Genomic DNA, 46,588 nt, shown 5'->3' with positions numbered 1-46,588 from the left:
TCGAGCCCCGAAGTCGCAGCACAGACTTCACATCCAACCGATCAAGGAACAATCACTTTCGGATCCGATAAAACGCTATTGACCCACGCTCCTAGACGGACCTTCCCTGAAACGAAGGACGGCCGCCGGCAGGGTGTCCTGCCGGCGGCCGCCGCATCTGCTGCGGAAGGGTGTCAGCCCTTGAGCGAGGAAGTGATCTGCTGCATCACCGTGTTGTCCGCCAGGGTACTGGCATCGCCGGCTTCGCGGCCTTCGGCGATGTCCTTGAGCAGGCGGCGCATGATCTTGCCGGAGCGGGTCTTGGGCAGTTCCGGCACCACCAGGATCTGGCGCGGTTTGGCGATCGGACCGATCTCCTTGCCCACATGGTTGCGCAGGGTGGTGACGATCTCCGGGTCTTCCACGGCGTTGCCGCGCAGGATCACGAACGCCACGACTGCTTCGCCCGTGGTCTCGTCCGCTGCGCCGACGACGGCGGCTTCGGCCACCGAGGGATGGCTCACCAGAGCGGATTCGATCTCCGTGGTGGACAGGCGGTGCCCGGAGACGTTCATGACGTCGTCGACGCGGCCGAGGAGCCAGAAGTCGCCGTCGTTGTCCTTCTTGGCGCCGTCGCCGGCGAAGTACATGTTGTCGAAGCGGGACCAGTAGGTCTCCTTGTAGCGTTCCGGGTCGCCCCAGATGCCGCGGAGCATGGCCGGCCACGGCTTGCGGATGACCAGGTAGCCGCCGTGCCCGTTGGGCACCGACTGGCCCATCTCGTCAACGACGTCGACGGCGATGCCGGGCACCGGGGTCTGGGCCGAACCGGGTTTGGTTTCGGTGATGCCGGGCATCGGGGCGATCATGTGCGCGCCGGTTTCGGTCTGCCACCAGGTGTCCACGATCGGGGCCTTGTCGCCGCCGATGACCCGGCGGTACCACATCCAGGCTTCCGGGTTGATCGGCTCGCCCACGGAGCCGAGGACCCGGATGGAGGACAGGTCGAACTTCGCCGGAATGTCTTCGCCCCACTTCATCATGGTGCGGATCGCCGTGGGCGCGGTGTACATGATGGAGACCTTGTACTTCTCCACCAGTTCCCACCAGCGGCCCTGGTGCGGGGTGTCCGGCGTGCCTTCGTACATCAGCTGCGTGGCCCCGTTGATCAGGGGCGCGTAGGTCACGTAGGTGTGGCCGGTGACCCAGCCGATGTCCGCGGTGCACCAGTAGACGTCAGTGTCGGCGTGCAGGTCGAACGTGGCCTTGTGCGTGAACGCGCTCTGGGCCAGGAACCCGCCGGTGGTGTGCAGAATGCCCTTGGGCCTGCCGGTGGTGCCGGAGGTGTACAGGATGAACAGCGGGTGCTCGGCGTCATGCGGCACCGGGGTATGGTCCGCGGACGCGGATTCCACCACTTCGTGCCACCAGCGGTCGCGGCCCTCGTGCCAGTCCACGGGCTCGCCGTTGCGCTTGACGACGACGACGCTGCTGACGGAATGACCCTCTGCTTCCAGGGCGGAGTCCACGGCCGGCTTCAGCGGGCTGGGCTTGCCGCGGCGGTACGTGCCGTCCGAGGTGACCACGAGCTTGGCCTGGGCATCATCGATGCGGTTGCGCAGGGCGTCCGCGGAGAAACCGCCGAAGACCACCGAGTGGATGGCGCCGATGCGCGCGCAGGCGAGCATGGTGATGACCGCTTCCGGGATCATCGGCAGGTAGACGGCAACCCGGTCTCCCTTGGCCACGCCGAGGGACTCGAACGCGTTGGCCGCCTTCTTGACCTCGTCGGTCAACTGGGCATAAGTGTAGGTGCGGGTGTCGCCCGGCTCGCCCTCGAAGTAGATGGCCACCCGGTCCCCGAGTCCGTTCTCCACGTGGCGGTCCAGGGCGTTGTACGCCGCGTTCAGTGTCCCGCCGACAAACCATTTCGCAAACGGCGCATCCGACCAGTCCAGGGTCTGGGTGAAGTCTTCGTTCCAGGACAACAGTTCCCGCGCCTGCTTCGCCCAGAAGGCTTCATGATCAGCGTCGGCCTCTTCATAGATGCCGGGCTTGACCACCGCGTTCGCGGCGAATTCCTCGCTGGGCGCGAACTTCCGGTTCTCCTGCAGCAGGTTTTCCAGAGCATCGCTCGTGGCGCGCTGGGTTCCGTTGGCTTCAGACATAAGAAGACCCTTTCGTGGTGTTGCGGCTGTGCGTGGCACATCCCGGAGGACGGGCGGCCACTCGTGCTGATCATCACATTAGTCCCTGCGTCTGGACATCGTGGCACGGGTCACATGTTCGGATGTAAAAGGACGTAATTCTGCGGTGAGCGGTGGAAAAGGATGTCGAACGGCTCCTGCTGACACCGCGATTCGGCTAGTGATGGCTTCCTTCCTTGACTACGCTGAGACCAGCGCAAGCTCTGCCAAGGCCTGCTTTGGCCGCGACGATCGGAGAATGACTATGACAGATCATGCAGTAACCACTTCGGACGGCGTCAGCGAGGCAGTAGCCGGGCCGTTCACTGTGCGGGACGTCGCCGTGGGACTGTCCGTGGTACTGCTGTTCCTGGCGTCGGTACTGCCGACCGCCGTCATTCAGGGAATCGGGCTGAACCAGTGGAATTCCGCCAATCTCTTCCGTCTCGGTCTGAGTATCCTGCTGCCGGCCATGGTGCTGGTGCTGTTCATCATCCGTCGGCTGGCACCCAAGACCAAGCTGCGCATCGGATCCCTGTCGGTGGATCAGTTCGCCTCGGTAGTGGCCTCGTTTACTGTCGGCTATTTCTTCCTGACGCTGGTCAGCGCGTTCAGCCTTAGCGCTGCGATCGGCTTTATCGGCAGTCTCGGTCTGCTTGCAGCGACCGTTTGCGCACGATGGATTCCGCAGTTCCGGGCCGATTTCGCCGGCCGGCTCGAAATCCCGGCACATCCCATTGCCCGGGATGCGGTTCCGCCTCGGGCCAAAGCACCCAAACCGGTGACGGAAGAAGCCGGCGCGGGACAGCCGCACGCGACGAATGGCCCAGCGGTAAAGGCGGGAGCAGCCGGTTCTTCGACGACGGGGGCGAAGGCAACCACCGCAGCAGGGGTTGCAGGTACAGCCGGTGCCGCGTCCGGGGCGGCTGCGGGCCTGTCCGGCCCCGGCGCTCACGGAGCATTCGCCGCGGCGTCCAACGCAGGGGCCAATGCTGCAGGTAAGGACAAGGGAGCCCGCGAGCAGGGCCGGTCCGGCGTTGCAGCGCAGGACCGCTCGCATGACGCTACCGGGCAGACGGACGCTTCGGTGGAGGCGGCGAGGACCGGCGCCCATGCCCATGGGTCCGCCGGTGCCGCATCACCGTCCGGTTCCGCCGCCCAGTTCGCCGCGCCCGCAGGAACAGGCGCCGCGGGAGTGGCCGGTGTGGCCGCTGCAGCGGAAGCGGGCAAGGCAGACTCAAAGAAGGACACTGTCCCCGCGCGGCACGGTGAAGCAACCGGCGACGAGGATCTGACGGCCCCCGGCGCCGCCGATGGCGAGGCCGTAGGCATTCCGATGTCCGACGACGAGGTGACCGCTGCAGCCGATGCCAAGCAGTCGGCTAAGGAGCCGAGTGCAGCTGCATCGGCCCGGGCCGCGAAGGATGCGGCGCGGCCGCAGGATCGTGGGGAAGTGACCGAGGCAGACAGCATTGCCGGTGCGGGATCCAGAGGACCGGATGCGGACAAGGAGCAGCCGGACGCTGCGGTAGCTGCTTCCGGTGACTCCACCGGCGAGCAGACGAGTGCCTCGCAGACGGCCCCTGCCGCCCAGACAGTCGAGACCGGACGCCCCGAAGACCGCTCCGCTGACCATACCGAGTCCGAAATGCCGAAAACTACGGCCATGGGTTCGGTTGCGGGCGCAAGCACGGAAGGGACCAGACGGGACGCCGCTGAACCGATCAGCGCCACCCGCGAACATGTCGAAGAATCCGACGAGGATGTCACCTATGAGGCCTTCTGGTTCGCCGTCGGCCGTACCCGCCCGACATACGATGAAAACACCGGTGAAGTCGCCTTCATGCTGGAACCGGGCGCCTGGATCCTGGCGCTGCAGGACCGCGGGGACGAGTTCCTCGTGCAGCACACCGACGGCCGGGTTGGCGTGCTTAGGGATCTGACCAACATTGAACGCGCTTAAGGGCCAGCGGCCCGTGGCGCGCAGCAAAATCAGCCCGGATGAGTCCCCGCTGGCGCTCAAACGCCGTGCACGCCGCATCAACAAGACACTGGCCGAGCAGTACCCCTACGCAGTTGCGGAACTGGATTTCCGCAACCCCTTCGAACTGCTCATCGCCACCGTGCTCTCGGCCCAGACGACGGACGTCCGCATCAACGCCACGACGCCCGCGTTGTTCGCCCGCTATCCGGACGCCCGGGCGATGGCCGAAGCCGATGAAGCCGAGCTGCAGGAAATGCTCCGGCCCACAGGATTTTTCCGGGCCAAGACGGCAAGCGTGCTGGCGTTGTCCAACAGAATCGTCGACGAGTTCGACGGCGAAGTCCCTGGCCGGCTGGAAGACCTGGTTACGCTTCCGGGAGTGGGGAGGAAGACGGCAAACGTGGTGCTGGCCAATGCCTTCGGCGTTCCCGGCATCAGCGTGGACACCCACTTCGGCCGGCTGGCCCGCCGTTTCGGCTGGACCGATGCCACCGACGCGGTCAAGATCGAGTTCGATGTTGCAGAGCTTTTCGAACCCAAAGACTGGACGATGGTCTCGCACCGGGTCATCTTCCACGGGCGGCGGATCTGCCACGCCCGGAAGCCGGCCTGCGGTGTCTGCCCGGTAGCAGCACTTTGTCCGTCTTTCGGGGAAGGCGAAGTCGACCCGGAGAAAGCAGCCAAGCTGCTCAAATATGAACTTGCCCCCGGACGCGAGGAGCTGCTGGCCAGGATGCGGGCCGGAGAGAGCCGTGCCGAACTACGCGCGGCCGGCTTTAAGCTGGATGCATGAGCGCGAAGTCCGACCTGCAGCAGCTTCTGAGCGTCCCCATGGAGGAGCGGCTGTCCGTACGGGACCGTGAGGGCTGGTACAACGTAGAGCTCGACGACGAGGACTCCCGGGCGGCGGCAGTCCTGCTGTTGTTCGGGGCGCTGGACAGCACACCGTCTCAATTCCATGAGTCGGCTGTCCCTGATGACTTGGACGTACTGTTCGTGGAACGGGCGGCCACGTTGTCCTCCCACCCCGGACAGGTGGCGTTTCCCGGCGGCGGAATTGACCCCGACGACGACGGGCCGATTGCAGCGGCCTTGCGTGAAGCAGTGGAGGAAACAGGGCTCGATGCCACCGGAGTGGAAGTGCTTGGCACGCTGCCGGAGATTCCACTGTCGGTCAGCAACTTTCTGGTCACCCCCGTCGTTGCCTGGTGGTCCGCGCCGTCGCCGGTAGCCGTGGTCGACTTCGCCGAGTCTGCCCAGGTCTTCCGGGTTCCGGTGGCCGACCTGCTGAATCCCGCCAACCGGCGAATGACAGTTGTCCGGCGGGAAGGACAGGTCTTCAAAAGCCCCGGCTTCCTCGTCCACAACGTGATCGTCTGGGGCTTCACCGCGATACTGCTAGGCCATCTTTTCGACGATCTGGGCTGGACAATCCCCTGGGACCAGTCCCAAGAGATCCCGGCGCCGCTGCGCCCGGTCGCTCCAGTTGAGGACCCGTCCCAAGCTTGAACTTCAGCGACGCCGGAAACCGGACGTTGACTGGGTCTACCCGTGGCGGCCCGGAGCGGTGGCGAGCGGAACCCAACCAGCCCTCTTTCTCGAAGACCGTCACTGCGTTATTCACCCGGGAATACCAGCCGTAGGCGGAATAGACACCCAGGACCGCAGGGGAGACGAGATCGGGATTGAGCATACGGACGCCGGCGCGCCCGGCCACCGGGCGGACTTGCTTTGCCACCATCCCCGCAGCGCCTTGGGCTTCCTTCCTGACAACTCCCGCTAGTGCCCCCGGCAGCAACGCTTCCGGCCCGCTGGCGGCAACACTGAGCAGCCTGTCACCGTGCTTCGCGGCAAAGCTCCGGACAGCGGCCGCGGGTGCGGACTGCAGCGCCGAACGGGCGAACGTGCCCATCGCGGCCGCCTGCATGCCTAGCGGCCCGGGCAGCGAGCGCTGTGAAAGTTCCGTCAGCCTTCCAGCGCCGGTCAGGTTCCGGGAGATGTCGAGGGTTCTGCCAATCAGCTGTGTCACCTGGGTACTGAGCCTGCCGGTGGCAGCAAGGAAGGCCGCTACGGCCTGGCCGATTCTGGAGGCAGCGAGGCCGGTGGTAATGATGAGCCCACCGCCTGCGGTCAACCAGGCTGTCACTGCTCCCATGCCGATCAGCACGGCGATCTGCATGGCGAAGTCCCGGGCTTCCTGAACCAGGGTGGCATGCGCTTCCTCTACCGCGCTTGCCAGCTCGTCGCAGTCCTGCCCCAGGGCATCACATCCTTCGGCGACGGCAATGGCACTGCTGTACAGCTCGTCCTGATGCGACTCGAGCAGCGCGATGTCTGCGCTTCGCTGCCCGGCCAATGGGGCTGTGGTGGTACGCAGGGCTGCGCTGCCGAGCGCCCGGAGATCCGCTCCAACCATTCGCCAGGCACCAGCGGTGGCCCGCATTGCTTCGGCGTCGCCCGAAGGCCACCTTTGACCGGCGGCGTTGGCAATGAACTGTCCGAACTCGGGAAGGATCGGGATCCTGCCGCCGACTGCCGTGACCGGCAGTTGCCGGCACAGCCCGGGCGCCGCCGGCTCCTGCGGCGCAGCATAGGAAGTGTCCTTCCCGCTGGCCAGTTGCTCCGTGAAGCGGTAGAGCTCGGCCGCAGCCCGGGTGTGGAATCCTGCCGACGCGTAGGCCGAGCCGAGCCGCTCAAGTGAGGTGAGGATCTGGACGGCCGCGTCGTCGTAGGCCCTGCCCCATTCCATCGCTTCGGTCTCCCAGCCGGACATTCCCGCTGCCCCGCCAGTCCGCCCGACCGCGTCGACCCGCAGGTCGGCGGCTCTGGCTGCTGCCCCTTCCGCCGCAGCAGCGGAGACGAGCATCGCCTCCGTATCGATGGTCAAGACGGCCACCCGCACCCCCTGTCAGCTGCCGGACTGGGCCGGTCGAACAATGTTGGTACGAGGCTAAGGGGACCGCAGGTGCCAGTGCCACGGCCCCTCTGTTACTTGTGGATAACAGCTACTTCGCGTCGGCGTAGGAATCCACCACGGCGATACTGACGGCGAACTCGATCGGAATCGGACCGAACATCAGCCGCGTCGCTTCCGCCGCCGATTCTTCAACAATCCGGCACACCAGCTGGATCTGGTCCGCGTTCGCGTGGAGCATCACTTCGTCGTGCAGGAAGAACACGAGTTCTCCCACGTAGGTGCCGTCCGCCGCAGCGGCGCGCAGCCGCCGTCGTAATTCTGCGAGCCAGCACAAGGCCCATTCCGCTGCCGTTGACTGGACGATGAAATTACGCGTGAAGCGTCCCCGGGTGCGGGCGATGCTGTCCGCACGGCGCTGTTCCTCCGCCGTGGTGGTGCGCTGCGACTCCACCCAGCGTTCCGAGGGAGCGGCGCAGCTTCGCCCCAGATAACTGCTGACGATGCCGCCGGCTTCGCCCGTCCGCGCGGCCCGTTCGAGGATGCCGATGGCACGCGGGTAGGTCCGGGTCAGCTGCGGCACCAGCCGGCCGGATTCGCCCGTGGTGGCGCCGTACATGGCGCCCAGCATGGCGACTTTCGCTTTGGCCCGATCGCCGCCGAATCCGACGTCGGCGATGCCCTGGTACAGGTCCTTGCCCCGGGCTGCCGCGGCGAGCGCGGAGTCCTGGGCCAACGCGGCCAGCACCCGCGGCTCGAGCTGGGCGGCATCGGCCACCACCAGCTTGTGCCCGGGATCCGGGCGGGCTGCGTCGCGGATCTGCTGCGGAATCTGCAGCGCCCCGCCGCCGCGTGATGCCCACCGTCCCGTCACCACCCCTCCCACAATGTACTCGGGCCGGAACCGGCCGTTTCGCACCCAGGTATCCAGCCACGTCCAGCCATTGGCCGAATGCAGCCGCGAGAGCTTCTTGTATTCGAGCAGCGGGGCAATGGCGGGATGGCTGTGTTCCTGCAGTTCCCATGATCTGGTGCTCTTGACCTCTATTCCGGCGCGGTGCAGGGCGCGCAGCAGCTCCTGGGCGGAGTCCGGATTGAAACGCGGGTTATCCAGCAGCTCGCGCAGCCGGGCGGCGAGCCTCTCCAGCTCCACGGGGCGCTCGCCGTTGCGCGGACGCGGACCGAGGAATCCTGACAGGATCTGCTCGTGGATGTCTTCGCGCCAGGGCACGCCGGCGTATTCCATCTCGACGGCGATCAGCGCACCCGCGGATTCGGCGGCCACCAGCAGCTGGATCCGTCCGCGCCGGGATGACTCGGTGACAGCTGCCAGCTGGTCCTGCAGCTCCTGGACCAGTTCCTGCACGCTTCTACCGCGGGGCTGCGGCGAATCGAAAAGGGTGAACTGATCCGGCGAATCAGGAACGGGCAGGACCTGCCGGGGCAAGCCATCACGTTCTTCGTCCGTCACGGCGGCCTGCCGCAAGGACCGGACGTAATCGCTTCCGGGCACGAACTCGGACAGTGACAGGATGTTGCGGGTCAGGGCCAGATCGTGACAACGCTCCACGCTCGCTCCCGCCTTGAGCATCGGCAGGTAACTGCTCCGCGTCGTGTCCCAGACCCAACGGACACGTCCTTGCTCGGCACGGCGGACGGCGCCCGGAAGGTCCGCAAGGTTTACGACGGCGGCGGGGCCGTTGGGAGCGCCGGTTGCGTCCGCGGGTTGGAGACAGAAGGCCCGCCCGTCCGGCGAAGCAGCGCCAGCGCCGGGCGCGGCAGGGGCAAGGACCATGTACATGTCTCCAGTTTCTCCTGTTTCGCCAGCTTCCTCTGCCGGATGGCCGTGGGGTGCCTGCAGACAGGGGGATGGAAACTGTCCGCAGTTCTCCTCCACAGCGGCGGAAAGCCCCCGCGGTTTGCACAATCCGGCGCAGGCAGGTGTCAGGGGCACGCAGGGACCGCCAGTCTCGGAACATGCAGGAGCAGATTTCAACAGTCCAGCCGTGGACACCGGAGCACGGCATGCCCGAGGTACTGCTAGTCACCGAGGCTGCCAGACTGCGCGATGAAGTAGCCAGGATCGCTGCCGCAGCCGGAGTGGGCCTGCGGATTGTAGCCGTGCAGGATCTGGGCCGGGTACCGGACGGGAGCGTCCTGGTACTGGGTAGCGATGCCGCCTCCCGGCTGCCCCGGCTGGGTGCGGATGTCATTGTGGCCGGGTTCCCGGAGGAATCCGTGCTGCTCTGGGAACAGGCGGCGATGGTTGCCGCTCACCGGGTTGCCGTGCTGCCGGAAGCGGCCGCCTGGTTGGCGGAGTACTTGAGCAGGAACAGGCAGCGGGACGGCGTGGGGACGGTGGTGGCCGTGCTGGGCGCCACCGGCGGCATCGGCTGTTCCACGCTGGCCTGCTGGCTCGCCGCGGAGGCGGCGGCACAAGGCATTTCCACCCTGTTGGTGGATACTGACCAGCTCGGTGGCGGGCTCGACATCGGGCTGGCGCCCGAACCGCTGACAGGGCTGCGCTGGCCGGATCTCGCCGGGGTGAAGGGAGCCGTCAACCCGGCCCAGCTGAGGGCCTCCTTGCCGGTCACTAACGGGTTCTCCGTGCTGTCCTGGGGAGGCGGCGACACCTCTTCGCCGGCGATGGACGTACCGGCGCATGCTATTGGCGGAGTTATGGCTGCGGCGTCGGAAGGTTTTTCGCTTGTGGTGATTGACGCCGGACGGGTCCAGCAGGGACTGGACCGCTGGCTGGATACCGCTGATCAAGCCTTGCTGTTGATGCCTTCCGGCACCCGCGGTGTTCTTGCGGCCCGGGCCGCGGCGGAAATCCTGCACCCGCTGACAGTCAGTGCGGTGGTCCGCGGACCGTTGCCGGCGGGACTGGACGAAGAGTTGGCGGCGGCTTCGGCCGGCCTTGAACTCGCGGGGTATGTTCCTCGGCTTCGCGGGATGGGGTTGGTGCAGGAAACCGGAAGGCTGTTGGAAAGAGGCCGGAACCGCAGGATCCGGCGGCTGGTCAGACGGCTGGCACAACAGATCACACATCTACCAAGCAAGGAGCGGTGACGATGGCTTTATCAGCTGGCTCCCGCGGCCGGCGTGCCGCAACCGGGCCTGTAGGGTCCCCGGTCAACCTGGCACCGTTCCGGGATGCAGTGTTGTCCGACCCGTCGCCAGTCACCGGAGCCCGCGTGGCAGCGGCCGTGCAGTCGAGCGGCCAGCTTCTGGGCACCGACGGTGTGCTGGAGGCCGTGGAGAACCTAACGGCCGACCTGCGGGGGCTGGGGCCGCTGCAGCGGCTGGCGCTGGAAGGGACGGTCACGGACATCCTGGTCAACGGGCCCTCCGAGGTGTGGACCGACGGGGAGCGGGGCCTGCAGCGAAGCCAGGTCACCTTCGGCAACGATGCAGAGGTCCGCGCCTTGGCTACCCGGCTGGTGACCGCCGGCGGCCGCCGGCTCGACGACGGCAACCCGTGTGTGGACGTGCGCCTGGACGGGTACCGGGTTCATGCGGTGCTGCCGCCCGTTTCGACCCAGGGAACGCTGTTGTCAATCCGCATCCGCAGGCCCCGCGTGTTTACCCTCGCCGAATTGGTCGGGCCTTCCTCCGGTTGGCTGCCGTACCTGGAAGCAGTGGTGGCCGGACGGTTGAACTTCCTGATCAGCGGTGCCACCGGTTCAGGCAAGACCACCCTGCTGTCCGCGATGCTCGGGCTCTCCGCGTCCTTTGAACGGCTGGTCTTGGTCGAAGACGCGGCCGAGCTCAATCCCGACCATCCGCACGTTGTCGGACTGCAAAGCCGGCACAACAACCTGGAAGGCAGCGGCAGCGTGGATCTGGGCGAGCTGGTCCGTCAAGCCCTGCGGATGCGTCCGGACCGGCTGATTGTGGGGGAGTGCCGGGGCGCAGAGGTGCGCGAGTTTCTCGCTGCCATGAACACCGGCCATGCCGGGGCGGGCGGCACCGTGCACGCCAATTCGGCCGCCGGTGTGCCTGCCAGGCTGGCGGCCATGGGCGCGCTCGCCGGTTTGGAACCCCAGGCGCTGGCCCTGCAGGCCAGTACGGCATTGGATGTGATCATTCATTTGGACCGCACAGCTGCCGGCAGGCAGATCAGGGAGCTGGCGCTGCTGCGGGCCACCCCGGCGGGAAATCTCGAAACGGTACCAGCCCTGGCTGCCCGCGGCAGCATGATGGAATTCGGGCCCGGCTGGCAGGAACTGGAGCCCAGATTGTTTGAGCCGGGAACGGACCCAGCGGGAACAGCCGGATCATGACGGCACTGCTGGTGATGTTGCTGTGCCTGGCAGCCATCGTGGTCCTGGGCTACGGGAAGCGTCGGCTGGCTCCGTTCAGTGCCGAGCTGCGCCGGCCGCAGCCCCGCCGGCGTTCGGGCAAAAGCGGCCGGGACAGCGCCGATGAACTGCCCATGTTCGTGCGGCAGGTGGCTTCCTTGCTGCGCTCGGGACGTACTCCGGCCCAGATGTGGGCAGACATTCTCCGGGTCTACGGACCTGACGAGTTCCAACCGGAAGCAGGCCGGCATTCACCCGGGGCCTCGCGGGCGGACCGCCCGGGGGAGGGCCTCCCCGCCCTGCTTGTGCCTGGCATGCGGTCGGCCGGACAAGCGGCCGAGCTTGGATTAAGCGTCGGCTCCGCCCTGCGCCAGGCCAACGTACCAGTAGGGACTCGGTCGCCGGCGGCCGCAATGGCCAAGCGCATGTGGCAGGACATGGCGGCGTGCTGGGACGCTGCCGAACAGACTGGGGCCCCGCTGGCGGTCCTGCTGGAGAATTACGCCGGTCATTTGCAGCACTCCCTGGACGGGGCAGCTGCCCGGCGTACTGCATTGGCCGGCCCACGTGCCACGACCACACTGCTGACGTGGCTTCCGATCTTCGGCCTTGGCCTCGGCATTGCCATGGGTGCCGATCCTCTTGGCATCCTTCTGGGGACCCCGGCGGGCTGGGCCATCCTGGCGGTGGGGTTGGGGCTGCTGGCAGCGGGTCGGCTCTGGTCCCAGCATCTGGTCAGCCGCGCTGCCGACGGATAAGTCCGTATGTGCCGAGGGAGAGGACCGACATGGCTGGGTTGATTATCCCGCTGCTCATCTTTGGAGCGCTGTGGCTGCTCGTGGGACCTTGGCCACGTCTCCGGAAACGCAGGCGGGATCGCGTCCCGGCCGGGACGTCACACCGGTTCCGTGCTGTGAAGCGGCAGTCGTCGGATGCCGGAGCCAGCCACACAGGGGCCGCCAGTGGCAGCGTTGGTGTGAGCGCACCCGACACGGCGCTGATGCTGGATCTGCTCGGGGCCATGATCCAATCCGGTACCTCGCTGCCTGCCGCGGTGGCTACGCTTGCCCAGGTCGCCGAACCAGGCAGCAGGGAACGGCTGGATAAAGTCGCCTCGGCCCTGCAGCTCGGAACGGAGTGGCACACGGCCTGGGGCCTCGTCGGCAGGGACACTCGACTGGACGAGATACAGGAGGCGCTGCGGTTCGGAGCGGCCACCGGCGCGCCATCCGCGGCGATCCTGTATGCCCAGGCGGACCAGTTGCGCCGCCGCCGCAGGCAGGAAGCCGAGCGGCGTGCGGCCACCTTGGGAACGCGGCTTGTCCTGCCCCTGGGCTTGTGTGCGCTGCCGTCCTTCATCAGCCTTGGCATCGTGCCGGTGCTGATCTCGTTGCTCCCTGACCTGTGAAAAAGTGCCGGAGTCAGTCATCCTCCACACACTCTCTTCCAAATGGGCTTGTGCACTTGAGCCAAAACGTCGCTGTTACGTCGGCCGGCTCGGCGGCAGGCTCGTAAGTACCGCAACATTGCGGCTCAACCAGGAGGTAGAAATGTCATTGTCACGATCAACCCAGTTCTCCCGTTCTTTCGACGGCTCCGCCGCGGCAGAAGCTTCCGCTGAATCGGAGGAGCTCGCCGAGGTCATTCAGCTGCCGCTCCCGCATGTCGACGAAACCACCAGCCGCGGCTGGCGCAGGCTGACCGGCTCGGAAGCGGGAATGGCGACGGCCGAATACGCGATCGCCACGCTTGCTGCAGTGGGCTTTGCCGGGCTGCTGGTGCTCATCCTGCGCAGCGGGGAGGTGCGGGGGCTCTTGACGGGCCTCGTGGAAATGGCACTGACCGCGGTGTGAGACCTGTGCTCAAGCGACGCGATTCCTGCTGCCGCGGAAGGCATACGCCCGGCGCGGCAGCAGGAAAGACCACGATGTCCCGCCGTCAGGACGGTGACCGCGGGTCGGTCACCGCGGAGACCGCCATCGTGCTGCCGGCAATCGTGGCGGTCCTGGCCATGCTGCTGGCCGGCGCCGCCGCCGGGTCAACACAATTGCAATTGGAGAAGGCCGCACAGACAGCCGCCCGGCAGTTAGCCCGGGGCGAAACGGCCGCGGTGGCGGCCTCCGCCGTCCGCAGGATTGCGGGCAGCGGGGCCACGTTGGCAAGCGGAAACGCCGGCGGCTGGGTCACCGTGAGGACCACTGCGGCGGTACCAGTTCCCTGGGCCGGCGTCGGCGGCTGGACCCTGGCCGCCGAAGCGACGGCACCGGCCGAGCAACACGCGGTTTCGTCGGCGGCGGTCACGGGAGCGGGGAAATGACGCGGGACGCGATCGCGCTGCGCGAACGCGGTTCCGGCACCGTGATGGCGGCCGCAGCGGCACTGGTGATGTGCTTTCTGGCGGCGGGGCTGGCGGCGGGAATGCAAGCCAGTACCGCCGTCGCCCGTGCGTCCAAGGCTGCGGACCTTGCTGCCCTGGCAGCCGCCGATGCAGCCCGTGGGCTGCTGGACGGGGACCCGTGCGGCTTGGCCGGCGAAGTTGCACGCGAGCATGGCGCTGGGCTGGCGAATTGCCGCCGGCACGGAGCGGCGGGGGCCGTAGTGGACATCGATGTCACTGTTCCGTTACCGCAGCTGTTCGGTATGGTGCATGCGCCATGGAAGGAAGCCGAAGGGCGGGCAAGGGCAGGGCCGCCGCCCTGATCGGTCAGCGCGCTGCTTCCGCCGCGGGCACATCGGCCGCGGCGAGCAGCGCGTCGATCAGCATTACGGCACCGGACTTATCCAAAGGGTTGTTCTTGTTACCGCACTTGGGGGACTGCACACAGGACGGGCAGCCCGACTCGCATTCGCAGGCATGGATGGCGTCCCGGGTGGCGGTGAGCCAGGTCCGGGCAGCGTCGTAACCCCGTTCAGCGAAACCAGCTCCGCCCGGATGGCCGTCGTAGACGAAGATGGTCGGTTTCCCGGTGTCGGCATGCAAGGCCGTGGAGACTCCGCCGATGTCCCATCGATCGCTGGACGCTACCAACGGCAGCAGCCCGATACCGGCGTGCTCGGCGGCATGCAGCGCTCCGGGAATCCTGGCCGTAACCAGGCCGGCCGCGGCCAGGTCGGCCTCGTCGATGGTGAACCAGACGGCCTTGGTAAACAGTTCCCGCGCACCCAATTCGAGCGGTTCTTCCCCCAGGATCTCGTTGGAGATGAAGGCCTTGCGCTGGAAGGAGACCACCTTCGTCGTGACTTTGACTTCCCCGAAGGAAGCACGGACCCTTCCCCAGTCTGCACCGCGCAGTTCCTCCAGCACTTCGATCTGGGTGATGTCGCGTGCCTGCGTGTAGTAATCGGGATTGGACCGGGTGACCATCGCACAATGGTCCTGTTCATTGAGCTCGTCGACGACGTAGGTAGTGCCCTGATGGACGTAGATGGCTCCGGTGTGCGCCTGGTAATGGGACTGCGGCGAGTCCATTGTGCCCAGCAGCATGCCCGACTCCGATTCGACGATGTTGATGGGCCCACCGCCGTCACCCCGGAGGTTCACCAGGGACGCTGCGCTTTCGGCATGAGTCCAGTACCAGCCCGCGGGACGACGCCGCAGATAACCGTCTGCCGTGAGACTGGCCAGCAGGGATTCGGCTGTGGGGCCGAAGAGATCCAGCTCTGCCGGAGTCAGCGGCAGCTCCTGGGCCGCCGCACAGAGGTGTGGACCGAGGACATAGGGGTTTGACGGATCAAACACGGTGGCTTCGACGGAGACGTCGAAAACCGCCTCCGGATGGTGCACGAGATAAGTGTCGAGTGGGTCGTCACTTGCCACGAACGCTGCCACTGCATCCTGCCCGGCCCTGCCGGCCCGACCGATCTGTTGGAACAGCGAGGCCCGGGTGCCGGGCCAGCCTGCGACCAGTACCGCATCCAGGCCGGAAATATCGATACCCAGCTCCAGGGCGGAAGTACTCGAAACGCCGAGCAACTGACCGGACCGGAGCTTGTTTTCAAGCTCCCTGCGTTCCTCGGGCAGGTAGCCGGAGCGGTAGGCTGCGATCCGTCCGGGCAGGGAGGGATGGACCTCTTCCAAGAGCCGCTTGGTAATACTGGAGATGGTTTCCGCCCCGCGCCGTGACTTGATGAAGGCGATGGTCCGGACGCGTGCGGAGACAAGGTTGGCCAGCAGATCCGCGGTCTCGGCTACTACGGTCCGTCGTTCGCGGGCGCCGTTTTCGCCCTTGAGCTCCGTTAGCTGGGGCTCCCAGAACGCTACGGTGGTGGCACCGTGGGGCGAACAGTCCGTCGTCACGGCGTTGGCGTCGGCACCGATCAGCCGGCTAAAGGATGAGGCTGGATCGGACGACGTGGCGGAGGCGCCGATGAAGACAGGGTCGGAGCCGTAGCTGGCGCAGATCCGCCGCAACCGGCGCATCAAATTGGCCACATGGGAACCGAAAACGCCGCGGTAACTGTGGGCTTCATCGACGATGATGTACTTGAGCCGGCGGAAGAACCGGGCCCACCAGGTGTGGTTGGGCAGAATGCCAAAGTGGAGCATATCCGGATTCGCCAGGACGAAATTGGCGTGGTCGCGGATCCAGCGGCGGGCACCCGGGTCCGTGTCGCCGTCGTACGTTTCGGCACGCACCGTCGGCAGTTTGAGGGATTTGATGGCGGACAGCTGGTCAGCGGCGAGCGCTTTGGTCGGAGCCAGATACAACGCGACGGATCCCGTGGGTTCCAGCCTGGCCTGGTCCTCCAGTGATGTGCGGTGGATCGAGTCCAGTGCCGGGAGCTGGTAAGCCAGCGACTTCCCCGAAGCGGTACCTGTGGCAATGATTGTGTGGCGGCCAGCGTGGGCCGATTCGGCGGCGAGGACCTGGTGCCGCCATGGCTGGTGCATGCCCAAGGTAGCGTAGGCATCGACGACATCGGGGTGCGCCCAATCCGGCCAGGGTTCGTGGACGGCATCCCGTGCAGGCAGTTCGCGGACGTGCATGAGCTGTTCGGGGTCCGGACCGGAGCCGAGCAGGGGGATCAGGGAATCATGCAGTGCCACCCGAATATTGTGTCACCTCCCGGAAGCAGACGGCGCCGCTGCCACCTGGGGCAGCGGCAGGCAGGAACGCGGGGGCGCCTGCCACCAGTGCGCCTAAGCGGCGTCCGAGGGCTTGAGGATCAGGACATCGCACACCGTGTCCCAGCCCAGGTGCTGGTAGAGCATCCGCCCGTCGTGCGAGGCGATCAGCAGGCCTGTTTCCACAAGGTGCTCGAACGCTGAAGCTGCCAGGGCCCGCATGATATGCGTGGCCAGGCCGCGGCGGCGGAAGTTCTCACCGGTCTCGATGTGGTCGAAGACTGCAACGCCGTCCACTACGGCCATTACGCCGTGGGCGGCTTCCTCCTCGCCGTACATGACACGGGCGCGGTGCACGCTGCCGTCCCGGTCGATGACGGTCTTGAAATCTGTGTCCCGGTACCAGGGATCCTCGGCGTCCTGGTCCGACATGTCGGTAACCATCATGGACTGGTCACTGTGATGGACCCTTAAGCCGTGCTGCGGCGCCAGCATATGGTAACGCTGGGGATCGCGGGTCAGCACGGTAAGCATGCGTTTAGGGGACTCCAGAGTGTTCCTGGCCAGATCCGCGAACTCCTCGTCACCGGGTTCGTAGGCAAAGAACTCCCAGTCGCCGGTCTTGTCGGAGAGCACGATGGCCGGATGCCCGGCTTCGCGAGCCGGGGAATAGCCGCGGCAGGCTGACCATCCGGCAACCCACGCCGGGAGCAAGTTATCAGGTACGTCTGCAGTGAAATCGAGGCCCATAGGTAGACAGTACCGAACCAACAGCGTGGGCGGCATCCGAAGTAGATGACAACAAGGTCACAATAACCGGTTTGCCATCTGCGCTTACCCTTAAATACGTGGCTGTAAACCGAATTGTGCTTTATTACGCGTTCACCCCCTTGCCGGACCCCGAAGCGGTACGGCTGTGGCAGCGCGCCCTCTGCGAAAAACTGGGACTGCGGGGCAGGATCCTTATCTCTGCCGACGGCATCAACGGCACCGTCGGCGGGGACATCGGTGTTGTTAAGCAGTATGTGAAGGCCACCCGCGAGTATCCGGCGTTCAAGAAAATGGACATCAAATGGTCGGAAGGCGGTGCAGAGGACTTCCCTCGGCTGAGCGTAAAGGCCCGTGACGAAATCGTGTCCTTCGGCGCACCAGGCGAGCTCAAGGTCGACGAGAACGGTGTGGTCGGCGGCGGGACGCACCTGAGGCCGGAGGAACTGCACGAATTGGTGGAGGCCAAGAAGCAGGCTGGCGAGGACGTGGTTTTCTTTGACGGCCGCAATGCGTTCGAGGCACAGATCGGCAAGTTCAAGGACGCCATAGTCCCGGATGTCGCCACCACCCACGACTTCATCAAAGAGCTGGAATCCGGCAAGTACGACGACCTCAAGGACAAGCCCGTGGTGACGTACTGCACCGGCGGCATCCGGTGCGAAGTGCTCTCTTCGCTCATGGTCAACCGCGGTTTCCAGGAGGTCTACCAAATGAAGGGCGGCATTGTCCGCTACGGCGAGACGTTCGGGGACGAGGGCCTGTGGGAAGGCTCGCTCTACGTCTTCGACAAGCGTATGCACATGGAGTTCACTCCGGAAGCGAAGACCATCGGTGAATGCGTCCGCTGCCAGGGGGCGACGAACAAGTTCGAGAACTGTTCGAATCCGAGTTGCCGCAACCTCACCCTGTACTGCACCGAGTGCGCGTCGAACCCCGAGACCCTCCGCTGCCCGGACGGCTGCGCCGCCTAAGAAGGGCCTCCGGGCCCACAGCCGGTTCCAGCCCCATGCCAGGACCGGCTTGATCGTCCGGCAGCTATGCCTCCACGGGTAGCTCGCGGGCGGAACCGGTGGATTCCATTGGCCCGGCCTCGGGCCACAGCCCGGCCGAGGCGTCCTGCGGCTCGACGACCTCTTCCTCGGACTTGAAGATCCGCAGGCCGCGCGCCTGGTAGTTGGCCAGGGCTGACGGTCCGTCCAGCGAGCAGGTGTGGACCCATACCCTGCTGACCGGCGCAAAGCGCTCCCACCGGGTGTCCAGTTGCCACGCCTGCTGGATCCCTTCGGTCAGCAACGCGCCGCCGAAACCTCGCCCGATGAACTCCGGGAAGAGCCCGAAGTACACGATCTCCACTTCGGTTCCCGCGGCGCCCGGACGTCCCATCAGTTCCACATAGCCGGCCGGCGAGCCTTCCACCCACAGCACCCAGGTTTCGGATCCGGGGGTACGCAGCACTTCGTCCCACTGGGCGCGCGTCAACGCCAGGCGGTCCGACCAGTTCCATCCGCTGCCGACACACCGGTAGAGGAACTTGCTGAACTCGGGACTGATGCTGCGGACCTGATCGATCCGGGCATCCGGCGGCAGCGGGCGCGATCCCGGAACCAGCTGCTCGGACGAGGTCTGTTCCAGATGGGTGGTGGTAACAAGCATTGGCCCATTTAACCATTCCTGCCCCGCGCCTAGACTTTGATGCGTGACTGAGTTCAATAGCGGCAATATCCGGGACGCCCCGCAGAGTATGGACCTGCAGCTGATGGCGGCCCTGGCCAAGGATCTGACGGCGCTGGATTACACCGTGGACGGGGTCCAGCAACTGCTGGGCGACGAAGCCTACGCGGCCTTGGACCGGGACCAGCTGGTTCCGGCCCAGCTGGTAACAGATCGCGAACTTGCCGCTGCCGGGCCCAAGCCGTTGGCCGCCGTCGTACGTTTGTGGCTGCTGGGCGGCACGCTGGACCGGGACCAGCTGGCATCGGCTTTTCCCGCCGTCACGCCGGAAGGCCTGCTGGCGCTGGGGCTGATAAACAACGACGGCGGACGCTTCCGTCCCGCTGTTGACCTTCGGCCGTACGCGTTCGATGAAACGCAGCTGTGGGTGGCCAGCGACCTGGGTGCGCATCAGGCGCCCGGCGTGCTGCGGCGCGACCACGTCCTCGGGATCGGGCAAGCCTCGCTGACGCTGGCGCAACTGACCGTCCGCGCTCCGGTGGAACGTGCACTGGATCTGGGTACCGGCTGCGGCATCCAGCTCTTCCACCTGCTGGGCCATGCGCGGCATGTCACGGCTACGGACATTTCGGAACGCGCATTGGCCTTCACCCGGTTCAACCTGCTGCTCAACGCCGGGGCACTGGACCTGGACCCGCGGAACCTGGCGGCGCGGGTCAGCCTCCGGCTGGGCAGCCTGCTCGACCCGGTGGCCGGCGAGCAGTTCGGGCTGGTGGTGAGCAACCCGCCGTTCGTCATCACACCGCGGACCGGGGAGACGGCCGACGAGGAGCAGTTCACGTACCGCGACGGCGGACTGCCCGGTGACGATATTGTCTCCACGCTGGTCCGCCGGCTGCCCTCGGCGCTGGAGACAGGCGGGGTGGCGCAGCTGCTGGGAAACTGGGAGATTCCCGCCGGTGCAGGTTCCTGGCATGACCGGCTCGAAGCCTGGCTCGATCCGAAAACCGAGGCCTGGGTGATCCAGCGTGAACAGCTCACCCCATCGTCGTACGCACAGACCTGGCTGCGGGACGCTTCGGAAAACCGCGATCCGGATCTCTACGGGCGTTCCTACGCGGCGTATCTGGAGGATTTCGCTTCCCGCGATGTGGAGAGCGTGGGGTTCGGGATGATCTGGCTGCGGCGCACCGAAAGCGCTGCGCGGCTGCGCAGGTTCGAGGAGATCGGCTATGCCATTGAGCAGCCCATCGGCGCGCATCTGGCCGCCGCCGTTGAACGGCACGACTGGCTCCAGACACATGCGGGGGACTTCGCGGACCAGCGGCTGCAGCCGGCCGAGGATGTCACGGAGGAACGCCATCAGCGCCCGGGGGCTGAACATCCGGGGGTGATCCTGCTGCGGCAGGGAGCCGGCTTCCGCCGCACCAATCTGATGAGTTCGGAGCTCGCGGGCTTCGTCTCCGCCAGCGACGGCGAACTGACCGTCGGCCAGCTCGTGGCTGCGCTCGCAGCCCTGCTGGAGAGGCCGGACACGGAATTCGCCGAGCAGCTGACCTCCGAGGTGCGCAACCTCGTGGCGGACGGCTTCCTCGTTCCTGCCGAGGGATAAGTGCCTTAATCGTTGCCGTTTCGCAAGTGAACCGGCTCACGGCGGCGCTCTGAAGGGCATTAGACTTACCTTCCATGACCAAAGGTGCAGCGCCATTTACCGACCCAGCGCCCGGCGAAATTTCCGGAGCCGGGGCGCCGGCGGGCTCGGGGGACCGGGTCAACATTTCAGATGCGAGGGCCATCCGGGCGCTCGCCCATGCGGTGCGCCTGAAAGTGATCGAGGAACTCTTCGATACGCAGCAGCCGGCCACTGCTACGGAGCTGGCGCAGCGGCACGGACTCACGCCGAGTGCCATGAGCTACCATTTGCGGGCCTTGGAAAAGTGGGGCTTCGTCAAGCGCAGCGCCAACCAGGGCGACGGCCGCGAACGGCACTGGCAGGCAGCCGCGGGTCGCCTTGACGTAACCTCGGTGGCGGACAGCCGGGCGGCAACTCTCGGCGTCGTCGATGTTGAGCTCAATGACCTGCGCCAGCGCCTCTCCAAGTACGTCAAGCGGGACAGGCAGGCACCGAACCCGGACACCTGGCGCCAGGAGGGCCACCTTGCCGCGCTGAGCACCGGGCGGTTCTATCTGACCGAAGAGCAGCGTGCGGATCTGGGCCGACGGATCGGCGAGATCCTGCTCGAGTTCAGCCCCACGACAAATCCGGAAAACCGGGGCGAAGACGCCCAAAAGCTGTACTACGTATTCTCTTTCCTGCCAGGGGATATCGACGACGCGTAGACCTCCCGCTGGCCCGGTGCCTCCACCCGGTTTTCTTCGTTGTGCCATTCTTGGGGCTAACCTAGAGCTGGCAGCTGTCCCGGATACTTGAGGGACAGGATGCATCTGCCGCACCGACACAGCAATTGACGTAGGAGAATCGTGCCACCCAAGGCCCGCGAAAAAACCGGTATGAAACTCGTCATTGTCGAGTCTCCTGCCAAGGGCAAGACTATTGCCGGGTATCTCGGCGAGGGTTTTGAGGTCACGGCCTCGATGGGCCATATCCGGGACCTGCCGCAGCCGTCCGACCTGCCGGCCGAGCTGAAGAAAACGTCGGTGGGCAAATTCGCCGTCGATGTCGAGAAAAACTTCGAGCCTTACTACGTGGTCTCTGCGGACAAGAAGAAGAAAGTCGCCGAGCTCAAGAGCCTGCTCAAAGACGCCGACGAGCTCTATCTCGCAACTGACGGTGACCGCGAGGGCGAGGCCATCGCGTGGCACCTGCTTGAGGTGCTCAAGCCCAAGGTCCCGGTACACCGGCTGACCTTCCCCGAAATTACCCGCGAAGCCATCCAGCGCGCCCTGCTGGAAATGCGCGATGTGGACACGGACCTGGTGGACGCCCAGGAAACGCGCCGCATTGTCGACCGGCTCTTCGGCTATGAGCTGTCCCCGGTGCTGTGGCGCAAGGTCAAGGCCGGACTCTCGGCCGGCCGCGTGCAGTCCGTCGCCACCCGCCTGGTGGTCGAGCGCGAACGTGAGCGCATGGCCTTCCGCTCCGCGTCCTACTGGGATCTGTTGGCCACGGTCGAGCCCGAGGATGCAGCCAAGGGCGGCGCATTCAAGGCCAAGCTCGTTTCGCTTGACGGCTCCCGTGTGGCCACCGGCAAAGACTTCAACGACACCGGTATGCTCACCGCCAAGTCCGCTGTGCACCTCGATGAGGCGGCTGCTTCGTCCCTCGCCGATGGCTTGCGCACGGCTGAGTTCGCCGTCCGTTCGGTGGAGAACAAGCCGTATACCCGCCGTCCGGCCGCGCCGTTCACTACCTCGACGCTGCAGCAGGAGTCCGCCCGCAAGCTGCGCTTCTCCGCCCGGGTCACCATGCAGGTGGCCCAGCGGCTGTACGAAAACGGCTACATCACCTATATGCGTACCGACTCGCCGGCGCTGAGCGACCAGGCTGTCAACGCCGCCCGCCGCCAGGCCTCGGAACTTTACGGCCCGGAGTACGTGCCGGACGCCCGCCGCGTCTACAAGGGCAAGGACAAGAACGCCCAGGAAGCCCACGAGGCAATCCGTCCCGCCGGTGACTCCTTCCGCACGCCGGGCCAGGTCCGCAGCCAGCTCAGCAGCGACGAATACAAACTCTACGAACTGATCTGGAAGCGCACGGTCGCCTCCCAGATGGCCGATGCCAAGGGCTCGACCTCCACCGTTCGTCTGGGCGCGGTCGCTCCGGACGGCCGGGACGCAGTGTTCTCGGCTTCCGGCACGGTCATCACCTTCCCCGGCTTCATGGCCGCCTATGAGGAAGGCAAGGACGCCGCGCGCGATGAGGACGACGACGCCGCCACCGGCCGCCTGCCCCGGCTCGCCGAAAAGGATGCGCTGAAGGCCCAGGACGTTGCCGCCGTCGGACACGAAACATCCGCTCCGCCGCGCTACACCGAAGCCTCGCTGATCAAGACCTTGGAAGAGCGCGGCATCGGCCGGCCGTCCACCTACGCGGCGACCATTTCCACCATCATGGACCGCGGCTATGTCAGCACCCGCGGCTCGGCCCTGGTGCCGAGCTGGATCGCGTTCTCCGTGGTCCGCTTGCTCGAAGAGCACTTCCGCGACTACGTGGACTATGACTTCACGGCAGCGCTCGAAGAAGACCTGGACCGCATTGCCCGAGGCGAGGCGAAGCGGGTGGACTGGCTCGACGGGTTCTACTACGGGGACCGCAAGGAAACGGGCCTGAACACCATCGTCAACGACCTGGGCGAAATCGACCCGCGGGAGATCAACTCGATCCAGATCGCCGAGGGCATCACCCTGCGCGTGGGCAAGTTCGGGCCCTACCTGGAACGGGCCGCGGTGCTCGATCCGGAAACCGGCGAACTGGCCGACCCACAGCGCGCGAATGTTCCGGATGATCTGGCGCCGGACGAACTGACCGCGGAAAAGGCCGTGGAACTGATGGAGAACCAGGGCCCCGGCGAACGCGAACTGGGGCAGGACCCGGAGACGGGCCGCACCATCGTGGCCAGGGAGGGCCGCTACGGTGCGTACGTCACCGAGATCATTCCCGAGCTCACGGCCGAGGAGCTGGCGAACCAGCCCGTGGAGTACTACAAGAACGGCAAGCCCAAGCCGCCGAAGAAACCGGTCAAGGTCAAGCCGCGTACCGGTTCCCTCTTTAAGTCCATGACCGTTGAGACGGTCACACTGGAAGACGCACTGAAGCTGATGAGCCTGCCCAGGGTGCTGGGCGCAGATGCCGAGGGCAACGAAATCACCGTGCAGAACGGCCGCTTCGGCCCGTACTTGAAGAAGGGCACCGACTCCCGCTCTATCGGTTCCGAAGAAGAGATCTTCACCATCACGCTGGAGCAGGCGCTGGAGATCTACTCCCAGCCGAAGCAGCGCGGTGGCCGGACCGCGGCGCCGCCGCTGGCCGAGTTCGGCACGGATCCCGTCTCGGAGAAGAACATCGTGGTCAAGGACGGCCGCTTCGGCCCGTACATTACCGACGGCGCGACCAATATTACGGTGCCCCGTTCGATGAGCATCGAGGAACTGACCCGCGAACAGGCCATTGAACTGCTGGCCGAAAAGCGAGCCAAGGGCCCGGCCAAAAAGCCAGCCACCCGGCGCAAGGCCACGGCCAAGAAGTAAGGGACAACCAGCCATGCTGTCAGCCGACATAATAAGAGCATGCGTCTAGGCGTTCTCGACATCGGTTCGAACACCGTCCACCTGTTATTGGTGGATGCCCATCCGGGTGCCCGGCCCGTTCCGTTCGCCTCGCACAAGCGCCCGCTGTCGCTGGTGGCTTATCTGGACGGCGCCGGAAACATCAGTGAAGCCGGCCAGCAGGAGCTGATCGGGTTTATCCGGGAAGCGTGGGCTTTCGCCGGCCAGCACAGCGCCGAGGACATGTTGGCGTTCTGCACCTCAGCCATCCGCGAGGCAGCCAACGGCGACGCCGTGCTGGCCCGCGTGCAGGCCGAAACCAACGTGGCTCTGCAGGAACTGACCGGTCCGCAGGAAGCGGCGATGACGCTGGTAGCGGTCAGGCGTTGGTACGGCTGGGGCGCCGGCACCATTCTGGACATGGACATCGGCGGCGGCTCATTCGAAATGGCCATCGGGCAGGATGAACAACCGGAGGTTGCAGCATCGGTTCCGCTGGGTGCCGGACGGTTGACCCGCGACTGGCTGCCTTCGGATCCGCCCAGCGCCGGCAGCGTTAAGGACCTCAGGCACTACATCAGGGAAACTCTTGCGCCGGCCGTTAAAGAGTTCGACGGCGCGGGGTTGCCGGATCTCGTCGCCGGCACTTCCAAGACGTTCAGGTCCTTGGCCCGCATCACGGGAGCGGCTCCGTCCGCTGCCGGTCCATATATCCGCCGCGAGTTGCGCCGCGAGGATCTCTCCCTGTGGACCCAGCGGCTGTCCGCCATGCCGGCCAGCGACCGGGCCAACCTGCCCGGTGTGTCGCTGGTGCGGGCACCGCAGCTGCTGGCCGGGGCCCTGGTTGCGGCGGCGGCCATGGAAATGTTCAACGTCAGCTCGATGTTGATCTGCCCTTGGGCCCTGCGCGAAGGACTCATCCTCAAACGTTTCGACCATCTGCTGTACGACAGCGATGCACCTGTCCGCCCGGTGGGGACCGCCCTCGTCCAGAAGGCGCTGGAACCAGCTCCGACGGTCGAAAGGCTGGGCAGCGCGATACCTTAGCCAGCATCTGGTTAAAGAGAAGGTGCCGGCACGACCTGCGGACGGTTGGGGGAGACATCCGCGGTGTTGCCGGCACCGGACCAGGAGACCCGATCCATAATCACTCGCACCTTTATGAGGTACTCATTACGGTAGGTTTCCTTGTTGGGACCTCGCCTTTAAGAGGCTGGGAAAAGACTGTGAATCAGGGCCGACACAGAACATGCCGGGCCAATGGGTGCGTGATTCAATGGCAACATGACAGCGCAGATTACTGACACCACCGGCCGGATCGTCTTTCTGGGATGCGGTTCCATGAACGAAGCGGTGCTCGCGGGCCTGTTGGCCACCGGCACTGCTGCAGCGAACGTGACGGCCACGGTCCGCCGGAGCGAGCGGGCGGAGGAACTGCGCAGCCGCTACGAGGGTTTGACCGTGCTGGCCGAAAACGAGGACGCGCACGCCAACATCAAGGCGGTGGAGGGCGCCGCGCTGGTGGTGCTGGGGGTTAAGCCGGTCGGCATTGTGGACTTGTGCCGCAGCATTGCGTCCGCGCTGTCGCCGCATACGTTGGTCCTCAGCGTTGCGGCCGCAGTCACGATCGCCACCATGGAGGCTGCGCTGCCCGAGGGCCAGCCACTCGTGCGTACGATGCCCAACACACCGCTCAAGGTGGGCCGCGGCGCCGTCGGGCTCTCGGCCGGCAGCAATGTTACCGAGGAACAACTGGCGGCGGCAGCCGCGGTGTTCTCCGGCGCAGGCACCACAGTCATCGTTCCGGAAGAGAACCTCGACGCAGTCTCAGCTATCAGCGGTTCGGGCCCGGCCTATGCCTTCTACCTTGCCGAAGCGATGGCGCAAGCCGGCGTGAAGCTCGGCCTCGATCCGGAGCTGGCCATGGTGCTAGCCCGCGATACGGTTGCCGGCGCCGGCGCCATGCTGGCCCAGGACGGCGCAGACCCCGCGGCGCTGCGCAAAGCGGTCACCAGCCCCAACGGAACCACCGAGCGCGCTATTGCCGCCTTCGACGAGGCTGGGCTGCCGGATATCATCGCCGCTGGTGCGCGTGCGGCCGCCGAGCGTGCTGCGGAGATCTCCCGCGAACTCGCCTGAGCGCTACGGCCGCGCCGCGAACCGCTCCAGGAGGTCCACATGGCCCGACACGATCAGCATGTCGCGGCTGGACACCTTGGTCTCGGGCCGTGCGTAGGTGAAATCCTCGCCGGGCGACTTCACGCCGACCACGGTGATGCCGTACTTGGAGCGGACCCCCGACTCGCCGAGGGTGAACCCCTGGGTCTCCTTCGGCGGGTACATCTTCACGATCGCGAAACCGTCGTCGAACTCGATGAAGTCCAGCATCCGGCCGCCCACCAGGTGCGCAGCGCGGCGGCCGGCGTCGGCTTCCGGGTAGATCACGTGGTTGGCACCGATGCGGGTGAGTATCTTGCCGTGCGAGGCCGTAATGGCCTTGACCCACAGGTGCTCGATGCCCAGATCCACCAGGTTGACCGTGATCAACACGGAAGACTCGATCGAGGTACCCACACCGACGACGGCGGACGTAAAGTCCTGTGCGCCGAGCTGGCGCAACGCGTCGATGTTGGTGGCGTCGGCTTCGACGATATGGGTCAGCTGGCCGGACCATTTCTGGACCAGGGCAGGGTCGCGCTCGATGGCCAGGACTTCCCGGCCCTGCTTCACCAACTGCTCGGCCGTGGCCGCGCCGAAGCGGCCCAGGCCCACCACCAGCACCGGAGCGTTATGCGCCGGACGGTTGCTGTTCGACTTGTCAGCCAATGATCGGCCTCTCTTCCGGGTAATGGAACAATTGTCGGCTTTCACGCAAGGCTAGCGCGGAGGCCAGGGTGATAGTACCTACCCTGCCGGCGAACATCAGGGCCGAGAGGATGTACTTCCCCTCGGGGGGCAGTTCGGCGCTGAGGTTGGTGCTCAGCCCGCAGGTAGCGAAAGCCGAGATCACTTCGAACAGGACGCGGTCCAGATCCTCATCGGTCATTGACAGCAGCATGCCTGATGCCACGGCCACGAACGTCGCCCCCATAACGATGACGGAGATCGCCACGCGCATGGCACCTTCGGGAACTGTCCGGCCGTAGGCGTTGACGTCCCTGTTGCCGCGCGCCTCGGCGGCAATGGCGAGGAAGACGATGGCGATGGTGGTCACCTTGATGCCGCCGGCGGTCGAGGCCGAGCCGCCGCCGGCAAACATCAGCGCATCGGACAGCAACATCGTGCTGGGTTCGATATTGTTCATATCCACCAGGTTGAACCCCAGGGAACGGGTCATGACCGACGCGAAGACCGAGTGCAGGACTTTGTCCCAAACCGTCATGCCGGCGAGCGTGTCGGGACTGTTCCATTCCAAAGCTCCCCAGCCCACGGCACCAATGACCAGCAGGACCAGCGAGACCTGGATAGTGAGCTTGGTGTGCAAGTTCCACCTGCTGAACCGCCAGCCGCGTTCCAGCAGGACCATGACAACGGGGAAGCCGAGGCTGCCGAGGAAACCTCCGGCCATCAGCGGCAGCAGGATCCATTCATCCGTCTCATAGGGGACCAGGCCATCCGAGTGCGGCGTGAAGCCGGCGTTGTTGAACGCCGAGATGGAGTAGAAGACGCCGTGCCAGACGGCCTCGCCGAACGACTCACCCAGGATGATGAACCGGGGGATGAGCATCAGGGCCAGCGCGAGTTCGATGAGCACGGAGGTGGTGATGACGATCCGCAGCAATGTGCCGACTTCGCCGAGCCGGCCGGCGTTGTTCATGGCCTGCTGGGCGATCAGCTTGCCCCGGACGCCCAGCCGTTTGCTCACCATCAGTGCCAGCATGGACGCCAGCGTCAGGGTGCCCAACCCGCCAATGAAGATACCGAGCAAAATAATCGCCTGACCGAAGAAGGTCCAGTGGGCGGCCGTGGAGACTACCGTCAGTCCGGTCACGCACACGGCCGAAACGGCGGTGAAGAAGGCGTCGTGCAGCGGCGTGATGTTTCCGTCCGCAGCGGCGCTGGGCAGTGACAACAGGCCCGTAAAGACCAGTACAACGCCGGCGTAGACAATAAGGGCCAGCCGCGCCGGAGAACTGTTGGCGACGTTGTCGACAAAATCGCGGATGCTCAGCAGGAAGGAGAGCTTCCCTTGCTTCCGATCCGGCCGGCTGTACGGCTGGTTAATTGTCATACGGTTCGCTTCTGACGGGCTGAGTGGTTTTCGGCGGGTTTGGGGACTTGGTCCTTGCAGTAGTAAATCATCTATCTGTCGTCATCGGGGACGCTAATCATGCACCCCGGCCACCGTTTCGCGTAGCCTGTCCCTGATGCAAGCGAACCCAGCGGCCAGTGTTCCAACTCACGTCATGTGGGATGAGTCGATGCTTGCTTACAACTTTGGGCCGCAACATCCGATGTCGCCGATCAGGTTGGACCTGACTGCACGGCTGTCGGGGGACTTCGGCCTCTTCGAGCGGAACAATGTCTCGGTCGTTGCACCCGAGGTCGCGACGGATGAACAGTTGGAGACCGTGCACGACGCGGAGTATGTTGCCGCCGTACATGCAGTCAGCGCCAATCCGGACGAGCCGGATGAGTCCCGGGGGCTGGGCACCGAGGATGACCCGGCTTTTGCCGGGATGCACGAGGCAAGTGCCCGCCTGGCGGGTGGGACATTGCAAGCGGCGGAAGCCCTGCTGAGCTCGGAAGCCGTGCACGCGGTCAATTTCGGTGGCGGAATGCACCATGCCGCGCGCGACAAGGCCAGCGGCTTCTGCATCTACAACGATTGCGCGCTGGGCATTCAGCGCCTGCTCGACGGCGGGGTCCAGCGCGTCCTGTATATCGACGTCGATGCGCACCACGGCGACGGCACCCAGAATATCTTCTGGAACAATCCGCGGGTGCTCACCGTCTCCATCCATGAGACGGGCATGTCGCTGTTCCCCGGTACGGGCTTTGCCAATGAGATCGGTGGTCCGGACGCGCTGGGCAGCGCCGTGAACGTGGCGGTCCCTCCGCGCACCGGGGACGCGGCCTGGATGCGGGCCTTCCATGCGGTGGTCCCGCAACTGGCACATGCCTTCAAGCCGGAGGTCATCGTGAGCCAGCACGGCTGCGACAACCATGCCCGGGACATCCTCAGCAGCGTCCGCCTCAGCGTCGACGCCCAACGGCAGATGATGCTGGACATTGCGGAGCTGGCGCGTGAGGTGTCTGATGACCGCTGGATTGCCACCGGCGGCGGGGGCTACGACATTTTCAATGTGGTGCCGCGTTCGTGGAGCCATCTGGTGGCAATTGTTTCCGGCCAGCCCGTTCCGTTGCGGGCGGAAGTACCGCAACGTTGGCGGGACTACGTGCTGGAACGCTACGGCCAGACCGCTCCATTGCTGATGAACGACGATGCCCAGCTCTGGTGGCGCTCCTGGGAAGTCGGCTACGACCCCAACGACGCGGTTGACCGCACGGTCATGGCAACCCGCAAGGAAGTGTTCCCGTATCACGGGCTGGACCCTTGGTTTGACTGAGCATAACGATTTCCACGCGGTTGCCCGCCACGGACGTTGCGGGGGATGCCGCACCGCGTATATGTGGCTAGGGTAATGGAATGGTCATCGATGATGTTTTCGCCGTAATCGCAGAGGGGACGCGCCGCGAAATACTCGGCTCCCTGCGTGAGGGCGACAAATCCGTGGGCGAGCTGGTCGAGGAACTCGAGGTCAGCCAGCCTACCGTCTCAAAACATCTCAAGGTGCTGCGCGAGGCCGGGTTGGTCTCGATGCGGGCCCAGGGGCAGAAGCGTTTTTACGCTCTGCAGACGGACCCGCTGCAGGACGTAGCGGACTGGGTTGCCGGCTTCGGCCTGGCGTCGGTCAACCTACCCGTGGAGGAACCGCTGGCGCCTGCCGTGTCGCTGGTCTCGGCCTCCGCTGCGGAGCTGGACGGCGACGGAGAAAACCAGATACCGCCGCAGCTGGGCCGGTCCCTGGGCCATGCGGCCAACCAAGCTGCCAAGCAGGCAGCGGACCTTTTTGCGCACCTGCCGAAGCTGCGGCGCAGCCGCCGCGGCTAGCGGCGGAGGGCCGGATTCATTACGCCGCTGGCGGGCGTTATTTCGTTCCCGTTATCATCTTGACCACCGGGTATGTTTCGATTTGAAGGTTGCGCAGCTGCGTCTTTCAGTCACGAGTTTTTTTCCGTACAGGCACCTGCCCGCACTCCGATAGCTATTGAAGGGACCCACCCCCATGGATGCGAATCTGCTCGAAATCCGGGACGAAGTCTTTCGCCGCAATCCCGGCGAACTTGAATTCCACCAGGCCGTAAACGAGGTTTTTGAAAGCCTGGTCCCCCTCTCGAACAAGCACCCCGAGTATGCAGATGCCGCTATACTTCAGCGCATCTGCGAACCCGAACGCCAGATCATTTTCCGCGTACCGTGGGTTGACGATTCCGGGCAGGTGCAGATCAACCGTGGTTTTCGGGTGGAGTTCAACTCCGCGCTTGGCCCGTACAAGGGCGGACTGCGTTTCCATCCATCGGTCTACCTCGGCATCGTTAAGTTCCTGGGTTTCGAACAGATCTTCAAGAATGCCCTGACCGGAATGCCGATCGGCGGCGGCAAGGGCGGAGCGGACTTTGACCCGCGCGGCAAGTCCGACGGCGAGGTCATGCGCTTCTGCCAGTCCTTCATGACCGAGCTGTACCGCCACATCGGCGAGTACACGGACGTTCCCGCCGGTGACATCGGCGTTGGCGGGCGTGAAATCGGCTACCTGTTCGGCCAGTACAAGCGCATCACCAACCGCTATGAGTCAGGCGTGCTGACCGGCAAGGGCATCGGCTGGGGCGGCTCCCTGGTCCGGCCGGAAGCCACCGGTTACGGCGCCGTGCTCTTCACCGAGGAGATGCTCAAGACCAAGGGCATGTCCTTCGACGGACAGCGGGTTTCAGTGTCCGGCTCGGGCAACGTGGCCATCAACGCCATCGAGAAGGCGCAATCACTGGGCGCAACCGCTATCACGGCCTCCGACTCCGGCGGCTACATTGTGGACGAGGCCGGCATCGACGTCGAACTCCTTCGCCAAATCAAGGAAATCGAGCGCGGCCGTATCTCCGAGTACGCCGAACGCCGCGGCGGTTCCGTCAGCTACGTCGAGGACGGCTCGGTCTGGGATGTCGACGCCTCGGTGGCACTGCCCTGCGCCACACAGAACGAACTCGATGACAAGGCGGCGGCGAAGCTGGTCAATTCCGGTCTGGTGGCGGTGGCCGAAGGGGCCAACATGCCATGCACCGCCGAGGCCACGGCACTGTTCCAGGAAGCCGGTATTCTGTTCGGCCCGGGCAAGGCGGCCAACGCCGGCGGCGTGGCAACCTCTGCCCTCGAGATGCAGCAGAACGCCAGCCGCGACGCCTGGAGCTTCGAGCACACAGAGGAACGTCTCGGTGCCATCATGGTGGGGATCCATGAAAGCTGTGCTGCAACGGCCGACGAATACGGCATGCCCGGCAACTACGTTGCCGGCGCCAACATCAGCGGCTTCCGCCGTGTTGCGGACGCAATGCTGGCCCTGGGCGTCATCTAAGGGAATTTACAGCGAGCGACGGCGGGGCTCACCAAAAAGGTGAGCCCCGCCGTCGTTCCTTGCAGCAGTGTTCGAAGCAGAGTGCTCCCGCCGGTCGGTCAGAGGCCGGCCGGGAGTTTCACATGATCCGGGTTCAGGTCTTCGACCTTGTTGACGCCGAGCAGGCGCATGGTGCGGGCCATCTCGCCGGAAAGGATCTCCAGGGCGCGGTCCACGCCCATGCGGCCGCCGGCCATCAGCCCGTACAGGTAGGCCCGGCCGATGAGGGTGAAATCGGCTCCCAGTGCGATCGCTGCCACGATGTCCCCGCCGCTCATGATGCCGGTGTCCAGCATGATGGACGTTTTGCCTTTCAGCTCCCGCGCCACCTGGCTGAGCAGGTGCAGGGGGATGGGCGCGCGGTCCAGCTGGCGGCCGCCATGGTTGGAGAGCACAATTCCGTCCGCGCCGTAGTCGACTACTTTCCTGGTGTCTTCAAGCGTCTGCAGACCCTTGACCACCAGCTTGCCCTTCCACGTGTCGCGCAGCCAGGCGAGGTCGTCGAAGCTCAGGGTTGGGTCGAACATGGAGTCGATCAGCTCGGAGACGGTCCCCGAGTAGCGCGAGAGCGAGGCGAAGGACAGCGGCTCGTGGGTGAGGAAGTTGAACCACCAGGCGGGCCGGTAGGAAGCGTCCAGCACGGTCTTCGCGGTCAGCGCCGGCGGGATCGTCATGCCGTTGCGGACGTCGCGCAGCCGGGCCCCGCCCACGGGAGTATCCACCGTGACCATCAACGTATCCATGCCCGCCTTGGCCGCACGGTCGATCAGCGCCAGGGACTTCTCGCGGTCGGTCCAGAGGTAGAGCTGGAACCAGTTGCGGCCGTGCGGCGCGGCAGCGGCGACATCCTCGATGGATGCGGTGCCCATGGTGGAGAGCGTGTAGGGGATTCCTGCCGCGGCCGCGGCGCGGGAACCGGCGTACTCGCCCTCGGACTGCATCATCCGGGTAAAGCCGGTGGGAGCGATTCCGACGGGAAGTGCCGACCGCTTGCCCAGCACCTCGGTGCTCAAGTCCACGGTCTGGACGTTGCGCAGGATCCCGGGCCGGAACTCAAGGTCCAGGAATGCCTCGCGTGCCCGGTTCAGGGTGATTTCGGCTTCTGCGGCTCCGTCGGTGTAGTCGAAGGGCGCCTTGGGTGTGCGGCGCTTGGCCATCGCGCGCAGCTCCCAGATGGTGTTGGCGCGCTGCAACCGGGCGGCGCTGCCGAAGGTGGGCCGCTTGAACTGCATCAGCGGGGCGAGATCTGCAACTTTGGGGATCCGGCGTTTGAGGGCCGGGGGCAATTCTTCATGCATGGCTTAGCTCCCTCGTGGGTGGAAACCTATGTGGTCCAACCACAGCCTACGGCATATGGTAGGACCACGACAAGGGCCAGTGCCGCAGGAACTGCGGGAGTCCATCGAGCGCTACAGCCTTGCGCAGCGGTCACGCCGAGAATGCTGCCTGGATCATCCGCCGCCACATTGAAGGCTACTATGCCGAAGCCGGCATGGACTCCGGGTCCGCAGGGTCGCAGTAAGCTCTATCGCTATGGGGCACATTCTGATCGGGCTGGACATCGGCGGCACCAAAACCCATGCCATCCGGCTGGAGGACGGCGCCGTCACGGCCGAAGCCATCGCAGGCAGCGCCAACGTGCAGAATGTTTCCCGCGAAGCGGCGTCCACGGCGTTGGCCGAAGTTTTCTCGGCGCTGGGCGGCAGCGATGCGGACAAGGTGGTCGCCGGTGCCGGCGGGATAGATACAGCGAACGACGCCAGCGCCCTGGCCGGGCTCATCTCGCCTTTTGCTCCGCACGCGGAGATCCGCGCCGTGCACGATTCGCGCCTGGTGCTCGCCGCGGGGCGCGCCCGCCGGGGCATTGCGGTTATCGCCGGTACCGGATCGGCGGTCTGGGGCACCGACGGCGCCGGGCGCGAAGCCCGGGCGGGAGGCTGGGGTTACCTGTTGGGGGACGAGGGCAGCGGCTACTGGCTGGGCCGGGAACTGGTCCGGCACGCACTGCGCCGCCTCGACCAAGGCCTGGAGCCCGATGCGCTGACCCGTGCCCTGCTGGCCGACTGCTCGCTGGCGGACCCGGTTGAACTGATCGCTCATTTCCACGGTCCCACCGGCCGCCGCTACTGGGCGCAGCGCTCGCGGTTGGTTGTCGAGGCAACCGCGGACGATCCGGTGGCCGCGGAGTTGCTGACCGTTGCGGTCAATGATCTCGCGCGGCTCATCGTGCAGGTCGCCGGGCGGCTGGACATCTCCGGGCCGGTGATCCTCGGCGGCGGGCTGGGGGCAAACGTGCCTCTACTGGCCGCAGGCATAGCCGCAGCCCTGGCTCCGCATGGCATCGACGACGTGCGCCAGCTGGACCGGGAACCGGTCTATGGCGTGGACTTGCTCGATGATCCCGCCGGACGCCAAAACCCCGCCGCGTCGGATGTGCCACGGCCGAAGTCATAAACGTCATAATTGCCGCAGCATGGAAACCGTCGCTTATGCTCGTGGACATGACAACCCGTTGGTATGCGTATTTTCCGTTGGCTCTGGAGGGGCCTAACGTGACTGCCTAGCGGCGTGCGCAACCGACACCTTCAGAGCCAACAGGGCAGAGATCATTCTCTGCCCTTCGCCATTTCCACGGCGGGTTCTGATCGGTTCCCGCCACCATAGGACGGGAAAACCATGAATCCGGTACTGAACGCAGACAAGATCCAGACCAGCAATCTGCGGGTCACCTCCTTCAGTGCGCTGCCGACGCCGCAGGAGATCATCGAAGAGCTGCCGGCAACTGCCGAACAGTCCGCCGTCGTCGAACGCGGCCGCGCAGAGATCCGTGCGGTCATGGACGGCGTCGATGACCGGCTGCTGGTGATCGTCGGCCCATGCTCCATCCACGATCCGGAAGCAGGGCTGGACTACGCCCGGCGCCTGGCCTCGGTGGCCCGGCAGCATAGCTCTGAACTGCTCATCGTCATGCGTGCTTACTTCGAAAAGCCACGCACCACCGTGGGCTGGAAGGGCCTGATTAACGACCCACGCCTGGACGGCTCCCATGACGTTGCCACCGGACTGCGGACGGCGCGCCGGTTCCTGCTCGACGTAGCCGACCTCGGGCTCCCTGTGGCCACCGAGTTCCTCGAGCCGATCAGCCCGCAGTACGTGGCGGATCTGGTCAGCTGGGGAGCGATCGGTGCGCGCACCACGGAAAGCCAGATCCACCGCCAGCTCGCCTCGGGACTATCCATGCCGATCGGCTTCAAGAACGGGACCGACGGCGGGCTGCAGGTCGCGCTCGATGCTTGCGCCGCCGCTTCGGCTGCCCAGACTTTCCTGGGCATCGACGAAGCCGGCCGGGCCTCCATGGTCTCGACGGCGGGAAACGCCGATACTCACCTGATTTTACGCGGCGGCAATGCCGGGCCAAATTACGACGCCGCCAATGTTGTCCGTGCCTCGGAGCTGCTGGCGGAGGCGGGGCTGAACCCGCGGCTAATCGTGGACGCCAGCCACGCCAACAGCGGCAAGAGCCACCACCGTCAGGCTGAGGTGGCGCTGGACGTCGCGGCCCAGCTGGAGGGGGCAGGCCACAGCGCCTCCGCCATTGCCGGAATCATGCTGGAAAGCTTCCTCGTTGCGGGCGCGCAGAAACTCGATGTCGCTGACCAAGCCGCAGGCGACGCCGAACTGGTTTACGGACAGAGCGTGACTGACGCCTGCATGGACTGGGAGATGACGGTTTACACCCTCTCCCAGCTGGCCTTGAGCAGTGTTCAGCGCGCCGGAGTGTCCCGCTGAAAAAGCAGCGGGAATCATGTAACGCTTAATCAACAGGGCAACTTTCACTTTGGTCACTTGGCCCTCTAGAGTGTCTAGCTAGACGGTAATTACCCGCAGGGCAAGGCGGCATGCCGTTCGGCCCGACCGGAGTAAAGGATTTTGGAAATGGCAGAGGAGAAGAACTTCTCGAATGTCCGCTTCTTGACGGTGTCGGAAGTGGCCGAAGTGATGCGTGTTTCCAAGATGACCGTTTACCGGTTGATCCACTCCGGGGAGATGCCTGCTGTGAGGTTCGGCCGCTCCTACCGGGTGCCGGAATCGGCCGTGGAGCAGTATCTTCGCGGTGCCGTTGTGGAGGGCCAGTCGGATACCGCTTAGGTGGTTTTGGGTCTGGCAATGGACCCGGCGCCAACGGCCGGTAAATTGTCGCCTGATTTAGGCGGTACCCTGTTAAGGAACGTTTTACGTCATCGTAAGAATCCGCCGGCCACTGCTGTTCTCAAGGGCAAACTGTGGCAGTCGGGTGTTAATCGAAGTGAATTTGTGAGGAACTCGTGGGTTCAGTTATTAAGAAGCGCCGCAAGCGTATGGCCAAGAAGAAGCACCGTAAACTGCTTCGTAAGACACGCCACCAGCGTCGCAATAAGAAGTAGAGCTTCAGCTTTACAGCATGCTTCTCGGTCCGCCAGGTAACTGGCGGGCCGTTTGCGTTAATCCGTGCCGGACCCGGACCGTGCCGTGACGAGGACGCCGCAGCGCCGCTCGTTCAGCCGCGTGGACCGCGGAACTTGTGCACCCCGCGCCAGAGCCCGTACACGGCGCCGGCTCCGGTGGCGGCTTTGAGGCCAAGGGTTGCAGCCTTGCGGCCGCTGCGGAAGTCGTAGATCGGCCAGTTGCGTTCCCGGGCATGCCTGCGCAGTCTCGCGTCCGGATTGATAGCCACGGGATTGCCCACCAGCGACAGCAGTGGAACATCGTTGTAGGAGTCGCTGTAGGCCCAGCAGTTCTCCAGCTCGAGCCCTTCCAGCTTGGCGAGCTCGGCGACGGCGTAGGCCTTGGCCGGCCCATGAAGGATTTCACCGACCAGGGCCCCGGTGTAGGCGCCCTCGGAAATTTCGGCCACGGTACCCAAAGCCCCGTCGAGGCCCAGCCGGTCCGCGATGACTTCCGCGACCGTCAGGGGAGTGGCGGTCACCAGCCACACTTTGCGTCCGGCGCGCAGATGCTGATCCGCCAAGGCGCGTGTACCGGGCCAGATCTTGGACGCGATGATCTCGTCATAGACCTCTTCGCCCAAGGCCTTCACATCCGTCACCATCAGCCCCGCGCCGAGCGCCATGGCGGTATCGCGGACGGATTGGATGTCCTTCAGGTTTTCCCCGCGCCACAGGAACTTCCCCTGCTTAATGGCGAACCCGGCAACGTCCCGCATCCGGAAGGCGCCGCGTTGGTACATCTTGCGCCCCACGTGGAACAGGCTTGCCCCTCGCATCAAAGTATTGTCGACGTCGAAAAACGCGGCCCCGGTTTCTGCGCCGGCGGGATCAGGCTTTCGGTGGGCAGGACCTGTGGCGGCTGAGGGCATGCCTCGAGTCTAACGAGCCGGAGGCATCCATGCTGAGCGGCCCTGCGTGGGGCAGCGTGGTGTCCGGTTATTGACTCCTGCCAAGGTGGGGCTACGTTGTTAGCTATGACGGATTCAGCTGCTCCCCGCCCCAATCATGAACTGGTGCTGCTCACCAAGCCGGACTGCCATCTTTGTGAAGCGGCACGGGAAACTGTGGCGGCAGTTGCCGACGACCTTGGGCTGGAGTGGCAGGAGAAGTCCATTCTGGAGGATCCGGAGCTGGAACGGCGGTTCGCCGAGGAGATTCCGGTGGTCATGATCGACGGCGTACAGCGCGATTTCTGGCGCATCGATCCGGAGCGGCTGCGGCGCCTGTTGACGTCCTGAGCGCGCGGAGCCAATTGGTTGCCGTTTTGCCCAGCGCCTAAAGTGGGACTACAGCTAAGCAATGGAGAGCCACATCGTGACCACGCAGGATCTTCCCAGTACCGCTGGGAATCCCGAAAGTTCGGGCCGCACTATTCCGCCAGCGTCCGTTGCGCGGCTGACGATCTACCTGCGCGCCCTGAACTCCCTGCTTGCCGAGGGCGTGGAACGGGCGTCATCCGAGGAACTTGCCGAAGCCGCCGGGGTGAAATCTCCCATGCTCCGCAAAGATCTGTCCTACCTCGGCTCCTACGGTACTCGGGGTGTCGGCTACGACGTGCAGCTGCTGACGCGGACCATTTCCGCCCGGCTGGGGCTGACCCAGGAATGGCGCGTCGCCATCATCGGCGCCGGTAACCTCGGCCGGGCCCTGGCCGGCTATTCGGGTTTCACTACGCGTGGATTCGAAGTTGCGGCCATCTTCGATGCCGACCCGTCAATCATCGGAACCGAGATCGGTGGCCTGAAAATCCACAACACGGCCGATTTGGAAACCGTGCTGCACCGGACCGGCGCCAATATGGTGGTGCTGGCCGTACCGGGCCGCGTGGCCCAGGAACTCTGCGACAAGCTCGTCGCAGCCGGAATCACCAGCATCCTCAGTTTCGCCCCCGTGGTGCTGCAGGTGCCGCAGCATGTGCAGGTGCGGAAGGTGGACATGGCCACCGAACTGCAGATCTTGGCCTACCACGCACAACGGGCGCAGGAATCGGAGTTGGACTCCGAAACCCGCGCCCGCAAGGCACAGTAGGAAACGTCAGCGGCCGTAGATGCCGAACTTGCGTGCGGCCACTGCCTTGAAGAAGTTGTTCGACGGCGGCATGAACAGCAGCACGATGGCGGCGATGCCGAGCAGGATCGTCAGGGTGTGCAGTCCGAACGGAATGATGCCCAGCAGAGACAGCGCGGCGAAGACGGTTCCGGTGATCCGGGCCCAGTTCTTGCCGGCCTTCACGCCAAAGGCAACCATCAGGTAGAGCCCGATGCCGATAAGCCCGACGACGACCATCACCACGCCCGCCATGCCGCTGGCCATGTCGATGAATTCCTGTTCGCTGATCTGGCCGCCGGTCTGTGCCACGGCGTCCCGGACAGCCGGATCGTCCGCCAGTTGGGCCAGCACGGTGTCCATGGTGGCCAAGGAAATGATGATTTCGATAGCGGTCAGCGCGGCCGCCGCGATGATCAGCCAGAAGGCGATCATGACTTCTTTGGGCGCTTCGGGCTTCCCGGTGCCGCCTTGCGGCTGGCTGCTCGGATAGCTGTACTGGCCGGGCTGTGCGTTCTGGTAGCCGTACGGTGACGGGGTGTTCTGGCCATAGGGGGAGTTCTGGCCGTAGGGGCTGGCCTGGCCCGGCTGCCCGGATTGCTGGCCGTAGGGGGAGTTCTGGCCGTACTGCGGCTGGTTCTGACCGTAGGGCGCGTTCTGCCCGTAGCGGGGTGCGACGTCGCCGTTCTGGCCGGACTGTCCCGGTTGCTGGTCCGGTTTCTCGGACGGATTCGGATTGTTTTCGGGAGTGGACATGGTCGCATCCTTCTTCTGTCGATCGACACTGCAGATAGCCGCCGGTACCGCGTGTGACAAGGCAGGACAGGACAGCTCCTACTGCAACCCTACAGCGCAGGCATGCCGGTAGGGACTAGCTCTGAAGGATGATTTTGCCTCGCCGGAACAGCTGTCCCGGCCAGGCAAAATCCATGCATCGGATCGGGCGGTTCAGGCCTGCTTGACCAGCGCCGCATCCAGATTGATCTTCACCTTGTCGCTGACCAAGACGCCGCCGGCCTCCAGCGCGGCGTTCCAGGTCAGGCCGAACTCCTTGCGGCTGATTTCGGTTTCACCGGTGAATCCGGCCCTGGTCGCCCCGAACGGGTCGACAGCCACGCCGGTGAATTCCACCTCGACTTCCACAGGCTTTGTCACGCCGCGGATCGTCAGGTCGCCGGTAACCGTATAGTCCTCGCCGTCGCCTTCGACACCGGTGGCGACGAAGGTCATCTCAGGGAACTGCTCGACGTCGAAGAAATCGGGACCCTTGACATGGGCATCGCGGTTGGCGTCGCCGGATTCGAAACTGGCTGTATTGACTGTGGCGTGCAGAGTGGACTCCGCGAGTGACTCGCCAACTCGTGCCTCGGCCGAGGCATCAGTGAATCGGCCGCGGACCTTGCTGATCCCGGCGTGGCGTACGGTGAAGCCGATTTCACTATGCGCCAGGTCGAGAGTCCAGACGCCTTGAGCCAGACCTTGGGGCAATGTCATAACGATCTCCTTACGTGGGAAAAACGATTCCATCAGGGCTGAGCAGCAGATCTTCACTCACCGCCCATTCTTGCCACGCCTCAGGCTTTGGGCAATCCCCTTGGCTTTGAGAGAATTAAGACCATGCCCCTATCCACTGTGCATTTACTCCGCCACGGCGAGGTCCATAACCCGGACCGCGTCCTCTACGGTCGGCTGCCTAATTTCCGTCTCTCCGAGCTTGGACGTGAGATGGCCCAGCGGGCGGCGGACTACTTTGCCCAACGGGCCGAAGACGGCGCCAAGATCAGTTATCTGGTGGCCTCGCCCCTTACCCGAGCGCAGGAGACGGCGCAGCCAACCGCCGTCGCGCTGGGTCTCGAAATCGTGACCGATGAGCGGATCATCGAGGCGGAGAACCGTTTCGAGGGACTCTCGGACGTTAAGCGGCATCTGCGGGATCCGCGGCACTGGAGGTATTTGCGCAACCCGATGCTGCCGTCCTGGGGCGAGCCATATGCCGGGCAGGTCGCCCGGGTCATGGAAGCGGTCGAGGATGCCCGGCGCGCCGCCGTCGAACGCGGCGGAGAAGGCGCCGAAGCAGTGCTGGTGAGCCATCAGTTGCCCATCTGGGTGACGCGGCTGGCGGCGGAACAACGCAGGCTGTGGCATGACCCCCGCCGTCGGCAATGTACTTTGACCTCGGTCACCAGCCTGAAGTTCGACGGCGAACGCCTCGTCGGGGTCGAATATTGCGAGCCCAGCGCCGATCTTTTGCCCGGTGCGGCGAATATCCCGGGAGCGTAATAGAATTACTACGCGTTGTAGAAGTGGGATACTTCCCAGCCCACGAAGAAAAGTGTGATTGTGACTGCCCAAACCCCTCAGCCGTTCAACCGTCGTTCCCTGCTCAAGCTTGGTGCGGGACTTGTTTTTGCCCTGCCCCTGGCCGCCTGCACAGTGGAGGATTCGCTGGCCCAGCAGGCCAATGCCGGCGACAACAAAAACTACATCGCCGGGGACGGCTCGGTGACCGAATATGATGCCGCCACCCGCGGTGAACCGGTCCAGCTCTCCGGGAAGCTCTTCGACGGCACCGCCGTGGAGGCCGCCGATTTCGCCGGCCAGGTCACCGTGCTGAACTTCTGGTACGCCGCCTGCGCACCGTGCCGGCTGGAAGCCCCGGACCTGCAGGCGCTGAGCGAGGAGTTCGCCGACGAGGCGCAGTTCTACGGCGTGAACATCCGCGACGAACGGGCAACGGCGGAAGCCTTTGAACGCAATTTCGGCGTGACTTACCCCAGCTTTAATGACAAAGACGGCGGCATCCTGCTGGCAATGACCAACTACGTCCCGCCGCAGGCCGTCCCCACCACGCTCGTGCTCGACAAGAAAGGCCGGGTAGCTGCCCGCATCCTGGGCGTCGCGGACAAGGGCACGCTGAAAGCGCTGATCAGAGACACAGCGGCCGCCTGACTGTGGAACTGACTGCGGCCTACGTCCCCCTGAGCATCGGCAGCGCCTTCGGCGATACTGTCCTGAACGGCTCCGTCCTGCTCGCCATCCCCGTGGCGATGCTGGCGGGGCTGGTGTCTTTCCTGTCCCCGTGCGTCCTGCCCCTGGTCCCGGGCTACCTGGGCTACGTCACCGGACTGACCGGCGTGGACCTGGAACGCCAGCGGCGCGGCCGGATGCTTGCCGGCATCGGCCTGTTTGTGCTGGGCTTCTCCATTGTCTTCGTGGCCATCGGGGCGGTGTTCGGGCAACTGGGAGCGTGGCTGAAGGGATCCGAAGCCGCCTGGGTCACGCAGGCGCTCGGCGTCGTCGTTATTGCGATGGGCGTGATCTTTATGGGCGGACTGTCCTGGTTCCAGCGCGACCGCAAGATCCATTCCCGCCCGCCGGCCGGGCTCTGGGGCGCCCCGGTCCTCGGGATGACTTTCGGCCTGGGCTGGGCGCCGTGCATCGGACCCACCTTCTCCGCCGTCCAGGCGCTGGCGTATTCCGGCGGCGCCGATGCGACCAAGGGCGCCTTCCTGGCCTTTATGTACTGCCTGGGGCTCGGCATCCCGTTCCTGCTGATCGCACTAGGCGTGCGGCGGGGCATGGGCGCCATGGCCTTCTTCCGCAAGCACCGCCTGTTCCTGCAGCGGGCAGGCGGGGCGCTGCTGGTGATTCTCGGTGTGCTGATGGCCACCGGGATGTGGGGGACCTGGGTAACGCAATTGCAGGACTGGTTCGCAAATGAAGTGAGGCTCCCCATCTGATGAGCGAAACACCTAAGACTCCCGAGACGCCCGCGTCCGACGCACCCCCGACGCCGGGCAGGGAGCAGGCAGGCCCCGCCGGCAAAGCGGATGCCGCCCGCGGCTGGGGCCCGGCGAAGAAGGACAAAATGCCTTCGGCGAAGAACGACGTCGCCCTGCCCGCCTTGGGTTTCGTCGGCACCTTGCGCTGGATCTGGACACAGCTGACGAGCATGCGCACCGCGCTGTTCCTGCTGCTGCTGCTGGCTGTTGCCGCGGTGCCGGGCTCGCTGTTCCCACAGCGGCCGGCGAACCCCGCTGTCGTCACCCAATACCTCACGGACAACCCGGAAACCGGTCCCTGGCTGGACCGTTTCCAGCTGTTCGACGTCTACTCGTCGGTCTGGTTCTCGGCGATCTACCTGCTGCTGTTCATCTCCCTGATCGGCTGCGTGGTCCCGCGCGCCGTCCAGCATTGGAAGGCCATGCGTTCCCAGCCGCCGCGGACCCCGCGCCGGCTCTCCCGCCTACCGGAATACGGTTCGATGGCGCTGCCGTCCAACCTGGAAGTCACGCGGGAATCCGCCGTCGACGACGCCGCCCGCCTGCTCAAGCGCCGCGGCTACCGGGTGGAGGTGCGCGGCAAGGACGGCGCGATGCCTTCCGTCGGTGCCGAGCGCGGCTTCCTGAAGGAAATCGGCAACTTGGTCTTCCATGTCTCGCTGATCGGTGTCCTGGTCTCCGTGGCCGTCGGCGGGTTGTTCGGCTACCGCGGCCAGAAGATCATCGTCGAGGGTGAGTCCTTCGTCAACACCTTGGTGGGCTACGACAACTTCTCCCCGGGCAGTAATTTCCACGAGGACCAGCTGGAGCCGTATTCGATGCAGCTGGACAGCTTCGATGTGGTCTTCGACCGTGAATCGGACACACACTATGGCCAGCCGCTGGACTTCACCGCCGTCCTGACCACCAAGGAATCGCCCGAAGCGGAACCTGAGCAGCAGACCCTGAAGGTCAACGAGCCGCTGTCCATCGGCGGAACGAGCGTGTATCTGGTCGGCAACGGCTATGCCCCGGTCGTGACGATCCGCGACGGCGACGGCAACATCGCGCTGCAGGGTCCCGTGGTGTCGGTGCCGAACGACGGCGCCTACACCTCCACCATGGTCGTCAAGGTCCCGGACGCCCAGCCGGAACAGCTGGGCTTTGTGGGCTTCTTCCTGCCCACCGCGGTAGAAGGTTCCGACGGCGTGGCCGTTGGCAGCGACCCGGATCCGTTCAACCCGCGGCTGTACCTGAACGGTTACTACGGCGACCTGGGCCTGGACGAAGGCGACCCGAAGAACGTTTACGTCTTGGACACCTCCACCCTGACGTCGATGAGCGACGGCGAGGACGAGGCCGGCGAATTCTCCCTCGGCGCCTACGAAAGCTACGAGCTGCCGAACGGACTGGGCAGCGTCACGTTCGACGGACTGAAGCGCTACGTTGCCCTGGACATCGACCACGACCCGGGCCAGGCCGGCGCGCTGGTGTTCTCGACGCTCGCCATCATCGGACTGAGCGCCTCCCTGTTCATCGGCCGCCGCCGCGTCTGGGTCCGTGCCGGTACCCACGAGGACGGCCGGACCATGGTTGAGTGGGGACTGCTGGCCCGCGGCGAAGACCCCAGGCTGGAAGGCGAATCCGCGGCCCTGCGCAAACTCTTCGAGAAGGAATGGCTGGCCAACCAGGACCAGCAGGCAGACAATAACAAAAGCGCCGTCGGCGTAAAAAACTCCTAAGGATCCACTCCAATGCCCTCCATTGACGAGACGCTCGGCCAGTACAGCGAGCTGTTCATCCTGCTGGCTGCCATGGCATACACCGTGGCGTTCATAGCCTTCTGCTGGGACCTGGCAACCTCCAGCAAAACCATCCGGTCGGTCGAATCCCGCCTGGCCCGCGAACAGTCCGAGCAGAAGGTCCTGGCCGGAGCGGGCGCCGGGGCATCAGCAACGGGTTCCGCTGGAAAAGCAGGGGCCGGCGCGTCCGTCGAGACGGCAGACGAAGCCATGGTGTACACCAAGGAACGCCGCGTCGCCGCACGAATCGGCGTTGCCATTACCATCGTGGCCGCCCTCGTCCACACGGCCGGCGTGATCTCCCGGGCCATCGCGGCGCACCGCGTGCCGTGGGGCAACATGTACGAGTTCTGCACCACCGGCGGCTTGGTTGTCGCCGTCGTATTCCTGTTGGTCCTCACCCGCAAGGACGTACGCTTTCTGGGCTCGTTTGTTATTGGCCTGGTTGTCATCATGCTCTGTGCCGCTGCGATCGGCTTCCCGACGCCGGTGGCCCACCTGGTGCCGGCCCTGCAGAGCTACTGGCTGATCATCCACGTTTCGATCGCCGTGATCGCCTCCGCTTTGTTCACCCTGACTTTCGCTATGTCCGTGCTGCAACTGCTGCAGGCAAACCGGGAAGCCCGCGCCCGTGCCGGGCAGCCGGAGCGCATGGGCTTCCTGCGCCTCGTGCCGTCTGCGCTGTCGCTGGAGAACTTTGCCTACCGGGTGAATGCCATCGCGTTCGTGCTGTGGACCTTTACCCTGATGGCGGGCGCCATCTGGGCCGAGAAGGCATGGGGCCGTTACTGGGGCTGGGACACCAAGGAAGTCTGGACCTTCGTCATCTGGGTGGTCTACGCCGGCTACCTGCACGCCCGCGCCACCCGCGGCTGGACCGGAACCCGGGCCGCCTGGCTGTCCATCGTCGGCTACCTCTGCGTGGTCTTCAACTTCACCATTGTGAACGTCTTCTTCTCCGGACTGCACAGCTATTCCGGAATTCAATAAACGGATCGCTCCGCTAACTTTCCGAACGGGACCTGCGCACTGGGCAACCAGTGCGCAGGTCCCGTTTTTTGTCCGCCGGTTCACCGCAAGGAGCAGCCTTACAACCCTGGATCGGGACGCGCGAACAAGGCTCGGGGAATCGTTTCGATGGCAGGGGTTGCGTGGACACCAGCCAAGGCATCAAGTACCTGACCTGCGCTAGGCGTTAGCCGATCCAAAGGAGCCTTGGGGATCCAATCCAATCGCCGGCCGGGGCAGCAACTTCCCAGGCTTCACGCGCCACGGCGGAACTCCTCCAATAGGTTTTGCAAGACTCTCTCGCCGGCGCTGCGCTCCCGCGTGCCCAGGGAGTCCATCAGGTCAACGGCGATGGCAGCCAGCGGCACTCTTCATTCGGTGAAGGCCTCCTCGATGGCGACCTCCCGGATGGTTACGTTGCCACCCAGATCCAGGGGCATCCGGAAGTCGTCTGCTATTCCCTCAGCCTCACCGTCGGATGCGTAGCCTTCCGCGAGGCCTCCGCCGGCTGTCAGACCGAACACCTCGGCGATGCCGTCGTACATCATTGCCCCGGCAGCGGTCGGCAGTAAGGCGCCTTCAAGCGCAGGCAAGGTTGCCACGGGCGCGCGGTAACGGAATACAGTGTCCTTATTCCTGGACAGGTTGTAGATCCGGCGGGCAGTCATCACTGGGTACATCAGGGAGGTTTTGATGCGGGACTTGCGCTGCGGGATCAGCCAGATTGGGTTCCCGCCGGACAACAGCGTGAGGGCTCCCCAAGCTGTGGCGTCGGACCAGGCGCGGCCCCGGTCAAGCCCCTGGTACTGGAGACGCTTGACGGAGGCAGGGTCGATGATGAGGGTGTGGGCGACGCGGCCGAGCGCTTCGAGTCGCCGGGACGCTACCAGGCGGGAGATCCTATCGAGCGGGAGGCCCAGTATCTCGGCCGCCTCGCGCGAGGTGATGCCATCCCGGCGAGGAGTAGTTGTTACCACAATCATCCTTAGTCACGGTGGTATGCGGTAACTGTGCGTTCGGAACGCGAAAGGGGCCGCCCTTCGGCGACCCCTTTCGTAAACCGTTTGTCAGACCTTCTCGCGGGCCAGCTTGATTACCCAGGCAGGCGTTTCACGTCCCAGATCGGCATCGAGTTCTTGGCGCAGCTTGGCGGCTTCCACCTTGACGCGCCGCTCGGCACGGGCCTGCTGCTCCGGCGTGCGCCCGTGGCGGGTCGTGACACGCGGACGGTCAGCGTGCGTTGCTTCTGCCATTCGTGTCCTCCTCTCCATCGCCTTCGTCTCCATTGTCTCTAACATCGTCGCGCCCGTCTATCGGAGCTTCAGGCTCAGGAGAGCGGCGAAGATTCTCCCAGAGGTTTGTTAATAGGCGCGTTCGAGCTTCGCCCAGAAGTTTCGGGAAGAACGCTTCGAATGGGCTTGTATGCTCCTCTTCGTCGAGGGGTTCTTCCTCATCGAGAGGCTCCTTCCATGCGGCATCGAGCAGGCGCTTCTCTTCCGGGGAGAGCCCTTCCGTCCTGTTCAGGATGCGGATCATGGCGACGCCGGCAAGGCGCCGATCCGGGTCCTCGGAGAAGGCCGCGTCCAAAGCCCACTCCACCCGGTCCCACCACTGGTTCTTCTGGTCGGCCAGAGCCTTCTGCTCGAGCGCGCTTTCATCAGCCTTCCGCTTTTGCGCAAGAGTCTGTGCATCGACTCGGGCCTTCTGCTGGAGC

The 46,588-nt window shown here is 65.2% G+C and carries 44 protein-coding genes and 1 pseudogene (1 of these 45 only partly in view); 30 read left to right on the top strand and 15 right to left on the bottom strand.

What is annotated here, in order from left to right:
* Positions 1–173 precede the first annotated feature (173 nt).
* Entirely contained in the window at positions 174–2,147 is a 1,974-nt protein-coding gene (gene acs / locus B0G38_RS07420) for an acetate--CoA ligase (protein WP_264668828.1), read from the bottom strand.
* A 283-nt stretch (positions 2,148–2,430) separates the two neighbouring features.
* On the opposite strand from acs, the gene B0G38_RS07415 reads away from it, so the two are divergent.
* From B0G38_RS07415 to B0G38_RS07405, 3 genes are read left to right on the top strand one after another with little or no spacing between them, the layout of a single operon-like run.
* Positions 2,431–4,128 (top strand): prolipoprotein diacylglyceryl transferase, encoded by a 1,698-nt coding sequence (locus B0G38_RS07415; protein WP_264668827.1) that lies wholly within the window; start codon positions 2,431–2,433, stop codon positions 4,126–4,128.
* On the top strand, positions 4,115–4,942 hold the full coding sequence (nth, locus tag B0G38_RS07410; protein WP_413542039.1) for an endonuclease III: 828 nt from the start codon (positions 4,115–4,117) through the stop codon (positions 4,940–4,942). Before B0G38_RS07415 ends, nth begins: the two co-directional genes overlap by 14 nt.
* A complete protein-coding gene (locus tag B0G38_RS07405; protein WP_264668826.1) occupies positions 4,939–5,658 on the top strand; it encodes an NUDIX hydrolase in 720 nt (239 codons plus the stop codon). The genes nth and B0G38_RS07405 overlap by 4 nt, the downstream gene beginning before the upstream one ends.
* Positions 5,659–6,226: 568 nt before the next feature.
* Here B0G38_RS07405 and B0G38_RS23400 read toward each other — a convergent pair.
* Both B0G38_RS23400 and B0G38_RS07400 read right to left on the bottom strand, forming a co-directional pair.
* Positions 6,227–6,898: pseudogene (locus tag B0G38_RS23400) on the bottom strand (WXG100-like domain-containing protein); the annotation flags it as partial.
* Positions 6,899–7,154: 256 nt separating this feature from the next.
* On the bottom strand, positions 7,155–8,864 hold the full coding sequence (locus tag B0G38_RS07400) for a bifunctional 3'-5' exonuclease/DNA polymerase (protein WP_264668825.1): 1,710 nt from the start codon (positions 8,862–8,864) through the stop codon (positions 7,155–7,157).
* A gap of 176 nt (positions 8,865–9,040) precedes the next feature.
* On the opposite strand from B0G38_RS07400, the gene ssd reads away from it, so the two are divergent.
* The 7 genes from ssd (at position 9,041) to B0G38_RS07365 (ending at position 14,067) form a co-directional block, all read left to right on the top strand.
* Entirely contained in the window at positions 9,041–10,135 is a 1,095-nt protein-coding gene (gene ssd, locus B0G38_RS07395; protein WP_264668824.1) for a septum site-determining protein Ssd, read from the top strand.
* A gap of 2 nt (positions 10,136–10,137) precedes the next feature.
* Positions 10,138–11,349 carry a TadA family conjugal transfer-associated ATPase gene (locus B0G38_RS07390; protein ID WP_264668823.1) on the top strand — a complete coding sequence of 404 codons (1,212 nt, stop codon included), beginning with the start codon at positions 10,138–10,140 and terminating at the stop codon, positions 11,347–11,349.
* Entirely contained in the window at positions 11,346–12,125 is a 780-nt protein-coding gene (locus tag B0G38_RS07385) for a type II secretion system F family protein (RefSeq protein WP_264668822.1), read from the top strand. The genes B0G38_RS07390 and B0G38_RS07385 overlap by 4 nt, the downstream gene beginning before the upstream one ends.
* 218 nt (positions 12,126–12,343) lie before the next feature.
* Complete coding sequence (locus tag B0G38_RS07380; RefSeq protein ID WP_264668821.1) at positions 12,344–12,775, top strand: type II secretion system F family protein; 432 nt, start codon at positions 12,344–12,346, stop codon at positions 12,773–12,775.
* 142 nt (positions 12,776–12,917) lie between these two features.
* A complete protein-coding gene (locus B0G38_RS07375; RefSeq protein ID WP_169993558.1) occupies positions 12,918–13,220 on the top strand; it encodes a DUF4244 domain-containing protein in 303 nt (100 codons plus the stop codon).
* Between the two features lie 74 nt (positions 13,221–13,294).
* Entirely contained in the window at positions 13,295–13,684 is a 390-nt protein-coding gene (locus B0G38_RS07370) for a TadE family type IV pilus minor pilin (RefSeq protein WP_264668820.1), read from the top strand.
* On the top strand, positions 13,681–14,067 hold the full coding sequence (locus B0G38_RS07365; RefSeq protein ID WP_264668819.1) for an Rv3654c family TadE-like protein: 387 nt from the start codon (positions 13,681–13,683) through the stop codon (positions 14,065–14,067). Before B0G38_RS07370 ends, B0G38_RS07365 begins: the two co-directional genes overlap by 4 nt.
* Positions 14,068–14,071: 4 nt before the next feature.
* Here the strand turns inward: B0G38_RS07365 and B0G38_RS07360 are convergent, their stop codons facing one another.
* Both B0G38_RS07360 and B0G38_RS07355 read right to left on the bottom strand, forming a co-directional pair.
* A complete protein-coding gene (locus B0G38_RS07360) occupies positions 14,072–16,414 on the bottom strand; it encodes a DEAD/DEAH box helicase (RefSeq protein ID WP_264668818.1) in 2,343 nt (780 codons plus the stop codon).
* A 93-nt stretch (positions 16,415–16,507) separates the two neighbouring features.
* A complete protein-coding gene (locus B0G38_RS07355; protein WP_264668817.1) occupies positions 16,508–17,182 on the bottom strand; it encodes a GNAT family N-acetyltransferase in 675 nt (224 codons plus the stop codon).
* Between the two features lie 98 nt (positions 17,183–17,280).
* Here B0G38_RS07355 and trhO point away from each other — a divergent pair, with 98 nt between their 5' ends.
* Positions 17,281–18,174 carry an oxygen-dependent tRNA uridine(34) hydroxylase TrhO gene (gene trhO / locus B0G38_RS07350; RefSeq protein ID WP_264668816.1) on the top strand — a complete coding sequence of 298 codons (894 nt, stop codon included), beginning with the start codon at positions 17,281–17,283 and terminating at the stop codon, positions 18,172–18,174.
* 64 nt (positions 18,175–18,238) lie between these two features.
* On the opposite strand, the gene B0G38_RS07345 is transcribed toward trhO, so the two are convergent.
* The gene (locus B0G38_RS07345) at positions 18,239–18,856 is read right to left on the bottom strand and encodes a GNAT family N-acetyltransferase (protein WP_264668815.1); all 618 of its coding nucleotides are present in this window, start codon (positions 18,854–18,856) and stop codon (positions 18,239–18,241) included.
* Positions 18,857–18,944: 88 nt separating this feature from the next.
* Between B0G38_RS07345 and B0G38_RS07340 the strand changes: the two genes are divergently transcribed.
* From B0G38_RS07340 to proC, 5 genes are all read left to right on the top strand, one after another.
* On the top strand, positions 18,945–20,486 hold the full coding sequence (locus B0G38_RS07340; protein ID WP_264668841.1) for a DUF7059 domain-containing protein: 1,542 nt from the start codon (positions 18,945–18,947) through the stop codon (positions 20,484–20,486).
* Positions 20,487–20,560: 74 nt separating this feature from the next.
* The gene (locus B0G38_RS07335; RefSeq protein WP_264668814.1) at positions 20,561–21,214 is read left to right on the top strand and encodes an ArsR/SmtB family transcription factor; all 654 of its coding nucleotides are present in this window, start codon (positions 20,561–20,563) and stop codon (positions 21,212–21,214) included.
* A 141-nt stretch (positions 21,215–21,355) separates the two neighbouring features.
* The gene (topA, locus tag B0G38_RS07330; RefSeq protein WP_264668813.1) at positions 21,356–24,082 is read left to right on the top strand and encodes a type I DNA topoisomerase; all 2,727 of its coding nucleotides are present in this window, start codon (positions 21,356–21,358) and stop codon (positions 24,080–24,082) included.
* 39 nt (positions 24,083–24,121) lie between these two features.
* Positions 24,122–25,147 (top strand): Ppx/GppA family phosphatase, encoded by a 1,026-nt coding sequence (locus B0G38_RS07325; RefSeq protein ID WP_264668812.1) that lies wholly within the window; start codon positions 24,122–24,124, stop codon positions 25,145–25,147.
* Positions 25,148–25,384: 237 nt separating this feature from the next.
* Complete coding sequence (proC, locus tag B0G38_RS07320; RefSeq protein WP_264668811.1) at positions 25,385–26,239, top strand: pyrroline-5-carboxylate reductase; 855 nt, start codon at positions 25,385–25,387, stop codon at positions 26,237–26,239.
* Between the two features lie 3 nt (positions 26,240–26,242).
* Here proC and B0G38_RS07315 read toward each other — a convergent pair whose 3' ends face one another.
* Together B0G38_RS07315 and B0G38_RS07310 are read right to left on the bottom strand one after the other, a co-directional pair.
* A complete protein-coding gene (locus B0G38_RS07315) occupies positions 26,243–26,881 on the bottom strand; it encodes a potassium channel family protein (RefSeq protein ID WP_413542043.1) in 639 nt (212 codons plus the stop codon).
* A gap of 37 nt (positions 26,882–26,918) precedes the next feature.
* The gene (locus B0G38_RS07310) at positions 26,919–28,331 is read right to left on the bottom strand and encodes a TrkH family potassium uptake protein (RefSeq protein WP_169993536.1); all 1,413 of its coding nucleotides are present in this window, start codon (positions 28,329–28,331) and stop codon (positions 26,919–26,921) included.
* A gap of 190 nt (positions 28,332–28,521) precedes the next feature.
* Between B0G38_RS07310 and B0G38_RS07305 the strand changes: the two genes are divergently transcribed.
* The 3 genes from B0G38_RS07305 (at position 28,522) to gdhA (ending at position 31,731) form a co-directional block, all read left to right on the top strand.
* Positions 28,522–29,670 (top strand): acetoin utilization protein AcuC, encoded by a 1,149-nt coding sequence (locus B0G38_RS07305; protein ID WP_264668810.1) that lies wholly within the window; start codon positions 28,522–28,524, stop codon positions 29,668–29,670.
* 80 nt (positions 29,671–29,750) lie between these two features.
* On the top strand, positions 29,751–30,215 hold the full coding sequence (locus tag B0G38_RS07300) for an ArsR/SmtB family transcription factor (RefSeq protein WP_264668809.1): 465 nt from the start codon (positions 29,751–29,753) through the stop codon (positions 30,213–30,215).
* Between the two features lie 175 nt (positions 30,216–30,390).
* Entirely contained in the window at positions 30,391–31,731 is a 1,341-nt protein-coding gene (gene gdhA / locus B0G38_RS07295; protein ID WP_264668808.1) for an NADP-specific glutamate dehydrogenase, read from the top strand.
* Positions 31,732–31,829: 98 nt separating this feature from the next.
* Here gdhA and B0G38_RS07290 read toward each other — a convergent pair whose 3' ends face one another.
* Complete coding sequence (locus B0G38_RS07290) at positions 31,830–33,068, bottom strand: alpha-hydroxy acid oxidase (RefSeq protein ID WP_264668807.1); 1,239 nt, start codon at positions 33,066–33,068, stop codon at positions 31,830–31,832.
* Between the two features lie 235 nt (positions 33,069–33,303).
* Here B0G38_RS07290 and B0G38_RS07285 point away from each other — a divergent pair, with 235 nt between their 5' ends.
* From B0G38_RS07285 to B0G38_RS07270, 4 genes are all read left to right on the top strand, one after another.
* Positions 33,304–34,224, top strand: coding sequence for an N-acetylglucosamine kinase (locus B0G38_RS07285; protein ID WP_264668806.1), 921 nt, complete (start codon positions 33,304–33,306; stop codon positions 34,222–34,224).
* 222 nt (positions 34,225–34,446) lie between these two features.
* Entirely contained in the window at positions 34,447–35,559 is a 1,113-nt protein-coding gene (locus tag B0G38_RS07280; protein WP_264668805.1) for a 3-deoxy-7-phosphoheptulonate synthase, read from the top strand.
* A 147-nt stretch (positions 35,560–35,706) separates the two neighbouring features.
* Positions 35,707–35,919: a helix-turn-helix domain-containing protein gene (locus B0G38_RS07275; protein ID WP_139004577.1), complete on the top strand. Its 213-nt coding sequence runs from the start codon at positions 35,707–35,709 to the stop codon at positions 35,917–35,919.
* A 176-nt stretch (positions 35,920–36,095) separates the two neighbouring features.
* Positions 36,096–36,194: a 30S ribosomal protein bS22 gene (locus tag B0G38_RS07270; protein ID WP_003792170.1), complete on the top strand. Its 99-nt coding sequence runs from the start codon at positions 36,096–36,098 to the stop codon at positions 36,192–36,194.
* A gap of 113 nt (positions 36,195–36,307) precedes the next feature.
* On the opposite strand, the gene B0G38_RS07265 is transcribed toward B0G38_RS07270, so the two are convergent.
* Positions 36,308–37,126, bottom strand: coding sequence for an HAD family hydrolase (locus B0G38_RS07265; RefSeq protein WP_264668804.1), 819 nt, complete (start codon positions 37,124–37,126; stop codon positions 36,308–36,310).
* Positions 37,127–37,231: 105 nt separating this feature from the next.
* Between B0G38_RS07265 and B0G38_RS07260 the strand changes: the two genes are divergently transcribed.
* Both B0G38_RS07260 and B0G38_RS07255 read left to right on the top strand, forming a co-directional pair.
* The gene (locus B0G38_RS07260; protein WP_264668803.1) at positions 37,232–37,495 is read left to right on the top strand and encodes a glutaredoxin family protein; all 264 of its coding nucleotides are present in this window, start codon (positions 37,232–37,234) and stop codon (positions 37,493–37,495) included.
* A 76-nt stretch (positions 37,496–37,571) separates the two neighbouring features.
* Positions 37,572–38,285 (top strand): redox-sensing transcriptional repressor Rex, encoded by a 714-nt coding sequence (locus tag B0G38_RS07255; protein ID WP_413542038.1) that lies wholly within the window; start codon positions 37,572–37,574, stop codon positions 38,283–38,285.
* Between the two features lie 6 nt (positions 38,286–38,291).
* Here the strand turns inward: B0G38_RS07255 and B0G38_RS07250 are convergent, their stop codons facing one another.
* Both B0G38_RS07250 and B0G38_RS07245 read right to left on the bottom strand, forming a co-directional pair.
* On the bottom strand, positions 38,292–39,059 hold the full coding sequence (locus tag B0G38_RS07250; RefSeq protein WP_264668801.1) for a hypothetical protein: 768 nt from the start codon (positions 39,057–39,059) through the stop codon (positions 38,292–38,294).
* A 192-nt stretch (positions 39,060–39,251) separates the two neighbouring features.
* Positions 39,252–39,797, bottom strand: coding sequence for a YceI family protein (locus tag B0G38_RS07245; RefSeq protein ID WP_264668800.1), 546 nt, complete (start codon positions 39,795–39,797; stop codon positions 39,252–39,254).
* A 123-nt stretch (positions 39,798–39,920) separates the two neighbouring features.
* On the opposite strand from B0G38_RS07245, the gene B0G38_RS07240 reads away from it, so the two are divergent.
* The 5 genes from B0G38_RS07240 to ccsB all read left to right on the top strand — a co-directional run bounded on the left by B0G38_RS07240 (position 39,921) and on the right by ccsB (position 44,856).
* Positions 39,921–40,583: a histidine phosphatase family protein gene (locus tag B0G38_RS07240; protein ID WP_169993516.1), complete on the top strand. Its 663-nt coding sequence runs from the start codon at positions 39,921–39,923 to the stop codon at positions 40,581–40,583.
* 54 nt (positions 40,584–40,637) lie between these two features.
* On the top strand, positions 40,638–41,252 hold the full coding sequence (locus tag B0G38_RS07235; RefSeq protein ID WP_264668799.1) for a TlpA family protein disulfide reductase: 615 nt from the start codon (positions 40,638–40,640) through the stop codon (positions 41,250–41,252).
* Between the two features lie 8 nt (positions 41,253–41,260).
* Positions 41,261–42,043: a cytochrome c biogenesis CcdA family protein gene (locus B0G38_RS07230; RefSeq protein ID WP_461610092.1), complete on the top strand. Its 783-nt coding sequence runs from the start codon at positions 41,261–41,263 to the stop codon at positions 42,041–42,043.
* Between the two features lie 128 nt (positions 42,044–42,171).
* A complete protein-coding gene (gene resB / locus B0G38_RS07225) occupies positions 42,172–43,806 on the top strand; it encodes a cytochrome c biogenesis protein ResB (RefSeq protein WP_264668839.1) in 1,635 nt (544 codons plus the stop codon).
* A 12-nt stretch (positions 43,807–43,818) separates the two neighbouring features.
* Complete coding sequence (gene ccsB, locus B0G38_RS07220; protein WP_264668798.1) at positions 43,819–44,856, top strand: c-type cytochrome biogenesis protein CcsB; 1,038 nt, start codon at positions 43,819–43,821, stop codon at positions 44,854–44,856.
* A 389-nt stretch (positions 44,857–45,245) separates the two neighbouring features.
* On the opposite strand, the gene B0G38_RS07215 is transcribed toward ccsB, so the two are convergent.
* The 3 genes from B0G38_RS07215 to B0G38_RS07205 form a co-directional block, all read right to left on the bottom strand.
* Positions 45,246–45,851, bottom strand: a complete 606-nt coding sequence (locus B0G38_RS07215; RefSeq protein ID WP_264668797.1) for a DNA-binding protein — start codon at positions 45,849–45,851, stop codon at positions 45,246–45,248.
* 90 nt (positions 45,852–45,941) lie between these two features.
* Positions 45,942–46,127 (bottom strand): hypothetical protein, encoded by a 186-nt coding sequence (locus B0G38_RS07210; protein WP_264668796.1) that lies wholly within the window; start codon positions 46,125–46,127, stop codon positions 45,942–45,944.
* Positions 46,105–46,588, bottom strand: the 3' portion of a protein-coding gene (locus tag B0G38_RS07205) for a hypothetical protein (protein WP_264668795.1). 29 nt of this gene lie beyond the right edge of the window; 484 of the gene's 513 nt are visible here — the last part of the coding sequence; the start codon falls outside the window, past its right edge; its stop codon occupies positions 46,105–46,107. The genes B0G38_RS07210 and B0G38_RS07205 overlap by 23 nt, the downstream gene beginning before the upstream one ends.

The sequence above is a fragment of the Crystallibacter permensis genome, from assembly GCF_025960875.1.
GTDB lineage: Bacteria > Actinomycetota > Actinomycetes > Actinomycetales > Micrococcaceae > Crystallibacter > Crystallibacter permensis.
This window is presented reverse-complemented; position numbering and strand designations above follow the sequence as displayed.

What these genes read in the sequence shown, in the direction of transcription:
- acs (WP_264668828.1), bottom strand. Translation starts at nt 2,147, where the DNA reads ATGTCTGAAGCCAACGGAACCCAGCGCGCCACGAGCGATGCTCTGGAA.
- B0G38_RS07415 (WP_264668827.1), top strand. Translation starts at nt 2,431, where the DNA reads ATGACAGATCATGCAGTAACCACTTCGGACGGCGTCAGCGAGGCAGTA.
- B0G38_RS07405 (WP_264668826.1), top strand. Translation starts at nt 4,939, where the DNA reads ATGAGCGCGAAGTCCGACCTGCAGCAGCTTCTGAGCGTCCCCATGGAG.
- B0G38_RS07400 (WP_264668825.1), bottom strand. Translation starts at nt 8,864, where the DNA reads ATGTACATGGTCCTTGCCCCTGCCGCGCCCGGCGCTGGCGCTGCTTCG.
- ssd (WP_264668824.1), top strand. Translation starts at nt 9,041, where the DNA reads ATGCAGGAGCAGATTTCAACAGTCCAGCCGTGGACACCGGAGCACGGC.
- B0G38_RS07390 (WP_264668823.1), top strand. Translation starts at nt 10,138, where the DNA reads ATGGCTTTATCAGCTGGCTCCCGCGGCCGGCGTGCCGCAACCGGGCCT.
- B0G38_RS07385 (WP_264668822.1), top strand. Translation starts at nt 11,346, where the DNA reads ATGACGGCACTGCTGGTGATGTTGCTGTGCCTGGCAGCCATCGTGGTC.
- B0G38_RS07375 (WP_169993558.1), top strand. Translation starts at nt 12,918, where the DNA reads ATGTCATTGTCACGATCAACCCAGTTCTCCCGTTCTTTCGACGGCTCC.
- B0G38_RS07370 (WP_264668820.1), top strand. Translation starts at nt 13,295, where the DNA reads ATGTCCCGCCGTCAGGACGGTGACCGCGGGTCGGTCACCGCGGAGACC.
- B0G38_RS07365 (WP_264668819.1), top strand. Translation starts at nt 13,681, where the DNA reads ATGACGCGGGACGCGATCGCGCTGCGCGAACGCGGTTCCGGCACCGTG.
- B0G38_RS07355 (WP_264668817.1), bottom strand. Translation starts at nt 17,182, where the DNA reads ATGGGCCTCGATTTCACTGCAGACGTACCTGATAACTTGCTCCCGGCG.
- B0G38_RS07345 (WP_264668815.1), bottom strand. Translation starts at nt 18,856, where the DNA reads ATGCTTGTTACCACCACCCATCTGGAACAGACCTCGTCCGAGCAGCTG.
- B0G38_RS07340 (WP_264668841.1), top strand. Translation starts at nt 18,945, where the DNA reads ATGGACCTGCAGCTGATGGCGGCCCTGGCCAAGGATCTGACGGCGCTG.
- B0G38_RS07335 (WP_264668814.1), top strand. Translation starts at nt 20,561, where the DNA reads ATGACCAAAGGTGCAGCGCCATTTACCGACCCAGCGCCCGGCGAAATT.
- B0G38_RS07325 (WP_264668812.1), top strand. Translation starts at nt 24,122, where the DNA reads ATGCGTCTAGGCGTTCTCGACATCGGTTCGAACACCGTCCACCTGTTA.
- proC (WP_264668811.1), top strand. Translation starts at nt 25,385, where the DNA reads ATGACAGCGCAGATTACTGACACCACCGGCCGGATCGTCTTTCTGGGA.
- B0G38_RS07310 (WP_169993536.1), bottom strand. Translation starts at nt 28,331, where the DNA reads ATGACAATTAACCAGCCGTACAGCCGGCCGGATCGGAAGCAAGGGAAG.
- B0G38_RS07305 (WP_264668810.1), top strand. Translation starts at nt 28,522, where the DNA reads ATGCTTGCTTACAACTTTGGGCCGCAACATCCGATGTCGCCGATCAGG.
- B0G38_RS07300 (WP_264668809.1), top strand. Translation starts at nt 29,751, where the DNA reads ATGGTCATCGATGATGTTTTCGCCGTAATCGCAGAGGGGACGCGCCGC.
- gdhA (WP_264668808.1), top strand. Translation starts at nt 30,391, where the DNA reads ATGGATGCGAATCTGCTCGAAATCCGGGACGAAGTCTTTCGCCGCAAT.
- B0G38_RS07290 (WP_264668807.1), bottom strand. Translation starts at nt 33,068, where the DNA reads ATGCATGAAGAATTGCCCCCGGCCCTCAAACGCCGGATCCCCAAAGTT.
- B0G38_RS07285 (WP_264668806.1), top strand. Translation starts at nt 33,304, where the DNA reads ATGGGGCACATTCTGATCGGGCTGGACATCGGCGGCACCAAAACCCAT.
- B0G38_RS07280 (WP_264668805.1), top strand. Translation starts at nt 34,447, where the DNA reads ATGAATCCGGTACTGAACGCAGACAAGATCCAGACCAGCAATCTGCGG.
- B0G38_RS07275 (WP_139004577.1), top strand. Translation starts at nt 35,707, where the DNA reads ATGGCAGAGGAGAAGAACTTCTCGAATGTCCGCTTCTTGACGGTGTCG.
- B0G38_RS07265 (WP_264668804.1), bottom strand. Translation starts at nt 37,126, where the DNA reads ATGCCCTCAGCCGCCACAGGTCCTGCCCACCGAAAGCCTGATCCCGCC.
- B0G38_RS07260 (WP_264668803.1), top strand. Translation starts at nt 37,232, where the DNA reads ATGACGGATTCAGCTGCTCCCCGCCCCAATCATGAACTGGTGCTGCTC.
- B0G38_RS07250 (WP_264668801.1), bottom strand. Translation starts at nt 39,059, where the DNA reads ATGTCCACTCCCGAAAACAATCCGAATCCGTCCGAGAAACCGGACCAG.
- B0G38_RS07245 (WP_264668800.1), bottom strand. Translation starts at nt 39,797, where the DNA reads ATGACATTGCCCCAAGGTCTGGCTCAAGGCGTCTGGACTCTCGACCTG.
- B0G38_RS07240 (WP_169993516.1), top strand. Translation starts at nt 39,921, where the DNA reads ATGCCCCTATCCACTGTGCATTTACTCCGCCACGGCGAGGTCCATAAC.
- resB (WP_264668839.1), top strand. Translation starts at nt 42,172, where the DNA reads ATGCCTTCGGCGAAGAACGACGTCGCCCTGCCCGCCTTGGGTTTCGTC.
- ccsB (WP_264668798.1), top strand. Translation starts at nt 43,819, where the DNA reads ATGCCCTCCATTGACGAGACGCTCGGCCAGTACAGCGAGCTGTTCATC.
- B0G38_RS07210 (WP_264668796.1), bottom strand. Translation starts at nt 46,127, where the DNA reads ATGGCAGAAGCAACGCACGCTGACCGTCCGCGTGTCACGACCCGCCAC.